Below are 57,671 nucleotides of genomic sequence, written 5' to 3'. Positions count from 1 at the left end.
AGCGCCGACTATAGAGTAATTTACCATGCTCGCACCAGGAGAGAAATTTGAGATATTAGATATTGTCTGCTTTGAAAGATAACTCAAAATGGCTTTTATTGCTAGTCTGGGAGTTTACTCAGGCGTTTTAAAATCTGCAAAACGCGGTACAATTCATTGCCGGGATTGGAAATAACAAATTCCGCCGATCGCGCATACTGGGGAGTTTCGCCTCTAACTAACTTCACAAAAGAGAAGTTAGCACCTGTAGAAATCATCCCAAAAGTAGGAGTTTCAGGATTGGGATCTGCCAGCATATATGTCAGGAGTTGGGAAAGTGCTTCGTCTGTGGAAAAAGCAAGTTGTTTGGATTCTATTACTGTCACCCACAAGTTTGCTTTCATAATTAGGATATCTATTCTGCCTTCGATGATTCTGCCTTCGTCTTCCTCTTGAATGGCGATCGACTTTTCGGCTTTGACTTGAAAAGGAGACTCATACAGACCGGCAATAAACAAAATGGGGCTGATGATTGTTAGCTTGACTGCATTTTCCAATACAGGCGGGTTGTCTACCAAGTTGAAGTATATGTCTTGAACGCGATCGAGCAATTGTTTTTCTGAGTCGGTTACTTCGGGTAAGTTTTCTTGCCATTCTCGGAAAAATTCGCTGTTGCGAACTCGCTGCAAGCCGAAGTTATCGATTAGATAGCGGAGGTTGATATCTCTTGTTTGTAGTTTTTGCATGATGATTAATAAATGGTTTTATGGTTGTTAATAAGTTTAGCATAATTGGGATTTTCAACCGCAGATGAACGCAAATGAACGCAGATGAAATTCCCAGTAAGTTAATTTTGGTGAGATGTTTGTTTATGGGGATTTTTGATCGGCAGTTTGTTGTTTTTGGGCTACTTGCATTTGCAGCAATTGCGGCACGGTTAGAAAACGATATCCCTGCTGTTTGAGTTTGGGAATAATTGCAGATAGGGCCTCGACTGTTTGCTGGCGATTTCCGCCGCCGTCGTGCAACAATACGATCGCCCCCGTTGAAGCTTGGGATAGCACGCTACGGGCGATCGCAGCCGCCGGAGGTTGCAGAAAGTCTTTAGGGTCGATCGACCACATCACCACTACATAATTTTTCTTTTTAGCGTAATCTGCCAAACCGTTATTTAAGCGCCCGCCGGGAGGGCGAAACAACAAACTTTTTGCCCCAGTCGATCGATAAATATGAACACCAGTATTATCTATTTCATCGGAGGCTGTTTTTTCGGTAACATTATGAGAATAGTGATGCCAAGTATGGTTGCCGATCGCATTTCCCGCTTGCACAACTCTTTTCGCAATTTCTGGATACTCCCGCAAATTTGCACCCAAGCAGAAAAATGTGCCCACAACTTGATGTTTCTGCAAAACTTCTAATATTTTCAAAGTTTCAGGCGTTGGGCCATCGTCAAATGTCAGGGCGATAACTTTTGAGTTGTTAATACCGGCTTTATACACAATCTGGCTGCGAAATTGCGCCGGCGGTGCGAAGACTAAAGGTTGTTCGGGAGGTTTGGGAGAGGGAGTTGGGGAGGGAGAAGGAGGTGTTTTGAGTTTTCGGGGTTTCAGGAGGTTTGGCGGGGGATTTTCAACGGGTGCGATCGGTATTAGCGGATTTGAATTGGCGGTTTTTTTGTTTTCCGACAACAGAGAAATTGTGAGGGTCAATCCGATAAATATAACGGTTTTAATAACCCGTTTTTTATTGCCTTTGGGACTCATCAGTTATAGGATTTATTTTGAACAATCTCATTATGCCTGATTGTTCTGCCAGCTTGAAAGTTTGGTAAATTATTTTTTGTTCAAAAGGTCGATCCTACTCCAGCAAGACTTAGGCAAAAACCGGGTTTTCTTAGGCAAATCAATCGTGATTCGCCGCTGATTCCGATAATAAAACCCGGTTTATTGCTCAAAAATCTACCCTTTCATGCTCTTGCGACGACCATAAAACAAGGTGATGACACCCTTTGCGTCCAGAAATATATCTACAATCGGCAAGTTTGCCGCGCCCTTTCATCCTCCGGTTCTTGCCACCCAAAAGCAAAATGACTCACCGCATTAATTTGCGGCGTCGCCGAGCGAATTGCCCGCATTTGAATCTCCAAAGACGGCCGATTTTTTAGAGGTTTTCCCCAATCTCCAGCAATGGCAGGAATAATTTTTGCTCCTGCAGGCGCTAAACTTACTGTCCGCTGCACCTGCGGCACAATGCAGCTTACATCCCCGCAATTTCCGTAAGACATGGCGTGGAATTCTATAGCAGCCGGAAATGTGTCCCAAGGCTGCAATCTAGAATCATATCCTCCTTGATTTATCGCTTGATTTGCAGTGGGAAAAAACACGGCTCCTACAGGAATTCCCATCCTTTGAGCTGGTTGAATTGCTATCCCCAAAAAATCTAAAATCCCTTGGACTGCGTGAGCAACGCTCAGTTTCCACAGGTCTTTTTGCAGAGTGCCAGTATCGGGAAGCGGCGGTGTCGGTTTTGGTGTGGGACTTGCAGGGTTTGGCTTGTTAGCTGCGGGAGTTGTTGAGGCAGATCTGGATGCGGCATTCTGACTTCTAGAAGCTGTAGTTGCTACTGACATCGCCTGCGAAATTCGGCCCTGCCAAAGAGGTTCTCGCTCAGTTGGATACTGTTTGACTACTGCTTGAACGTCATTAGGATTGATAAATCCTTTAGTCAAATACCGCTGAATTAAATCTCGCCCTTGCTGATTGGTAGCCCGCTGCAAAAGAACTTGCTGCGATGCTGGGCCGTAAATCCACAAGTCTTGAACTTTTGTAGCAACTGAAGCAGGCCCGACGCCCCGTAGATAGCGAATGTAGTCGAATAACATTCCTTGCGGTTGGCGCTTGATTATTTGATTTACTAACAAAGTATAGTCTTGCCGTGCTTGTGGGTTGTACGGATCGATAAAGGCTTGATTGCCCGGAACTTCTCCTAAGTCATCGTTAATTCCTGGGTCTTGAACTACTGTTAAAGTTGTCTGATTTTTACCGTTGATAGCGAGGGTTTGCTGTCTGTCGGGACGCTGAGAATAGGTATAGCCAAAGTTCATTGTAAACAACCAAGCATAAACTTTTAAACCTCGTTGTTTGCCTTTGGCGATCGCCTTTTCTAACAAATCGTATTTCTCGTAACCGCGATTTCTCAAAACAGAAGGCCAAGCCGTAGGATTGTCGGCTGCTGGGAGCAGCACTTGACCATCGTAAAACACTTCGATATAGACTTGGTTGTAGCCTTTATTCACAACTTTGTCTAATACTCGATCGATTTCTCCGGGTCTGACATCGCAGGGATACAAACGCAGCCAAATTGCTTGGGTTTCGGGCCAAGTTTTTTGGCGGCATTCTGCTATTTCCCGCGCGTGTTTGTTCAAAACAGCAAAATATGCTTGCTGAGATTCCGGTTTTCCCGACAGCGCGGCGCGGCGCAAGTCTTCTTTTTGATTGACCTGTTCTTGGGATAATTGGCAATAGGCTGATGTTTGGGCCAAAGCTGGTTGATTTCCGATAAACGGCCAAACAAGCTGGCTGATGAAGCTACTGGTTAAAACAGCAGTTACCGCACTGAAAAAGCGTCGCTGGTGTTGAAAATTCGCGATGCGAGTTGGTGCAATTTTCATGGGAGAATTGAATGGGGTTTTCTGGTTTAAATTGGGTGGCGAGCGCAAAAATGCGATCGCGCTCAACAAGCAGCTACAAATTTTCTACTTTTTTCGGTTGACCTAGTTATGGCACAAGTCGATCGCACAATGCAAATTCTATCTGACGGCTATTTAAATTCAATAAGGGCGATAGGATAAGATAAAACTCTGCGATTAAACCGTTTTTCAGTATTTTTTCCCTAAATGCTGCATAAAAAAGCGCCTGGATACAGTTGGCGCTAAAAACAGTGGATATTTCTACTAAAAATTGTTAACACTCAAATATCAAGGATGAAAGATGAATCATTAAAATTTATCCTCGATCCTAAATTTTGAGATTAAGCTCCTCTGCTAAGAGCAGCTTCAATCTGCTGAAATTCTGACTCAAGACGCTTTTTCAATTTTTCAGGAACGGGACGGTTTGGATAGGAACTGTAATGTCCAGCCAAAGAGTTTAATGCCGTCCGCATTGTCGTGAAAGAGGCCAGCTTGGTAAGAGCGGGATCGCGGCGGTAGGCAGCAAAAAAATCGTTGATACTTGTGCGAGCCTTGGCTTGAGCGGCTGCTTTTTCCGGCGTGCCCTCTGGCAAAGTGAGCGCTGTTCTCAAGCTCTTCACTAATGCTAATGTGTCTTGACCGTAATCTCCACTCAGAGTGGCCGGAACATTGGTACAGCCCGCTACGCCGATGACAACAACTAATACCAGGGCTAACAGACGAGAAATGTAATGCTTCATAAGGTTTAGAAAAATGGCAGCGAAAGCGGCAATCAAAATTAACCTTTATCCTATCTCGAATGGAGCTAATAATGCCAATTTTTCAATTTTTTTTCACCATTACCATAAAACAGAATTTTTGTCAATCTCAAATCTCAAATCTCAAATCTAAAATCGATTGATTTGTCCAGCAACGACGGAGAGAATTTGGGTTTGTCGCAGCCACTGAGCATCAAAAGCACCTAGGTGAGTTGTAGTAATCAGAGTTTGAAATCGTTCCTGAATTGTTTCTAAAAGTTGATTTTGGCGGCTCAGATCGAGTTCTGCAAGTACGTCGTCGAGCAATAGTAAAGGCGCTTCGCCGACGACTTCTTCAATAAGCTGCAATTCGGCTAATTTTAATGCTAATACCAGAGTTCGCTGCTGGCCTTGGGATGCGTATTGACGAGCTGGGGTATTGTTAATGGTAAATGTAATGTCGTCGCGGTGGGGGCCGACTAAAGTGGTTCCTTGAAACTGTTCTGCGATCGCCCTTTTTTGAATTTTCTCTAAAAATGCTTGTCGCACTCCTTCGAGATTATCTTTAGCGATCAATTCCGCCCCTACTTCAATATTAGCATCGTATTTCACATCTAAAACTTCTCCTGAACCGCTAATTGAACGGTGCCAATTTCGAGCTAAAGGCATCAACCGCTCCAAAATTCGATCGCGCCTGCGGATGACGCGAGCGCCCGCTGTCGCCAACTGCGCGTCCCACAAAGCTAATTCCGAACTGGGAATGGGGAATTGGGAACTGGGAATGGGGAATGGGGCATTGGGCATTGGGAATTCTGCAATATTTTGGTCTTCGGGAGTTTCAGATCCGATAAATCGCATCTTGTCAAAACTTTCGGAAAATTCCGCTTTCCTGATTTCTTTAGAACGTTTCAACAGAGCGTTTCGCTGGCGCAAAATTTGGTTGTACTGCTGCAAAATGTGAGCGTAAATCGGTTCTAACTGGATGACTAGGCGATCGATCCAATTGCGCCTTCCTTCGGGCCCGCCGCGCACTAAGTCCAAATCCAAACAAGAAAATTGCACTACATTTAAGACGCTCAAAAAGTCTAAATGGCGGCGCAGCGGTTCACCGTTGAGCTTGCAGATCCGGCGCGCCCCAGAGCGAAGAGTTAAAGCTAAGTCGATCGCTCCGGTTTGACGTTCGAGTGTAGCATCAATTTGCCCGATCGGCTTTGAGTCGAGTATTAAATCGCGATCGCGCCCTACCCGGTGGCTTTTTAATGTAGAAAGCAACTCTACCGCTTCTAACAAGTTAGATTTTCCTTGAGCGTTATTTCCTACTAAAATGGTTTTGGGAGCGTCAAACGCTACTTTTTGATCGAAGTAGTTCCGAAACTGCCGTAGGTGAAGCGTTTTCAAATACATAATATTAGTAATTGGTAATTATTGGTAATTGGTAATACAGTCATCGTGGGGTACACGATCGAGCGCACCTGACCTGTTGGCAATTGTGACCCTTTTTTGCAATTGGAATTTTCGCGACCAGTGGCGCTCGCAATGACATTATAACGAAGTAATAAATGTTTAATTGTGGAATAATATCTTTAGTCTTCATAGCGATTACTTTCGCTGTGGGCCAGGGGTTTTACACCCTGGCGACTGTGGAGAATAGCGATCGGGCGAGCGGTCTAGCTAATCAGGAAACATCGAGCAGTAAGCGTCAGCCATGATTAACACTATTTTCTAGATTTGTAAAACCGCAAGAACAGTTTTTCCATTTCAATCCAGACAAACATCAGGGCGCTGAAACCGAGGCAAACTAGCAACTCAAATCCCGTTAAATAATGAGTGCCAAAAAACGATCTCAGCGGCGGAACGTAAATCAGCATCAATTGCAGAATAGTAGTCACAATTACAGCCCCCCACACAAAAACATTAGTGAAGGGATTTAACTCAATAGTTAGCTGAGTGTTAGACCGAACTGCGATCGCGTGACCCATTTGTGCCAAACAGAGAGTTGTAAACACCATTGTTTTCCAAGCCTCGGGATCTCCCACATGGTTAGGGTTGGTGGTATACCCGTAAGCCCAGGACATCATCGCGATCGTCAAAATTGCAAAAATAATCCCGATCCGAATCATGTAAGAACCCAAACCCCGCGCAAAAATACTTTCTCGCGGACTGAAAGGAGGCCTTTTCATCACGTTCGGTTCCCCCGGTTCCACGGCCAAGGCCAAAGCGGGAACGCCGTCTGTTACTAAGTTCATCCACAAAATTTGCAGGGGCGTCAGCGGCACTCCTCCCAAACCGAGTAAAGGTGCGGCCGCAATTGTCAAAACTTCGCCGATGTTGCTGCCCAAAATGTACTTAATAAAGCGGCGAATATTGCTATAAACCACTCGCCCTTCTTCAGCGGCGGCGACAATAGTTGCGAAGTTGTCGTCGAGGAGCACCATATCGCTAGCTTCTTTGCTGACATCGGTGCCGGTAATCCCCATGGCGATGCCGATATCGGCTTGTTTCAAGGCGGGGGCGTCGTTAACGCCGTCGCCGGTCATCGCGACAAATTTGCCCCAACTTTGCAAAGCTTGGACTATTCGCAATTTGTGTTCGGGGGAAACGCGGGCGTAAACGCTAATTTGTTCGACTTGCTGTTTGAGTTCTTCTTGGCTGAGCTTTTCTAATTCTTGACCGGTGAGAACTCGATCGCCCTCTCTAGCAATACCTAAATCGTAGGCGATGGCTTTTGCTGTCAACTGGTGGTCTCCTGTAATCATCACCACCCGAATCCCTGCATTGCGGCACTTCACCACTGCTTCCCGCACTTCCGGCCGCGGGGCGTCCAGCATACTGACGAGTCCCAGCCAAATCATGTCTTGTTCGCTGGTTTCCTCAGAACCTTCGGGCGGCAGGTTTTCCCAGAGTTTGTACGCAAACCCGAGGACTCGCAAACCGCGGCTTGCCATGTTGTTGTTTTCGGCGAGGATGCGATCGCGCATTTCCTGGGTTAAAGCTTGTACTCGATCGCCGACTATAATGCCTTTGCAGCGCTCCAAAGTCAACTCTGGAGAACCTTTGGTCAGCATCAAATAATTCGGCTGCTGTCCTTTTTCTGCGGGAAATCCCGAATGTCCCGATCGGCCGGGCACTTGGCAAATCACGCTCATCCGCTTGCGTTCCGAAGAAAAAGGAAATTCCGCCGTCCGCGGCAGCAATTGAGACTGTTTTTCCTTATAAATGCCTGCTTTTCCCGCTACACACAGCAGAGATCCTTCTGTGGGGTCGCCTAAAATCTGCCATTCTTGCTGTTCTTGTTGCAATACTGCGTCGTTGCAAACTGCACAGGCAATTAATAAAGATTCGAGTTCTGGATATTCCTCTAAATTATTAATTTTGGCCGATGTCAGGCGATCGGTAAAATCTCCGATCGGGGCATAGCCGTCGCCTGCGACGGCGACAGTGCAGTCGCCCGTAGACACTAGCTGAACTACCATTTTATTTTGAGTCAGAGTACCTGTTTTGTCAGAACAAATGGTAGTTACCGAACCCAAAGTTTCTACCGCAGGCAGTTTGCGAATCAGGGCGTTTCGCTTCACCATCCGCCTAGTTCCGAGTGCCAGAGTAACTGTCACGACTGCTGCGAGTCCTTCGGGAACAACAGCCACAGCCATGCTCAGAGAAACTTCTAACAACTCTTCAAACCTGCTGGTATCGAATCCGATGCTGCCGTTTTGGAAGCTAATCATGCCGCCGATGACGACAATTGCGACTAAGGTTAGGGCACCGGAGACTAGAACCTTTCCCAACTGATCCATCCGCTGTTGCAGGGGAGTCGGTTCGTTTTCTACTGACTGAAGCATGGCGGCAATTTTGCCCAGTTCAGTTTGCATTCCGGTGTTGGTGACGATCGCCTTTGCTCGTCCCTGAACAACTTCTGTACCCTGAAAAATCAGGTTGAGTCGATCGCCCAAGGAAGCATCTTCTGGAAGTTCTAGATCGGCTTGCTTGGTTACTGCTAGAGCTTCCCCTGTCAAAGCAGATTCTCTGACTTGCAGATTTGATGTTTCGATCAAGCGTGCGTCTGCTGCTATTTTTACCCCAGCCTCCAACAGCATCACGTCTCCGGGTACGAGTTCCTTGGCTGCTATGTCCGAAGTTTTGCCGTCCCGCAGGACTCTGACTAGGGGAGAAGCGAGGTTTTTGAGTGCTGCGAGGGCTTTTTCAGCACTTTGCTCTTGGAAATAGCCGAGAATGCCGTTGAGTATGACGATCGCAAAAATGGCGATCGCGTCTTTGGGAAAAGTATTGGACCGAATGTCCAAAAAAGCCGAAATCACGGCCACACCCATCAGCATCAACAACATGATGTTGGTGAACTGATCGACAAAAATCGACCACGGACTGCGGCCTCCTGTTTCTTCTAGTTCGTTGGGGCCGTATTGCTGCAAGCGTTCTGACACCTGTTTGCTGCTCAAGCCAGCGTCTTTGTTGCTGCTTAGCTGCTTGAGAGTTTTGTCAATTGCTACGGTGTGCCAAGAAGAGGGAGAATTTGAAGACATAAATTACGATCGATCCTGGGGAAATTAGGCGAATGAGGCCGGACAGCTACAGCCGATGGATGTGGCTGATTACAGTCAGAAACTTTTAAGTTTTGGGTTCTGAATAAAAAACTGTTTAACTTGGGACTCGTTTTGGGCGGTTTGATGCCGGGGAAGCAAAAAGCTTTTAACTTCACTGCGTCTGGCGGCTCGATCGCGCCGTTTGTATGCCTACGGCTGATAGCACCTATCCACCTTACTACTAAAAATTAGCAATTCCTTCGGCTTTTACACAGAAAATAAGCTGAGAGCATGAGTGACTTTAGTCTGGGGATGAAAGCGTGCGTCGTCGGTCAAAACCTACCTAAAAAAAACGCAATCAAAAAAACGCCGGTATCCGAACTCATCTATTCGCATTATTTAATGTTAAAATAAAAATGGCGCTGCGTCCACAGGTCTCGATCGCCTATGTTGGTTTTCTCACCCTCCACAATGCTCAGCTTGCCACACGCTGGCGTGGGGCTAGCCTGTGGGAAGCAGAACATATAGCAATCCTTGCAGGAGTCGTCAATTTTTTACCCCACCCCAACCCTCCCCGAACTCGCTGGGAGTCTGTAAGAAATTCACAAATGATGCGATGATTGCTTATAGAAGATATAGATGAAGAAAGTTTTTTTTGCAACCGCTGCAGGGCATACAGTAGATGCTTGCTGATATTTGCGACAAAAGCTGAGGCTGTGGCGAGGGGGTTCACAATCTTTTGGATTTTGCCCACACCGAATTCTGCTGCCCTCCTGACATTGGGCAGAATTTTTGGTTTTTTCCCAATTCCCCCAGCCTTCTTTTACGAAAACTTTAATTTACTTAATACTTCTTAACAATTCGGATTTTCCAAAGAAAGCCAACAAAGGCGGCCCACGAGATGGTTCGCGGCGGTTCAACCGCGACGGCAGGGGTGAGGGAAGCAAACTCTGCGTTTTGTTTGGCAAACCCGCATCTACCGCAGGAATGAGATTAGCCCGGACTTGCCCACCCAGACATTTACCTTCTTAGAGAGATAACTTTGTGTAATAATTTGTAATAAACAAAGACGGGCGAGCGTTGTATAAAGATTATCAGAGGGTTGAAACGACAGGCCAAAGTTAACAAAAACACTGATTGACAAGGTTTGTCGCATCTCATAAAAGATGTTAAAATTTCTAAGGTTTCTTAAACGTCCGTTGCAATGTAACAATAGTGCAGGTAGCGGAAAGGGAAAACTCGATCGGACCAGCAGATTAGCTGGCATCAAATTTCAACCCTTGCAGGCACTCGTAGCCTGAACAAATTTAACTTAACGGTTTTATACCGCAACCAAACTCAATTAACTCAAGTAGGAGAGTTCTTTCATGTTTGACGCATTTACAAAAGTGGTTTCCCAATCTGACGCTCGGGGCGAATTTCTAGCTCAGGGTCAACTAGATGCTCTCAGCAGCATGGTTTCCGACGCCAACAAGCGGATTGACGCAGTAAACCGCATCACCGGCAGCGCATCCACCATCGTAGCCAATGCAGCTCGCACCCTGTTCGCCGAACAGCCACAACTGATCGCTCCTGGTGGCAATGCGTACACCAACCGTCGCATGGCAGCTTGCTTGCGCGATATGGAAATCATCTTGCGCTACGTCACCTATGCAACATTTGCAGGCGACGCCAGCGTTTTGGACGACCGCTGCTTGAACGGTCTGCGTGAAACATACCAAGCTCTGGGAGTTCCCGGTGGCTCAGTTGCAGCCGGCGTGCAAAAAATGAAAGAAGCAGCAATCGCGATCGCTAACGACCCCAACGGTGTTACCCGTGGTGATTGCAGCTCGCTGATGTCTGAAATCGGCAGCTACTTCGACCGCGCTGCCAATGCAGTCGGCTAAAAATAGCCAAGCGAACCTTTTTTGTAAAGAAGCGAGCATCGCATTTTTGCAAACAATCATTTTTGTACATAAACAACACAACATTAGGGAGACACCAGAACAATGAAAACCCCTTTGACTGAAGCAGTAACCGCAGCGGATTCTCAAGGCCGTTTCCTCAGCAGCACTGAATTGCAAGTCGCATTCGGACGTTTCCGCCAAGCAGCAGCAGGTTTGGAAGCAGCCAAAGCTTTGACCGCCAACTCTCAGCGCTTGATCGACGGTGCAGCTCAAGCTGTGTACAACAAATTCCCGTACACCCAACAAATGCAAGGCCCGAACTACGCTTCTACCCCAACCGGTAAAGCGAAGTGCGCTCGCGACATCGGCTACTACCTGCGGATGGTAACCTACTGCTTAGTTGCAGGCGGCACCGGCCCGATGGACGAGTACCTGATTGCAGGTGTTGACGAAATCAACCGGACATTTGAATTGTCTCCTAGCTGGTACGTTGAAGCCCTCAAGTACATCAAAGGCAACCACGGTCTCAGTGGCGACGCTGCAACTGAAGCAAATTCCTACATCGACTACGCAATCAACGCTCTGAGCTAGATTTGCGTGATGCCCGGGATTGTAAGCTGCTGTTAGCTTAAGTGTTAGCGGTTGTTTACAATTCCGGGCATCTGCGATCCAAGCCTAGTTTTGCAAATACTTTTTTAAGCAGTTTTCAATTTTTAAAGCAAAAAAGGAAGAAGCGAAAATGGCGGGATTAGGTGCAGCAGAACGATTGGGAATAAAAGCATTTGAAGAAGCGGGACGGGTAGAACTGCGCCCCCACTGGACGCAAGAGGAGGCGAAAGCAGTAATTCGCGCTGCTTACAGCCAAGTTTTCGGCAACGAGTATTTAATGTCGAGCGAACGACTTACCAGTGCTGAATCTCTGCTGCTGCAAGGGCAGATTTCAGTGAAAGATTTTGTCCGGTCAATTGCACATTCGGAAACGTATAGGAAAAAGTTTTTTTATCCGAACTCGCAAACGCGGTTAATTGAGCTTAATTACAAGCATTTGTTGGGCCGCGCTCCTTACGACGAGTCGGAAATTGCTTTCCACGTTGATTTGTACAATGCAGAAGGCTACGAAGCTGAAATCAATTCTTACATTGACTCAGTTGAGTATCAAGAAAATTTTGGCGAAAGTGTAGTGCCTTACTATCGCGGTTTTGCGACTCAAAGAGGTCAAAAAACCGTCGGTTTTAACCGGATGTTTCAACTGTACCGGGGTTTTGCTTCTAGCGATCGATCGCACAACAAAACCCAAGCCCGGCTGACTTGGGAAGTAGCGAGAAATATGGCTTCGCCGATATACACGGCCGCCACCGGAAAAGCCCTTGGCGGCACATCCGGCGGTTGTCGCGACCAACTCTACCGAGTCACCGCAATGCAAGGTGCGGCTAATTTTTTGCCGCAAGTGCGGCGGGCTACTACCGAATATCTCGTGCCTTACGAGCAACTTTCGAGCCGCTTGCAGCAAATCAACAAACGTGGCAGCAAAGTGGTAAGTATTACCACAGCTTAAAGTTTGTATATTGACGTTTTTTTGAAACGTCTTTAGCAAATTAGGACTAAGGCTAAAAAATTTTTCAATTTTATATGTATAGGTAAGGTGTGCAGTGCACACCCTACTTTGAGGCATATTATCCTTAGTCCTAAAAATTTCAAGTGCAACCAATCATTAAACTTTTGTCATTAATAATTTAGGAGAAAATCTGGTGGCGATTACAACAGCAGCATCCAGACTAGGAACATCCGCATTGAGCGATGCGCCCAAGGTAGAATTGCGCCCGAACTACACCAAAGATGACGTTGAAACGGTGATTCGTGCCGTTTACCGTCAGGTGCTGGGCAACGACTATTTAATGAAATCCGAGCGACTTACAAGTTCCGAGTCTTTGCTGCGGGACGGCAGTTTGACTGTACGAGAATTTGTACGCGCTGTAGCTAAGTCAGAACTGTACAAAACCAAGTTTTTCTACAACAGCTTCCAAACTCGGACGATCGAACTAAACTACAAACACTTGCTCGGTCGCGCCACCTACGACGAATCTGAAGTAATTGAACACTTAGATTTGTACCAAACACAAGGCTACGATGCTGATATTGATTCTTACATCGATTCAGTAGAGTATCAAGAAAACTTCGGCGAAAGTATCGTGCCTTACTACCGCGGCTTTAACACGCAGCGGGGGCAAAAAACCGTCGGTTTTACCCGGATGTTCCGGCTGTACCGCGGCTATGCAAACAGCGATACATCTCAACTAGAAGGCAATAACTCTCGCTTAGCTGTCGAACTCGGCACTAACAGCGCTACTGCTGTAGTTGGGCCTTCTGGCGGTAACGAAGGTTGGGCATATCGACCTTCTGCCAGAAACGTAACTCCAGGCAGCGGCTTCGGCGGCGCTGCAGCTTACGGCAAAGAAGGGCGACTGTTGCGCGTGGAAGTGTCGGGAATTCGCACGGGTGGCTATCCCAGCGTGCGCCGCAGCAGCAAGGCTTTCATCGTACCAGTTGAGGATTTGTCCTCGCAAATGCAGAAATTTCAACGCATGGGCGGGAAAATCGCCAGCATTACTCCAATTTAGTTAGTTGGCAGTTGGCAGTTGGCAGTTGGCAGTTGGCAGTTGGCAGTTACTAGCTTTTAGTTAACAGTCAACAGTCAACAGTCAACAGTCAACAGTCATAATTACCAATTACCAAGAAGCTTGTGTTGGGTCAAATTGTAGCTGGAAAAAGTGGCAATACAGCTTCGGCAGCTCGCTGTTTCCGGTATGAAGTTGTCGGCTTGCGCCAAAGCGATGAAATAAATAATGTGGATTATTCGATTCGATCGAGCGCGAGTACCTCGATCGACGTGCCTTACAATCGGATGAATCAAGAAATGCAGCGGATTACTCGCATGGGCGGGAAAATTGTCAGCATTCATCCTTTAAGCGCGAGTGCAGAATCATCCCATGAACGATCGGACACCGCCAATAGTTTGGTTGCAGGGGCGATGAAAATCGCTCTTACAAAAGCTAGAAGGGGCGATTGAAATCGCTGCTACACAAACTTGCGTCCACTCGAAGCAGACTAAGAGTTAGTGCAACCCGCGCAGGCGGGTTTTGTCTGTTTAGTAGCGATTTTAATCGCCGAGTTTCCTAACCCGCGCAGTCAGGTTTTGTGGGATAACAGCGATTTCAATCGCCGAATAACTAATAACTAATAACTAATAACTAATGACTGTGGATTATTACGAATCCGACTCACCGCCGGCGGGTGTAGCTGAGGGCGAGTCTTTAACTGTTGAACAGGCGATCGCAAATTTGCACTCCCAAGATTACAGTCTCCGGTATTATGCTGCTTGGTGGGTGGGCAGATTTAGAGTCAAGGAACCTGCAGCTATTGCAGCTTTAATTGCCGCATTGGAAGAAGAATCAGAACAAACAAAAATCGGCGACTATTCCCTATTGCGAAATGCGGCGCGGGCTCTGGGTAAATTGGGCGACAAACAAGCCTTACCGGCTCTGATTCGCTGTTTGGAATGCGCCGATTATTACGTGCGGGAAGCGGCGGCTCAAGCTCTAGAAATGCTGGGCGATCGCGATTCTATTGAGCCGCTAATGAAGCTATTGGATGGCGGCGTAGCTGTGGCTGTGCGAGTGCCAGGAAAATCGCACCTCGTGCAACCTTACGACTCGGTAATTGAAGCTTTGGGAACGCTGCAAGCGACAGAAGCAATACCGCTAATTTCACCTTTTTTAGAACATTCTGTGGAGCGGGTGCAGTACGCTGCGGCGCGGGCGATGTATCAGTTAACTGGTGAGCGGGTTTATGGAGAGCGGTTGGTAAGTGCTTTGAATGGGGATAATTTGCAGTTGAGACGATCGGCTTTGATGGACTTGGGGGCGATCGGCTATTTGCCGGGAGCGCAAGCTATTTCTGAAACTTTAGCAGAAAATAGCCTGAAATTGATTGCGCTCAAAGGAGTTTTGGAGCATCACCTCAATCAACAAGAATCACTATCTTTATCAGATGATGCTATCCGCGTTATGGATTTAATGGATAGTTTACTTTAAAAAATTAGTTAACAACTGAAATAGGATTGATGTAGCGATTCTCAATTGTCTGCCGTAAATTCAGGAGACAGCACATTTCAGGACACAGCGCCGTGCTGTTTCCCTACCTATTTTGATGAGAATGTTGGTGGGTGAGGTGGCAAAAAGTTCGATCGCGCGATCGACCCAACCTACAATTACAATAGTCACGGTAAAGCTTACAAATAAATGGCATTAGAACTAATTCAGGCTGTCGAACAAGCAGATTCTTCCGAAGGCTTGTTAAACGCAGTCAAAGCACTGGCGGCGACTCCCTCAACACAAGCAATTCCTACCTTAATTACAGTGCTCGGTTACAACAACCCAGGCGCCGCTGTTGCCGCCGTTGACGGGCTAATTCAGCTCGGAGAAGCTGCGGTGCTGCCGCTTCTAGAACAGCTTGACGGCTACAATTATGGGGCGAGAGCTTGGGCTGTTCGGGCTTTGGCGGGAATTGGCGACCCCAGGGGTTTGGAGATTTTGCTCGATGCAGCGGCGAATGACTTTGCTTTGAGCGTGCGGCGGGCTGCGGCTAGGGGTTTGGGGACGATTTGCTGGGAATTGATGCCGGCAGAACAAATTGCAGATGCTCAACTTCGCGCTGTGAAAACGCTACTGCAAGCGTCCCGAGATCCAGAATGGGTGGTTCGCTACGCAGCAGCGGGGGGTTTGCAAGCTTTGGCGGGTGCTGCGACTGTTAAACCGGATTGGTTAGCGGAAGTTTCGGCCAGGCTTGAGGAAATCACCCAAAGCGATGAAGCTACTTCAGTTAGGGCTCGGGCTTTGCTTGCTAAGAAAATATTGTCACTTGGCTAGGGTTTGGGCGATCGTCTCTTCCAAGTCCCCTTGACTGAGAGTGGTTAATATAAAGACTTCTTGTACGGTTTTGCCCTGTCTGGCGATGATTTTAAATCCCCCGCGGATGGGTACTGACACTCTTAATGTCATGCGGGGGATGTGTCCTTTAACTTTGTTGATGACGCCCGGAGTGACTGTTTGAATGCCCATTTTTAGGGTGAGGCGCTCTAAAATTGGTATCAAACCGGGAAGGTGGGTAGAGTGATTCCAAACTAGGCGGCCTTTGGGTTGTGCGTTCATAAATATTTAACCAAATTCAACATACCCAGTCTAAGCCACCCCTGGCTGGAACCAATTTGAATTTCCCTCAACTTATCTATCAATAACGTTACTGTGCGTGTCATTGCCAGCAAACCGAGGCAATCTCAAACCGAGATTTTTGATTCCGGGCGCGCAAACTGAGATTTGATGGCGCAGAATTGTCCTGTACTTTTTGATGTTGTGGGTTGGCAACTGTCGGTTTTTCTAGTTGAGCGGCGATCGCCCCGAGCATTTCTGCTACGCTGCAAGGTTTTTTGAGATAGCCGTCTGCTTTGAGTTCCAGGGCTTTTTCCATTTCGGAGGCTGTCATAAAAATAAACGGAATGCTGGCGGTTGCAGGGTGCGATCGCAAAACCGCGAAAACTGTTAAACCGTCTAGTTCGGGCATCATGACATCAGACAAAATTAAATCGGGAATTTGGGCAGCTAACTGGATACCAACTTTTCCATTTTCGGCGCCGACAGCTTCAAAACCGCGCGATTCCAGAAGTTCTAATACCGTTTCTCGGATTAAGCGATCGTCTTCAATTACTAATATTTTTTTCATTTGTTTGAGCTGGATCTTTACTTTGTTTGTATGGATCTGTTATAAGTGTTACAGGTCATTTTTAAAGAATTCAATAGGGTTATTGCAAAAAACCGCTTTTGACTGGCAACTTTTTACGGCTTTGTGTATGCTCGCAGTTACGCACAAGACTTGAGTTATCAGCAGCTTTACCTTGTGTACTAGCGCTAGGAATCGCTGCGGCGTACCTAGGATTGTGAACGTGGAAAATCAACGATTCAACAGTTTATTTAATAAAGATTTCAGCCGCCTGACTCAAAAAGTTTCTATTTGAGTGGCGATCGCAGTTACGTGTAATTAATAAACCCGCCGATGAGCTAAGCGCGAAACTCCAACCTGTGAAGTTCACAAATTTCTGGCGATCGGGTAAAATATAACTTGCTGTATCGCTATTAAGTGAGGAAAAGGATATGTCAGAATTTCTAGACTTTCTCAGACATCAGTTTGCCTACGTTGCCATTGGCGAATTTAAACCAGGAAAATTTGAAGCTGCAGAACAACTTTTTGAAAAAGCCGTGGCAACTTATGCCACAGGTTTTAAGGGAGCATACCTGCTGCAATTGCCCAATACAGATAAAGGTATTGCCATCATTTTTTGGGAAAGCGTAGAAGAGATGACCGCCAATCAAAGCCAAGCTTATCAGGAAATATTGAAGCAGATGGCGCCTTTGTTTGCGAAAATACCAGACACAAATGTTTATGAAATTGTCAGTGAAATTCAGCCCAAAAGTGAATAATTAAAAAACCTGCAACCGGCGCGTCATTCCCATTCCCATCGGCGTCTTTCGCCCGACTCCGCTGTAAAGCGCAAAATCTGCTAAAGTGTTAATTTGCTTGATAGTAGCAGGAGCTATATCTCCCATAATTCGGTAACTAATATCGCCGACGCAGCCAATAAATTTACTGCGAGAATCCGTACTAACTTCTGTTCGGATATCGAAAAAACTGGGGAAAATAGCTTCTGTGAAAGTAGGTTCGATCGCCATCCTGCTGTACTTGTTCCAGCGATTCGCTAAACTGCCGAAAATACTTTCACGAGTGGGCATAGCACTATCGTATACACCTTGCCGAAAATTAGTAGGAGTGCAGAAACTAAAAGCAATTTGCCGCTGAGTTTCTGAAGCTCTCTCGAACAATTCGGCGTAAGTACAAAAGTTTACCCACGGCTGGTTTGATTGCGGTTCGCTCAAAATATTAGTAATGTATATATTTGTCGGCCCGATATGCCAAGGGCGATCGAAATTGAGTTGCTGCCAAAGTAGAGTTAGGCGATCGAACAAACCGTCATCCAGCAGAGAAATTCGCCACCAAATCGGCGTATTTTCCTGAATTGCTTGCTTGTGTTCCCACTGTAGGGCCGGAGATATTGTGCGGGAAGCCGGAGGCAAAACTCTCTTTTGTAGCTGGGGCGCGCTGCTTTTGTAAGCCTCTTTTCGGCTTACTTGAAAAGGGCTTAAAGTGAAAGCTTTTTCATGAGATTGGTCGTGCAGGTAGGCGCTCAAATCGCTGTCTACAGCACTCACAAGGTTCAAAAACAAAGCGTGGAGATGCCGCCCCGTTAAAAACTGGGATGGAATTGGTGCAACTGGCTGCAGGTTTAAAACAAGGCTGTGGGGCATTTTTAAATTATATACTGTGTCTGTATATATGTTCAGCTAGTATTAATACTACAGCTAAGTTGCCACTTAGATTAAGGAATTTTAATCACGTAAGGTGCACAGCGTGCACCCTACGTTTACGACGATTTGAGGGTCGTGCACACCTAGGTTTAGGTTGTGATATTGAGGCCAATCTCTGTGCGGTAAATTTTTAGGCGATCGAGATTTCTGGCGACAAATAAACATCTTGAATGGCGTTGAACAATTTTACGCCTTCTTCAAAAGGACGCTGAAAAGTTTTGCGACCGGAAATTAAGCCGCAGCCGCCAGCGCGCTTGTTGATTACTGCCGTGCGAATTGCTTCTGCAAAATCGCTTTTCCCGGAAGCACCGCCGGAGTTAATTAAACCCATCCTTCCCGCATAACAGTTGAGCACTTGATAGCGAGTTAGATCGATCGGGTGATCCGTTGTCAAATCCGAATAAACGCGCTTGTCGGTTTTGCCGTAACTCTTGCCGCTGGCTTTAGCAACAGCTTTGTAACCGTTGTTGCATTCGGGCAACTTCTGCTTGATAATGTCAGCTTCAATTGTCACTCCCAAGTGATTTGCTTGCCCGGTTAAATCGGCGGCAACGTGATAATCTTTGTCTTGTTTAAAGATATCGTTGCGGAGATAGCACCACAAAATTGTCGCCATTCCGTATTCGTGAGCGTGGGCAAAAGCTTGACTGACTTCTTGGATTTGCCTCGTCGATTCCGGGGAACCAAAATAAATTGTTGCTCCGACTGCAACCGCTCCCAAATTCCACGCTTGTTCGACAGAAGCAAACATTATTTGGTCGTATTGATTGGGATAAGTCAGCAATTCGTTGTGATTTAGCTTGACAATAAAAGGGATTTTGTGCGCGTACTTGCGAGAGACGCTTCCCAAAACTCCCAGGGTTGTTGCGACAGCATTGCAGCCTGCAGAAATTGCTAATTTAATGATATTTTCGCTGTCAAAATAGATGGGATTTGGTGAAAAAGAAGCGGCGGCTGAGTGTTCGATTCCTTGGTCTACTGGCAGGATGGATAAATAGCCAGTATTGGCCAAGCGTCCGCTAGAATAGAGTTGCTGAAGCGATCGCAAAACTTGGGGAGGTCGATCGGTTTGAGCAAAAATGCGATCGACCCAATCCGGGCCCGGCAGATGCAACAAATCTTTAGAAACTTTTGCTTGATGGGTGAGCAAGTCTTCGGCTTCGTCGCCAAGCCAAGATTCGATCGAACTGGGAACTGATAGTGTAGCTGTCATACAGATTTCCCTCTCAATTTCAATTGCACGCTGATGATTGCAGACATTAACCTTGCTGATATTGTAGCGAAAAAATCATTTTTTCCATACCGTCAACGCTAGACCCAGTTTTTAACCAGTTAGCGACAACAGCAACTAGGACGCGCTACTCTATAATAAGCTGGCAGTTCAGCCGGATCTGCGCTGCCAGCGATCGCCGATCGACTCACAACTTTGCCATCACAATGTCACACACTTACTTTGATTCTGAAAACGGTCACAAATCCTTCGAGATGCCCGGTGCTAGGCCCCACTACAACCCCGATCGCCCCGGTCAAGTAGAGCACATTTTCCTCGACTTAGTGCTGAATATTCCCAAACAAAGCTTTCGCGGCACTTGCAGCATCCGCATCAATCCAGTCCGCAGCGGTATTGACAAATTAACCTTAGATGCTGTAAACCTGAATATTAAATCAGTAAAAGTCGGCGAAATTGACCAAAATTTCGACAGCGATGGCGAAGTGCTGCAAATTCAACTACACGAACCAACAGAAGCTTACCAACCAATTACAATTGCGATCGAATACTCGGTCGAAAAACCACAGCGCGGGCTCTATTTCGTCGGCCCGGACAAACACTATCCAGACAAACCAACACAAGTTTGGACTCAAGGCGAAGACGAAGATTCCCGCTTCTGGTTTCCCTGTTTCGACTATCCCGGACAACTCGCTACTTCGGAAATTCGAGTCCAAGTTCCGAGACAACTCTTTGCTATTTCCAACGGCGAATTAATTAGTACAAAAAACGAAGGCGACGATAAAATTTATCACTGGTCCCAAACCCAGGTACACCCGACTTACTTAATGACCTTAGCAGTCGGAGATTTTGCCGAAATTAAAGACGAATGGAACGGCAAACCAGTTAATTATTACGTGGAAAGAAGCCGCGAAGCAGACGCTAAGCGCAGCATGGGCAAAACGCCTCAAATGATTGAATTCTTCTCTAAAGCATTTGGCTATCCTTACCCTTTTCCCAAATACGCTCAAGTCTGCGTCGATGATTTCATCTTCGGCGGTATGGAAAATACTTCGACAACTTTGCTAACAGATAGGTGCTTGCTAGACGAACGCGCCGCCCTCGACAATCGAGGCACTGAAAGCTTAGTCGCCCACGAATTGGCTCACCAGTGGTTCGGGGATTTAGTAGTAATTAAACATTGGTCTCACGCTTGGCTGAAAGAAGGCATGGCTTCTTATTCCGAGGTGCTGTGGACTGATAAAGAATATGGCAAAGAAGAGGCGGCTTACTATATGTTAAATGAAGCCCGCAATTATTTAGCTGAAGACAGTTCCCGCTACCGCCGCCCCATTGTTACTCACGTTTACCGCGAAGCAATCGAATTGTACGATCGCCATTTGTACGAAAAAGGTGCCTGTGTCTATCACATGATTCGCGCCGAGTTGGGCGACGAATTATTTTACAAAGCAATTCACACTTTTGTGCGGGATAACGCTCACCAAACTGTAGAAACCGTCGATTTGCTCAGGGCGATCGAAAAGGCTACCGGTCGCAATCTCATGTTTTTGTTTGACCAGTACGTTTATCGTGGCGGCCATCCAGATTATAAGGTTGCTTATTCCTGGGATGGCGACAGCAAATTAGCCAAAATTACTGTTACCCAAACTCAGGTAAAAGATAGCAAAAATGGCAACGGCAACAGCAAAGATGTATTCGATTTGAAAATCCCGATCGGCTTCGGTTACAAGCCGGAAAAAGAAGAAGACGATGGCAGTTCTGTACCTTCAACCCCGAACCTAAAAACTTTCACAGTCCGAGTGCATGAGCGCGAGCAAAGCTTCTACTTTCCCCTAGAAGAGAAGCCTGCATTTATCAGTTTTGATGTCGGCAATAAATACTTAAAAACAGTTGTTTTAGAGTATGGAATTGCGGAACTCAAAGCTCAGTTGCAATTCGATCCCGACCCGGTTTCCCGGATTTACGCTGCCCAAGCTTTGGCGAAAAAAGGAGGACTGGAAGCGGTGAAAACGCTGTCAGAAGTTCTCAAGAAAGAGCCGTTCTGGGCAGTACGGGCAGAAGTTGCCGGTCAGTTAGTTGAAATTAAACTAGACCAAGTTTTTGAAGGTTTAGTAAGTGGTTTAAAAGATAAAGATGCTCGTGTTCGTCGCGCTGTGGTGAATGCGCTGGGTAAAATCCAAACTCACGAAACTTATAAAGCGCTGAGATCGATCGTCGAAAAAGGCGACGACAGCTATTACGTAGAAGCAGCAGCAGCGACTGCTATGGGCTCCATTGCAGGGGCTAACCCCGACGAAAAACCGACCGACGAACAGGTACTGAAAGAGTTAAAATTGGTGCTCAAAGAGCGTCAGGGGTGGAATGAGGTAGTGCGATCGGGTGCGATCGCAGGTTTGGCGCAGATGAAAACTTCTGAAGATGCGCTGAATTTAATATTGAAATACACAGCCGTCGGTACTCCGCAAGCTTTGCGCTTGGCTGCAATTCGATCTTTGGGGACAATTTCGACCGGTCAAACGAAGGTCAATTTAGAACGGATTTTGCAGCGATTGGCAGAATTGTCTAAAGAGACGTTTTTCTTGACTCAAGTCTCTGTAGTAGCCGGATTAGGACAAATGCAAACTCGCAAAGCAATTCGCATTTTGCGTTCTTTAGCTGACCAAACTCCCGATGGCCGCGTTCGCCGCATGGCTGATGAAGCTGTGCAAAGAGTGCAGAAAAATGCTGGTTCTGATGCAGCGGTAAAGCAGTTGCGGGAGGAATTAGACCAGGTGAAAAAGGAGAATCAAGATTTGAGGAGTCGGATGGAAAATTTGGAGGCTAAGGCGAAGAAAGATTAGGTGTAACACCCCATACCGGCGCAGATCAAGGCAGATATTGGCGATCGGCTTTTATCTGCTTGTCGGTAGAGGATTTCGCGCAGTTATTATAATAATATTATTGTTCAGTGGGAGTGCAGTGGGAGTGCAGGGGAATTTCCTATTTTGCACAGAGGGTAAAAACCAAATATCTTTATTCTCCACTTTGTTGTCTCCACTGGGGAATTATCTAGAATCTGGATGCAATTTTTATTTTTTAGTTGTCAACTGTTGATGAAGTTGCAGTAGCTTTGTCACCCAGAAATATTGCAGAAATCATGAGTATAAGAAGCGCTGTATTGATAGAGCAATCGGGGGTAATTCCCTATCGCATTCAAGACGGACAAATTGAAGTAATGCTGATTACTTCTTCGGCTAGCAAGCGCTGGGTTATTCCCAAAGGATTAATTGAACCTGACATGACTCCCCAAGATTCCGCCGCCAAGGAAGCTTGGGAAGAAGCAGGTTTGTTGGGTAAAGTGTTCCCGGATTTGCTAGGAACTTACGAGTATCAAAAATCCGGCTGTACTTGGCTGGTAGGAGTATTTCTACTGCAAGTGGAAGCAGTTCTGGAAATTTGGCCGGAAGCTAGCAAGAGAAAGCGCCAGTGGGTAAGTATTCCTAAATCAATTAAGCGGGTTAATGAACCGGAACTCAAACTCATTTTGGCGGATTTGCCGAATCGGTTTTGGTGAAGAGTGGCTCGGTAAAGGTTCTGACAGCATGATTCAAGCCAGAGTTAACATAAAATTAGAACAAATCCGCCCTTCAGATGACGTAGCTCCTGGCTATGTAGGGCTTACTGAATAAGTTAGGAAAAATCGCGATCGCAATTAATGGGCAATTCAAGCTCGGCAAAACATAACTTTTTGTTGACTATAACTTGCCCAGTTATAGCTTTTAATAATCATTGAACCATAAATAGGTGTGATTTTTGGTTTTTGACATAAAAACACACAAAAAACCCGTCTTAACCAGGTAGCAAGGTTCATCACTAAAAAAGTAATAGCAATAGCTGTTTCCGAAGTATTATCAAGCTTTGCCATCACTCGATTCAAGCTAAATCTTCTTTTACCTTGTCCAAATTTGCCCTCAATAGAGTTACGAATTCTTTCATCTTCCCAGGCTTGTTTCTTGGTTTCCTTACTAACAATTGCTGGTGGCCTTCCTAAAGGGGGGCCACTAATTCTAATTCCTCTTTCTTTACACCAGGCTCGATTTTCCCTGGTTCGATAAATGCGATCGGCATGGACTGATTCTGGATAGCATCCTGTGTAAATTTTAAATGCTTCAAATGAGTGCTTTTAAGTCTCCTGATTCGTTAAAGTTATCCCAACTTATCCGGTCTAAAAATACATATCCTTCACTGCAACTCGCTGACAGTTTAGCTCCAAACTCTACGGGTTTTCCTGCTTTTCCTCTAACAATGGGACGGATGTGCGGTTGGCTTAAACTTACCCCAACTGTCCGATATACTCTGTTTTTTATTTTCCAATAACCAGAGTTGTTGGCGATAGACTTCTGTGAGAACTAGCAAGGTTTTATATTGCTTTTTGGTCAAACTTTGTAGGGTGGCACCTGATTCGATTAGCTGTTCAATATTAGCGAGGTTTCTTTTGATATATTGCAGTTGTTTTTTAAGGGCTTGGATTTTTTTGTTTCGTTTAGGTCGTCGTTGTTTTGCTACTGCTAAGTAGTCTTTCCTGGCTATTTTCCGGTAGGTTCTGGGTTTTTTATTGATTTTTACTTTGAGGGATTTATAGAGAATATCGATGATTTTTTCGGTATGAACTCTGGCTCGGTTTAATAGCCCTAAGTCGGTGGGATAGCTAATATCTGCTGGAGCACAGGTCGCATCTATGACTAATTTTCCTTGATTGGTTAATTCATTTTTTGCGTCCGAATCCTTTTTTTTTTCGGGCGGTTTTGGGGTGGTTTCGCGCATTTTTTCCACCATCCGTTCGTTCACTTTCTTGATTAAGTTTGCACTGATTCGCTGCCGAAAGTGGACTAATAATGATGGATCAAATGGGGGTTCATTACTGTATGTTGATTGACCTATAAAGTATTGCAGGTATGGGTTTTCTCGGATCTGTTCTACTGTTTCTATGTCGCTGATTCCCAGCTTTTCTTTGATAATTAATGCCCCTAATGCCATCCTAAATGATGCAAGCGGGTGCTCCCATTTCGGTCGGAAAATTTGCAGCATATTCTGATTCAAATTCTAACCAAGGAATTAGTTGGGTCATTTTTACCCAACGGTTATCTTCTGACAATCTTCCTTCAAAGGGGAGTTCAAAGTCGGATGGGGAGCTTGGGGCAAGCTCAGCTTTTCTATACACGATCGCAGGTGGTGATGCACGGGTTTTGACTGATTATACCTGTTTTTCACGGCGACCCTTACTACTTTTTTGTTCGGAAAACCCATACACTGTTTACTTTTCTCACTGATTCAGCAAGCCCTATGTATCTGTAATTGAGTTCGGTACTCCCAAAGCACGGATCTTGAAATACTCCCCGGCGTAAACGCACGGGGATTCTTTACGCTTCACCGACTGATGCAACCGAAGTTGTCTTACTCTGTCTCTGCGTACATTTAGAGTCGTGGCGATTCCCCATCCCGACTTTCTCTATATTCTTAGCGGCATTTTCATCTCTATCCTGCTCGGTGTTGCAACTTAGACAAAGCACTGAGCGGATAGATAAATCAATTTTGCCCCACTTGAATCCACAATCCGAACACACTTGGCTAGTGGGTTCCCAGCGACTAATTACCTTAAACTCTCTACCAAGTTTCTCTGATTTAGCCTCGCAAAGCGTTCGGAATTCGTACCAGCCTTGCTGACTAATCGCTCTTGAAAGTTTCCGGTTCTTGACCATTCCTGACACATTCAAATCTTCCAAAATAATCACTTGGTTTTCGTTGACTATTTTGGTTGACAGTTTGTGGAGAAAATCTTTGCGGGTGTCGGCAATTCCATTATGCAGTTTCGCAATTCTGATGCGAGTTACATTCCTTCTCCTAGAATCTTTGGGCTGATGGGCTAATTTGCGTTGTAGTTTGCGAACTTTTCGGTCTAGTTTTTTATAGCTAGGGCTTTCGACTTTTTCACCGTTACTCATTACTGCAAAAGTTTTAATTCCCAAATCAATCCCGATACTTGGGCTTTTAGCTTCGGATTGAATTGGTTTGACCTCTACAACAAAACTTAGAAAATAGCGGTTCGCACAGTCTTTGATTACCGTGACAGAGCTAGGTTCAGATGGCAATTCTCTAGACCAGACTGGGTTAACAATTCCAATCTTGGCTAAATAAACTCCATCACCTTTGAGGGAAAACCCTCCAACTCTAAAACGCGCCGATTGGCTGTTAGTTCGTTTTTTGAACTTAGGATATCCGACTTTACGTCCTTTTCTTTTCCCTTTGCAGGAGTTGAAGAAGTTCTTAAAAGCAACATCCAGGTCGGCAACCGACTGCTGTAATGGGACGCAGGACACATCTCCTAGCCAAGCTCTTTCCTCAGTATTTTTAGCCTGGGTAATTACGATTTTTTGCAAATCTACTGAACTCGGCTTTTTCTCGGACTGCTTACACAGAGCAAGCGCATGGTAAACTAAGCAAGGCTGTCACCAGCCCTGCTCGTCTTCAAAACCGGACGTGAAGCTTTCACCTCATCCGGCTCCTCAGTAATAAGGCTCTTGTCATGAGTACCTCTATTCCCCGTTTTTGAGGGTGAAGGCTTGGCGCGATTACAGCCAGATTTGTTGCCAAGACTTCCATCCTTGGTTGTCTTTTCATCGTGGCAATGTCGGTGGAGTAGTTGCAAATTGTCATAGCTATCCTTTCCGCCTTTCGACTTAGGGATAACGTGGTCTACTTCTAACACCGATTCTTCTGTGAAGTGTAATCCGCAGTGGGTACATTTGCCTTTCTGTCGTTTCAAGAGTGTTGCCACATCTTTAGGGACTTCGGGGTTTTTGCCCATTCTTGCACTCCAGTACACAAGGTTGCCATCATAGGGACTAGCATCGCCTTTGACTTTCACATGACGCACGATATCTGTAGCGTTGTGATTTTGTAACCGCAAGGGGTTTTTCCTTTCTTGCCTGGTTGCGAATACCCAGTTATCATCGCCTATGGTTTGCCAATATTTGTTGGCTATCCATTCCCCTGATTTATTCGGGTGGCGTCTATGTGCCCAGCTTTTTAGCTTCTTGTACACTTTGTGTCCCAGTTCGGAGTATGTTTCCTTGCTGGTAACAGTGCGGTAATAGTTAGCCCATCCTCTGATGATTGGATTTAAATGAGTTATCAGCGCAGCTTGTGGAGCTGTTTTATGCTGTTCTATTACCTCAGAGATACTGTCATAGTGTAGCTTTAGCTTCTGCTTGCTGGGTTTGATGAGCGTCTTGAATCCAAGTGGTTCCCCATGAGGATTACAACCCGTGTTATATTTACCTACTGGGTACTGTCTGATATTAAACCCCAGGAAGTTAAACCCCGCGTCTTGCTCATCATGTTTATTCAATGTATGGGCAAGGCGCGTTTTACTTGGTTTCAATTCAAGTCCAATGCCGTTTAGCCACTCAGAAATCACTTCTTTACATCTATGGACAACGGTTAAGTCCTCGTGCAGTATTACGAAGTCGTCGGCGTACCGGATTAGGCTTAGAGATTGGCGATTTCCTCGCTTACTATGTCCTCGTGGTGTTGGCAATGTTTCAGCCACCTGCTTTATCCGTTCTTCCATCCCGTGAAGGGCAATGTTTGCCAGTAGCGGAGAGATGACCCCGCCTTGTGGCGTACCCTCAGATGTGGGGAATAATTGATTGCCATCCATCACTCCCGATTTGAGCCAAGCGTTTATCTGGCGTCTTAAGGTCGGGAATGTATTTAATTTTTTGAGAAGTTCCCCGTGGTTTATGCGGTCAAAGCATTTCGCGATGTCGGCATCCAGCACATATTTAGCCTTTGACTTAATAGCGTTAAAGATTGCCTCGACAGCATCATGGCATGAACGTCCTGGTCGGAATCCATAGGAGTTGGGTTCAAACCTTGCTTCCCACTCCGGTTCAAGCATCAATTTCACTAACGCCTGAAGCGCTCTGTCGTACATCGTGGGAATACCAAGGGGGCGTTTTTCATCCGTTCCTGGTTTGTCAATCCATACCCGTCGAGTGGGTTTGGTTTTCCCCTTTAGCTCAAGTTTTTCCACCAGTGCTATCCTTTGGACGGGTGAGAGTGATTTAACTCCGTCTACTCCGGCTGTTTCTTGCCCTGGTTGTCTTGCGTCACGCGACGTACAGCTAGCATCTTTCCTGACCAAGACCTCATCAATGTCTTCTGGAGTCTGCGGACTGCTTTCAAATCACCACGACTAGAGGCTTGGAATATTCTTTTTTGCAGCTTAAAGATTCGCCGTTCCAGCTTACGCCAGTCCGTCTCTCTCCATTCCACCATCTGATTGCTCAGTGTTTTAGACATTTGTACTGCTACTCTACACTATTCCTTCCTTATCACCGTGAGTCTGTCTGCATATCCTTGTCATTACAGCAAGGCGTTTGCTTCTGACTCAATCCCACCCACTCGCAGCATCCGGTTAGCACCTGCTCACGGTATTTGATTTCCGAGAGAACATACGAGGGGTTACTTCGTTCCGAACGACCATGCTATGAACCTTTAGAGCTCCACTATCCACCGGGTTTATTTAGAGATGCTGTTGGTCGGGGAACGAACCGCCAACCTTTTTTTCCTTTGCCTTTTTGGCTCCAGCTAATCAGTCCTTTTTGCTGGTTGTAGTTGACGATGGTTCAGTCGTGGATTCAGACGTAATGTTTTACTCATGGGTTCTTTGCTTGCCCCGCACTATCCTGAACTGGAAGTGTTGAGAGGCTTTCATCCCCGCTCTACGGATTGAGGGCTAGTCGCTACCGCAGGGGATGTGCTTTCACCTGGCATCTACAGGGGAGGGTTTTGCACCCTCATGGTCGCTCAGTTGTCAAGGTTCATTTTCGGGATTACTCCCTATTTTTGTCCTTGCTGCTAATCCCCCAAACCCTTCTTATTGGATTTGGTTTCTAGCAAACGAATCGCACCGTTCCAGACTACACGCACGCAGCCAAACAACTGAGCTAGGCTCTGTCGTTGTTGGTCGGTTGGGTAGAATCTGTAACGATATCGTGATTTCAAAACTGTGCTAAATTTGGTCTGCAACTAAATCATATCTTGGTTTGCCAAAAATGACAACCGACTATCGCCGAGAACGACATTCTGTTACAGAACTTAAGATCCACTTGGTCTGCGTGACAAAGTATCGTCGGCCTGTATTTACAAGTGAAAGTCTTGACTTGATTGAAAAATCATTTCGAGAGGTTGCCGAAAAAATGAATTTTCAGGTTCTAGAGTTTAACGGTGAAGGCAATCACGTTCATGCGCTGATTGAGTATCCGCCTAAACTTTCTGTTTCTCAAATAGTGAATGCGCTAAAAGGGGTGTCTAGCCGTCGATATGGGCAAGCCGGACACAAGAAACCACACAAGGAAGCTTTGTGGAGTCCCAGTTATTTCGCAGTTTCCGTAGGTGGTGCACCTCTAGAAGTCTTAAAGGAGTATATTAGGAATCAAGAAAAGCCGTCCTAAAAGGACGGGGCTTGTGTCCCATTTTCTTGGTCAAAAAATGCAGACCGTAGAAGCCCTTCACCGCGAAGCAATGGAACTGGTCGATCGAGCAGTTCTCGCCCGTCAGTGCGGTGATATCGACCAAGTGACTGCACTCACCAGAGCCGCCTTTGCGAAAGAACGGGCGGCAGCGGATTTAGTAGCAAACGAATGGGATTTTGAGCCGACTCGTTCTATACTGCATCGGAGCGCCGCCGTACTTGCCATTGAGTGTGCCCAACTCCGGGAAGCAGAACGGCTGATTGGACGCGCCCTCGCAGGCAACCCTCCCACGGACATTGCGGATGAACTGCGTGACCTGCTTATCGAAGAAATTTACTCGCAGCGCCAAGCGATTGGAGCTTAATTTATTTAAGCGTTAGCTGACAGAAAAGGAATACTTTCGGCTAAGTTATCCTTAACTTCTATGCCCTGTTTTCTCGCCCAAAACTGGCTCAAAAAGTGAATTTGCCGCAAGCCGACAACTAAATTTAAACCTGGTACAAAAAGCCACCAAACTGTTAGGGGTTCTTTGATTCCTTCTTGGCGGTACAATTCGTTAACTGTCTTGTAAAGTTTGAACTGCACGATGTAAATCCAAGCAATACCGAGGAAGGAAAACCAACCAAACCATCCGGGAACGTCAGGATCGAATATCCGCAAAGCTTGGGGGACGGCTACTCCTAAAACAAAGGGAAGCAAGCAAAGAGTTCCCGACCAACCGCTGCCGTTATAGCGGCGCAATTCTTCTTGAATGATCCATTTGTACCATCCGTAATATAGCAGCAAGCTGACTCCAGACAGCAAAATTACTCGCCACAAAGAGCGCGGTTTACCTAAAGGTTTGTCGGACATATTTAGATGTAAGATATGAATTGCTATCTTGATTATATTAACATTTGTTAATTCATTTGTTAATTATTGCAAAATCATTTCTCGAATCGATCGCGCTGTTGCAGGGGCCAGCAGAACACCGTTGCGATAGTGGCCGCTGGCGATGAGAACGCGATCGTTACCGGGAAGCGTCTCGATAATTGGGGCCGGCCGCCCTTCCGGCCGCGGGCGCAATCCCGACCATTTCCTGATGATTGAGGCGAATGCTAAGCCCGGACAAAGGGAGCTCGCCCTCGCCATCACTTGCGCCAACATATCAGCATTCGCCGGAATTTCCCCGCCATTTTCGGAAAACTCCACCGTCGCCCCCACCCAAAATTCCTGATTTCCCAAAGGCACAATGTGAACGTCATCGCAAGTAATTACCGGGCTAAAATCTGGGTTTCCTAAAGGATTGGGCGTCAGTAAATGCAGCGCTTGTCCCAACACCGGGCGAATGTCAACCAACTGATTTAACGATGCAGTCACAGCAGCAGAACCCAAACCAGCGCACACAATTAGTCGATCGAAATTTTCCATAACAGGCAGGATGCCTGTTCCACAAGAGATATTGACTGCAATGGAAGATGGGAGTTGACTCTGAGACACCTGAGAATTCAACTCAGTAATTCCTTCAACTTCCACGCCAAACTCAAAAATCACTCCATTGCGTTCTGCAGCATCAACCAAAGCCAAAGTTAGCGCCGTCGGATCGACTTGCCGGTCTTGAGGCGAATAAATCGCAGCAATAATGCGATCGTTTAAATAGAGATGAGGGCAGCAATCGCGGACTCGTTCCACATCCCAAAGTTCCAATTGCCAACCTTGAGACTGGCGAGTTGCTATCAATTTTTCCCACTTACTTAAATCCTCTCCCTCCGAACAAAGCATTAAAATTCCCTGTTTGTTAAAAGGAATTTTTCGCCCCGTAACTGCTTCTAATTCAGGAATCAAAGTTTCGTAGCGCTGAAGGCTGGCTTCCCTCAACTGCCAATTTCTGCCCTTAGTTTTGTGGCCGATCACTCCCATCAAAACACCCAGTGCAGCGCCAGTAGAACCTTGTGCCGGCGGCTGTTTGTCGAACACAGTAACTTTCAGTTCGGGAAATTGACTTAGTTCAAAGGCGATCGAAGCCCCAATAATACCGCAACCAATAATTGCAACGCGAACCATTCAATTTTATATTTTAGATTTTATATTTTAGATTAACTGCTTCCTAGGTTCTGCCCGTATAAGCCTTGTTCGGGCGGGCTTTCCGGCCCGCCGCACAAGAAAACTGATTCTTTGTTTGTGGAACAGGCATCTTGCCTGTTCTTGACAATGATACAAGATGTGAGTTAAGGCTAATTAAGCTTTAGGAATTAGCTGCAAGAAGCTATCGAAATCATTGACAGCTTTTTGATAGCTGGCCGTGACTTTTGCATAGTCAAGGTCTTTAGCAGCAAGATCGATGTTAACCAAATCGGCAAACAAACTCTTAGTTAAATCAACAGCTTGTTTTTGAGAACTAGGCAACAAACTCGCAGAGACCATTTTCATGGTGTTCCGCAAGTCGCCTAGAGGCCCGTGAATGTAAGTTCTGGTATCAACCCAATTCCGTTTTTGAATTAGGGTACCCAATTTGTCCATGCGCGATCGGAACTCTGTCAGGGTAGGAACATAGCGCTGAATTTGCTGGATTTGGGCTGTTGTGTAAGTCGTTGGAACTTTTGCTTCGACACTGCTGCAACTGACCAGAAATGCCATCAAAAACGCCATCATCAAGGCAAAAATTGAACGGGGACGAGTCATATCGATTTTAGATTTTAGATTTTAGATTTCTCGTTTTCAGGAAAAGCCTGGGAATGCAGCTCGGCGAGGAGCTGGTTCACTGACTTAGCACCGAGAGTTATGTACAAAATATTATTTTACCTCCTGGCGGCGCAGAAAAGTTATCACAGCATTGCCAACTTTTTCTGACCAATGTTCTTGAGGATAATGCCCCGCTTGTTCCAGTGTGACTAATTCTGCATTTTGCAGGGAACCGACTAGCTTTTGAACTGGTTCAACACTCAGCCAAGGATCTGTCAAACCCCAGACAAATAAAGTTGGTCGAGTCCATGCTTTCAAGCCGGATTCTATTTCGGCCATTGACTGCGGCAACTGAATATTGCGGACAGTATTCATCAGCGATCGACCTGCATCCGAACTCTTCAAAAACGGGCGGCGGTAAACATCTAAATCCTTGTCTGATATTGTCTGGCGGCAGCCGCCTTCGAGAGTTCTGTCAACCAAAAGCGGGTCTTGCGTCATCATGTCGCCAATAAAAGGCAGTCCCAACTGTTGCATTTTCCAAGGCAACTTGATATCTGGTGAAACTGGTGTATTGATGACGGCTAGACGCTCAATTTTATCGGGATTGCGTAAAGCGTATTGAATGCCTGCTGAAGCTAAAAATCCTTGGACAACGAGGTAAAATCGGTCTAATTCTATAGCTTGAATAAAGCCAGCGAGGGCGTCAACAAAAGCATCGGGAGTGTAGGCAAAGTCGCGCTTGTCTGGTTTTGTCGATCGCCCGTAACCCACCCAATCGGGGGCGATCGATCTAAATCCCTGTGCCGCCAAATCCGGCATCATTACAGTCCAGGTAAAACTCTGGGACGGCAAACCGTGCAGCAGCAGTACGGGCGGTTTCTCAGTTTCGTTAACCGGATTTGTTTCCCGATAAAACCATTGCAGCGGGCCTACTTCAACTATCTTCTCATCAATTAACATTATTTTACTTGTTATTTATCAAACAATAAGGCGGGGAATACCCGCCCTACTTACTTAATAGTTGAGTGTGCACAGAGTACCTTACCCAACTAATTACAGCCGCACTTAGAAATTCATTTCAGCAGCTTGAACTTTTTCGACCTGTTTCTTCTTGAGAACCAGCATAATTTGAGCCAGCATGGTCAAAGCCACGAAAGCCATCAATCCTTTAACGCGATCGGCACTTTGCAGCACAATCTCCACGTCTTTTTGACCGAAGCCGCCCACATTAGGATTGTTCGTCAAAAGTTCGCCTGCTGCAACTGTTTGTCCTTCGGAAACAATCAGTTCTGGGCCTGCGGGAATCGTATCAACAACGGCTGCACCTTCTGCAGGTTGAATTGTCACTTCATAACCGCCAGCTTCCGGTTGAGCAATCTTAGAAATGGTGCCAGCTACCGAAGCATTGTAAACAGTATTATTGCTCTTTTCGCCAGTAGGATAAACCTGACCGCGACCGCGGTTGCCGCCAACATAAATTTGGTATTTGCCGTAGTGAACGGACTTGTCAGTTGCCGGATTCGGCGACAAAACTGGGAATACCAATTCTTTGTACTGTTCTCCCGGCACCGGGCCCACTAAAACAATATTTTCTTGGGTTTCGCTGTAAGGTTGGAAGTAAAGATCGCCGACTTTTTCCTTCATTTCTTCGGGAATTCTGTCAGCGGGAGCAATCTTGAAACCTTCGGGCAACATCACAACTGCGCCGACATTCAAGCCGCCTTTGCTGCCGTCGCCGACAACTTGCTGCACGCTAGTATCGTAGGGAACTTTGACAATAGCTTCAAAAACTGTGTCAGGCAAAACAGATTGCGGTACTTCAACTTGAGTCGGTTTTGCACCGAGGTGACAGTTAGCGCAAACAATGCGACCTGTTGCTTCGCGGGGAGTAGCGGGTGCTGTTTGCTGGGCCCAGAAAGGGTAAGCAAATGCTGCTTGGGGAAGTGCGATATCGCTGGTGAGGAAAAATCCTGCAGCTGCGATCGCAATTAAGGCAGTTTTCGCGATCGTCCTGGCACTGCGGCGAAATATCGCAGATAAATTAGTTTGTGGCATTAGAGTATTCAATCTCAAAGGTCAGACAATGCGTGAATTTTAGATTTTGAATTTTGGATTTTGGATTTTGGATTATTAGACTGTTTTAGGGATGCAATTATCTTGGATTTTCACCGCTGACTCCAATCTAAAATCTCAAATCTAAAATCCAAAATTGTTTAAGACCACCAAGGTTCTTCGCCGGTGCGGAAATCAGTTTCTTTCCAAGGGGTAAAAGCGATCTTGTCATCTGCGACAGTGGCGTGGGCCAGGGCCAGAGACAAAGGCGCTGGGCCGCGCACCACTTTGCCCTCATTGTTGTATTGAGAACCGTGGCAAGGACAGATAAACTTGTTTTCGCTAACATTCCAAGGCACGACGCAACCCAAGTGAGTGCAAACTGCATTGATGCCGTAGTCGGCGAGAGATTGGTCTTTTTCCACCACAAGATAAGTGGGGTCGCCTTTGAGACCTTGGGCTAAGGTGCGATCGCCCGCAGGGTGCGAAGCCAAATATTTGCTAACGATGATGTCGTTGCCCAAAGCATCTTTAGCCGTCACCCCGCCGCCAACTGCCCCACTCGACGGAGGAACAAAATATTGGACAACGGGATAGAGTGCGCCCAGTGCAACACCTGTGACTGTACCGAACGTCAGCAAATTCATAAATTGGCGACGCCCCATATCGGGGACATCGGGATTTCCAGCAGAAGATTGAGCCATGACCTGCCTTTACGGTTTTAAGTTACGTTTGTTTGTTAGCTGTTAGCGAACCTGTACGTGCAGACAACTGGGATAATTGCCGTTAATCTGCTAGCACAAATTTTAGGCCGCGAAAATTCCTTTTAAGAATGCGCCTTCCAGCCTTTATTAGAGTATTATTACATTTTTTGAACTTTGTCTTTTATTGTTTAATGGATTAACTCAGGAGCAACCATGACGGGCAAGGATTTACACCAGCTACTGCTAGAAAAATGGGGAAAGTCTTACGATATCAGATTGCGGCGAACGCGGGGCAAGATTTTTGTGCAAGTTATGTGGAAATATCTAGAACAGGCATCTTTTCCGATGACGGAGGCTGATTATTTCGAGCATTTGGATGCGGTGGCCAATTACCTCAACGGCTGGGGGAGCACTGAACAGGTGAGAGAATACATCGTAACTACTCGCGATCGCCCTCGTTTGGGCAAAGCTGTCAGCGTTGCTCTAGATTTGGGTGAAAGAGCCTCGGAGTGGTTGCTAGACGAGTTTTGAATCACTCAGTCGATTTTAGATTTTAGATTTTAGATTTTAGATTGACAATCAAGCATCCAGGATACCCGCCACGTGATTCATCCCTTCGCAGACTCAGGACCCAGAAATAAAAAACCTGTATCCGATGAAACTTGCCCCCCGAATTTATCCGTGGGGTCAATGCTTCAATCTAAAATCTAAAATCTAAAATCTAAAATCGATTGACTCCACAGCCGGGATCTGGGAGAGTTCCCTAAAGTTTTGTGTCGCGCCGCGGCTGGATTAGTTGAGCCCAAAGTCCCGAAAATCGATCGGCGAGCTTGTCATACGACTTGCCGCTGGTGAGAAACTAAGCTGTGCCGCATCTAATTTGCACGGGTGTTTTGATTCAAAGTCTTGTGGGGCGGGCTTTGCTGCGCGCGCCCTGCTGTGGGATTTAAATGTCGCAACAGTTTCTGGGGCTTTTTAGGGGCTTTTTTTATTTTGGGCGATCGTCCTTCATGCTTGCCAAAATCGCCACCAATTTCTGTCCGCAATTTCACACAAAAGTGCGGGATGCCGTTGGCGAGGGTGTATGCGCCACCTTCCTAGGAAAGCGGATCGGGGGACTTCAGTCCCTGTCAATCTTATGTTATAGTCAAGTCGCAAGTAAGAATAACCACTAGCGCATTGAAGTAACTTAACAAGGTGAAACCCCTGATTCAGCTCGTCTCGGTGATGCCGCAGCCTGGTTGGACAAGTAAGGATAAGTTGCTGAGCGTAAATCAAAATTTGGTGGACTCGGAAAGCTTCGATCAAAACTAAAAGTAAGCGCAATTGCAATACCTTTTGTACTGGTAGTCGTTTTGAGCGTGTAGAGGCACTTTGACAATGCCTTTGTAAGTCCAAATGTGGGCTATTCAAGAATCGAGCTCGGCTAAAGCCCGCTTGAGTGTCAAATAGAATGAGTGTCAGATATCTTGTGAAATTTAGGAGAATGTTGTAATGGGTGTTGCACTGGGAATGGTTGAAGTCTTAGGATTTCCCGCTGCCGTAGAAGTTGCAGACTCAATGGTGAAAGCAGCCCGTGTTACTTTAGTTCGCTATGAGAAAATAACCCGCGCCTACTGGACAATTATAGTGCGAGGAGATGTTTCTGAAGTGCAAGCAGCCGTTGATGCTGGAATTGAATCAGTTAAAAAGGTCGATGGCGGAAAGTTGCTATCGTATCACATAATTGCTCGTCCCCACGAGAATCTGGATTACGTTTTGCCGATCGGCTATACTCCCGAAGTCGAACAGTTCCGAATGTAGTCAGTCGATTTTAGATTTTAGATTTTAGATTTTAGATTTACTTTTGTATTGAATCTGAGAGCTTGAAACTTAGTCTAAAATTTTGGGTGTTCCACTCCTTAAGTCGCGGGGTTTTACCTGGTTTTACGCGGGTTCAAAGTTTTGACAAAACTTTGATGTTGAATTTTAACTTTAAGTAATTATAGAGGCGCGGGCGATCGCGTCTCTATATTTTTTATAAACCTTAAAAGTGAGCGATCGCCCAATACTCAGCAACAAATTACCATCAGGCGGAAAATATTTATAGGATTCATTAAAAATTAGCAATTAACCATTAGCAATTTGGCTTGCTACCAGTCTGCGAACTTATCTGTTGCCTCGATTAAACAGGTGCGAATTCCCGGTTCGCTCATCGAATGTCCGGCATCGGCAACTACAATGAACTCAGCTTCAGGCCAAGCACGATGCAGTTCCCACGCCGACATCATCGGACAAACAACATCATATCTTCCCTGAACGATAACCGCCGGAATCTTGCGGATGCGATCGATATTTAAAAGCAATTTATCTTCCGGCTCAATAAATCCCTTATTGATAAAATAATGGCACTCAATTCTAGCAAACGCCTCCGCGAAAGCATCAATTCCAAATCTTTGCTTTAAATCTAAATCTGGAAACAATCTACTCGTACTCCCTTCCCAAATTGACCAAGCACGAGCCGCTTCTAATCTAATCTGAGCATCTGGACTCGTCAAGCGTTGGTAATAAGCTGTTAGCAGATCGTCCCTTTCATTTATGGGGATAGGTTTAACATATTCCTCCCAAGCATCAGGGAAAATATAACTTGCTCCTTCTTGATAAAACCAGCGAATTTCTTTTCGTCTCAACATAAAAATGCCGCGCAAGATTAAACCCTTGCAACGGTCGGGATGGGTTTGACTGTAAGCTAAAGATAGAGTGCTTCCCCAACTACCACCAAAAACAACCCATTGCTGAATATTTAAATATTCTCGAAGTTTCTCAATATCGTTGACTAAATCCCAAGTGGTATTTTCTTGCAATTCTGCATGAGGTTTACTTTGACCGCAGCCGCGTTGGTCAAACATCACCAAACGCCATTTTTCCGGGTCAAAATATTGTCGGTAAAAAGGCGGACATCCACCTCCTGGTCCCCCGTGTAGCAATACAATAGGTTTTCCCTCTGGGTTGCCAGACTCTTCAAAATGAATGGTATGGAGCTCAGAAACTTTGAGTTTTCCTTCGTTATAAGGTTGTCTAGGCGGGTAAAGTTCTCGCATTTTTTCAAGGATTTATAACTCGACAGTGTTTATTTTACATCATGAAGAAATCACCGTCCTAAAAGCTTCACCAAACCAACCCCGCCAAAATAAAGAGCCAACACCGCACCTCCTAAAAGACTTTGCGTTAAAGGGTCAGTAGAAGGCGTTAAAACCGCTCCCAAAACTGCCGCTCCCAAGACTACATACCGCCAGCCGGAGAGCATTTGGTTGGAAGAAAATATGCCCAAAACACCGAGCAATACTTGGACGATCGGGATTTGAAAAGCTAAGCCGGTGCAGAACATTAACAGCAGCACAAATTTAAAGTATTTGTCGATCGACCACAACTGCTCTACAACATCCGCCCCATAGCTAACAAAGAAGTTGAGCGCCGCCGGAATCAGAGCGATGTAAGCAAATACTAAACCGCCCAAAAATAGGAAACTCGAACCGAAAAACACCGGCCCCAGCAACCTGCGTTCTTTGCGAGTCAAACCGGGGAGAACAAACAGCGCTATTTGGTAAAAAATAAACGGACTGGCGAGGAGCAAACCGCTGTATCCGGCTACTTCGATAGAAACAAAGAAATACTCGCCGGGAGCTAGTTGCAGAAACTTGACGGGCCCGGCCGGTACTTCGAGCAGTTGCACTATGGGTTTAACTGTGAAAAAACAACCGATTACAGCGATTACTACTGCAATTAGCGAGTAAAAAATTCGCTGGCGCAATTCTTCTAAATGCTCGAATAAAGACATTTCAACTTCGTCGGGAAGTTCATCGAGATATTCATTTTCTAGGTTGCGGGAACCCAGAAAACTGTCGGCGATTAGGGCAATGTTATTTTCCGGGATAACTGATTTGTCTTCTAAGTTACTGACAGCCTCTAAATCATCTGCTATGGATGCAATGTTATTTTCCGGGATAACTGATTTGTCTTCTAAGTTACTGACAGCCTCTAAATCATCTGCTATGGATGCAATGCTATTTTTGGGGCTAACTTTTTTCTCGTCTAAGTTACTGACAGCCTCTAAATCATCCGCGATTGGTGCAATGCTATTTTCCGGGATAACTGATTTGTCTTCTAAGTTACTGACAGCCTCTAAATCATCCGCGATTGGGGCAATGCTATTTTCCGGGATAACTGATTTGTCTTCTAAGTTACTGACAGCCTCTAAATCATCCGCAATTGGGGCAATGCTATTTTCCGGGATAACTGATTTGTCTTCTAAGTTACTGACAGCCTCTAAATCATCCGCAATTGGGGCAATGCTATTTTCCGGGATAACTGATTTGTCTTCTAAGTTACTGACAGCCTCTAAATCATCCGCAATTGGGGCAATGCTATTTTCCGGGCTAACTTTTTCTAGGTTGTTGTCGGAACCTTGTTCGGATGTCTCCAAGTCTGAGGGCACAGTCATAGGTATTGTTGATTTTATTTAGGTTTTACGTTTATTAGTCTTGGGTGCAGGTGGTAGCAGAAATCAGTTTCTGGATTAAGGGCGATCGCTCTTTTTACTTTAAGCCTATTGGTTAGACATAATTTTTTTTAGCCATCAATGACGAGCGCAATTTTGCCGACCGCGCGGCCCGTTTCGCTGTAAGCGTGGGCTGCTGCTACTTCTTGCAAGCTGTAAGTGCGATCGACAATCGGCTCAACTTTATCGGATTCTATTAACTCCCGCAAAGCCCCTAAATCGCTGGTGTTGGCATTGGCGACAATTAATTTAGCTTTTTTCCCCGATATAAACCAGCTTGTTACCATCGGTGCGAGGTTGTCTAAACTCGGCAAAGTCGAGATATAAACTCCCTCTGGTTGCAGCACTTTTTCGCATTCAGCAAATGTTTTTCTCCCCACAGCATCTAAAATTATATCATATTTATCGGTTTGTTGAGTAAAGTCAACTTCCGCGTAATCCAGGACAAAATCCGCTCCCAAACTCTTGACAAATTCTCTATTTTTGGCGCTGCAAACTCCCGTTACTTCCGCGTTCATTGCTTTCGCAACTTGCACGGCAAAAGTGCCGACTCCGCCGGAAGCGCCGTTAATCAATACTTTGTTTCCTGCTTGAATTCCACCCAAATCTCGGAGTGCTTGCAAAGCAGTTAAACCGGCGATCGGTACTGCTGCTGCTTCTGCATGAGTGATGTTTTTCGGTTTAATTGCTGCATCCGATTCTGGCACGGCCGCGTATTCGGCGCAACCACCCCCACTGATGGGATTTAAGAAAGTATAAACTTCATCTCCGGGCTGAAATTTGGTGACTTCCCGCCCGACTTCCACGACAACTCCTGAGATGTCAGAACCGACTATTCGAGGAAAGTTATATCCTGTTAATAGTTGCAGGTGTCCTTGCCGGATTTTCCAGTCTACGGGATTGACGCTGCTAGCGCGAACTCGCACTAACAATTCGTTGGATTTGGCGATCGGCTTGGACAATTCTCGGTACTGCAATTCCTCGGCTGAACCGTAGCGATCGAACGCAACTGCTTTCATGGCAAATTTTCCGGTTTATTTCCAATAGAACACTCAATCCTTTACAATTACAGCACATTCGATCTAAATTTGACACAGCAAATTGAGCCAGCCTTGTAGCAGCGGGCGATCGACTCTTGGAGGCTTCCAGACAACGGGCAGGCGTAAGGCAATGGGTTCGCTGGCAAGCGTGCGATGGCTAGCGATTAAAATTAATAGGGACGGGGCGGGCGATCCCATAACCCTGAGCATAATCTACTCCAATCTCCCGCAATTTTTCTAAGATAGTCTCGTCTTCGACAAACTCAGCTATAGTTTCAAGATTCATCGCATGGGCAATACGATTAAAGCCTTCAACCAGCGCTTGAGAAATCAAATTATGACTAATATTCTTGACAAAAGCACCATCAATTTTTAGATAATCCACTGGTAAATTCATCAGATAAGCAAAGGAACTCAACCCACTGCCAAAATCATCTAAAGCAAAGCAACAGCCAATCTTTTTGAGTTCGCTCATGAAATATCTGGCTTGCTCAAAGTTGGCGATCGCTGCGGTTTCCGTGATTTCAAAACCAATGGTTTGTGGGGGGACTTGGTAGCGAGAAAATTGTTCGATTAAAAACCTCATAAACTGATTGTTACTAATGCTAGCCCCAGAGAGATTGATCGTATACAAGCCTTGACTGAGAACATCTTTCTCCGGCAATTTGTGATAATTAGAGAAAAAAGTTTCGATTACCCAACAATCGATCTCAGTTATCAAGCCGTAATGCTCGGCGGCGGGAATAAACTGATTTGGAGGTACTATGTTTCCATTGTCGTCCAGCATTCTGAGCAAAATCTCACAATGCTCTACTAATGGTTTAGAAGTAATAGAGACAATCTTTTGGTAGTAGAGACAAAAACGATTAGTTTCCAGCGATCGGCTGATTTGGGAAATCAACTGCCTCTGACCACGTTGTTTAATTAGTTCGCTATCATCTACACTATAAATATGAACACAGTTGCGGCCTCTGGCTTTGGCGGCATAACAAGCTGCATCAGCCGCTCCCAGAAGCTCCCTCAAATCTTGGCTGGTTTGGTCAATAGCAACAACTCCAATGCTGACTCCCATGATAAAGGTTTTGCCATTCCAAATAAACCGAAACTGATGCACTAAGTCTTTGAGGTTTTCCGCAATCAGGGTTGCTTGAGAGAGGGAACATTGAGTGAGCAAAATACCAAATTCATCACCTCCCAAGCGAGCCAGCATATCATTAGCACGGACTCCCTGTTGAATAAGTGCGGTGATTTGGCGCAGTAGCTCATCGCCAGCAATATGACCTACGGTATCGTTAACGACTTTGAACTGATCTAAATCTAAATAACAGAGAGCGTGCTGCTGATTGCTATCTTTAACAGAGGCGATCGCCTCAACTAGCTCCTGCTCAAATCTTCGACGGTTGATTAACCCCGTCAGGGCATCGTGATTCTCTTCCCAAGAAAGTTGACGGGTGAGATAGCGCGATTCAGTAACATCATGAAAGACCATGACTGCCCCGATAACTTGACCTTGGCGGTCTCGAATCGGTGCTGCCGAGTCAGCAATGGTATACTCCGTTCCATCATGGGAAATCAGAATAGTATTGTTAGCTAAGCCCACAATTCGCTCCTCTAATAGAGCCTTGCTTATAGGATTCTCTACTGGCTCTCGCGTTACTTGATCGACAATTAGGAAGACTGTAGAAAAAGGAACTCCTTGAACCTCATGAATTTTCCAGCCTGTCAGCCGCTCAGCTATAGGATTGAAATATGTCACATTACCTTGGGCATCAGTAGTAATGACCGCATCGCCAATGGATTGCAGTGTCACTTGAGCTAGTTCTTTTTCGGCAAAGAGAGACTCTTCGAGACGTTGCCGTTCTTCGATTTCTTTCAAGAGGATTGAATTCTGCTTTTGGAGTTTTTGTTGCAGCCTTCCGATGGTTAGGTGGGTTTCGACACGAGCTAATACTTCTTCGATTTGAAATGGCTTAGAAATATAATCTACCCCTCCCGCAGCCAAACCTTGCACCTTATTAAAAGTTTCATTTAGCGCACTCAAAAAAATTATTGGAATGCCTGCGGTGTGCTCGTCAGATTTTAAGTCTCGGCAAACTTCATAGCCATCCCGATCGGGCAACTTAATATCTAGTAAGATTAACTCGGTGGATGGAGATTGAGCTGCTCTGATCGCCATTGCCCCTGTTACAGCACTGCGAACTTTATAACCCTCTGCCCTCAAAGTATCCCTGAGAAGACGCAGGTTATCAGGCAGATCGTCAACAATTAAAATATTGCCTCGGTAGCTTGTAGCTCCATCGCTAACCCGATCGCTAGTTCTATCGACAATCATACTCATTTCCCTAGTTTCCTGCTAGAGGAATATATACATATGCACAAATACACAAATAGTATAGTTTAATTATTCGGTTAAAAAGATCGGTTTACCCACAAACAAGTCCTGCGCTCCCGGAGATATTGGGCTGGCAACGGGGTACAGCCTTACAAAATCTGAATTGTTCGGGTAGGAGCAGTCTCCCCGTGGTTGCCCTTCTTCGCTTCGCCTAACATCAGAAGAAGAGTATTTCAACCCAAGCAGCGGATTTTATGAACAAGCGCATTTCTCAAATGGCAAGCCTACTGGTCATTGCGATCGGATGTCTCGTGCTGCTGGGTTGGCAATTTGACATCTTCCTACTCAAAAGCGGTTTTCCCGGTATGACTTCGACCATGAAAGCAAACACGGCACTTTGCTTTGTGCTGGCTGGAGTGTCTTTGAGATTGTTGCAGTACCAAAGAACCCGACTGCACTATCGAGTCGCTCAAGGGACGGCCGGATTGGTAATTGTGATTGGGCTGCTGACGCTGAGCGAGTATCTCTTTGGCTGGCATCTGGGCATTGATGAGTGGCTTTTCCGGGATGTCGCGTCTTCAGAGACTCCCGATCCGGGGCGAATGGCAGTGAATACCGCCTTAAATTTTGTGCTGATGGGAGTAGCACTATTACTGCTAGGGAAAAATTCCCAACGGGACACTTGGTTGGCTCAGATTTGCAGTAGTTTTGCAGCTTTAATCTCTCTGCTAGCTTTATTTGGATACATCTTTGAAATCAAAATTTTCGCCCAAGTAATCGTAGTTGCAACAGCTCAAGTACCATCCACGATCCTCAGCTTTTTGATCCTCTATGGGGGAATTTTATGCCTCCGACCCAAGGAAGGGTTAATGCAAGAAGTCACCAGCCCGCTAGTCGGGGGAGTGATGTTGCGGTGGTTGCTGCCTTGGGCAGTAATCTTTCCAGTGGCAATGAACTGGTTCTCTCTTCATGGGGAAAAAGTAGGCTGGTATAACGCTGAATTTGGCGAGGCATTGCTGTCAACCATCATGGTTCTCACGTTCTCAATTCTCATTTGGGCGACGGCTCGAGTTCTCAACCAGATAGATTTCAATCGCCAACAAACCCAAGTAGAGCTTCAAAAACTTAATGGAACTTTAGAAAATCTTGTGACTGAACGGACTGAAGCTATAGAACAATCACAGGCTCGTTTTGCTGGAATTCTCGAAATAGCCAACGATGCAATTATTTCTGTCGATCGCGCTCAACAGATTACCCTGTTTAATCAAGGGGCGGAAAAGATTTTCGGCTATAAAACTGAGGAAGTTTTAGGGCAGCCCCTGAGCTTACTGCTGCCAGAGGAGTTGAGGAATGCTCGCCAGCAGCATATCCAACAATTTGCTCAATCTTCTGGTAAAGCGCGAAGGATGGGAGAAGGAGGTGAGATTTGGGGTCGCCGTCAAGATGGCACTCAGTTTCCTGCTGAAGCCTCAATTTCTAGGCTGGACATGGGAGACGAAACGATATTTACGGTTATTCTGCGGGATATCAGCGATCGCAAACAGGCTGAGGAAGAATTACTTCAAACAACAACGCTGCAAAAAGCTATGTTAGATAGTGCCAACTACACCATCATTTCCACCGCCGTAGATGGTACGATTCTTACCTTTAACAAAGCCGCCGAGAGATTGCTGGGATATAGTGCCGAAGAAGTTGTGGGGAAAGCAACACTTGCGATCGTTCACGACAAGGAGGAAGTCGTGCGCCGCGCCCAAGATTTATCTGTCGAAATGGGAATCTCTATCGAACCAGGATTTGAGACTTTTGTTGCCAAGGCACGTCTTGGAGAGCCAGACGAATACGAATGGTCCTACATCCGCAAAGATGGTAGTCGCTTTCCGTTACTCCTCTCGATGACAGCTTTACATGACCCAGAAGGCAATATCACAGGGTTTCTCGGCATTGGAAACGATATTACCCTCCGCAAACAAGCAGAAGCATCACTGGCACGCTTAGCAGCGATTGTGGAATACTCTGGTGAAGCAATTATTAGCAAGTCCTTAGACAGCATCATTTTAAGCTGGAACCATGCAGCAGAAAAAATCTTTGGCTACGAGGCTGAAGAAATCATAGGACAATCGATCGGCATTCTAATTCCACCCAATCTGATCGACGAAGAACAGCAAATCATAGAAACGATTCGACAAGGAGAAACGATTGAAAACTATGAAACCGTGCGTGTACGCAAAGATGGACAACTTATCCACATCTGTTCCACCGTATCACCGCTGAAGGACACAACAGGCAGAATTGTTGGGGTTTCTGTGATTAAACGCGACATCACCGATCGCAAGCGTGCTGAAAACGATCGCAAACAAATTGAGACAGCTTTACGAAACAGTGAAGAGCAATTTCGCCATGCGTTTGAAGATGCCTCGATCGGGATGGCGATTGTTTCTCTTGATGGGCATTGGATTAATGTCAATTCTGCGTTATGTCAGATTATTGGCTACTCCCCAGAAGAGTTGTCAGCGTTAACTTTTCAAGACATTACCTATCCTGAAGATTTAGAGGTAGATCTCGGTTATGCCCGGCAGCTATTAGCAGGAGCGATTTCAACTTACCAACTGGAAAAACGGTATTTTCACAAGCAAGGACATATTGTCTGGATTTTGCTGAATGGCTCCCTCATCCAAGATGAGCAGGGAAATCCACTGCATTTTATTGCTCAAATCCAAGACATTACGGCTCGAAAAGCAGCTCAAAAGACACTCGAACTGCAAAGCATTATTATGAATAATATGGCAGGTGGCGTATGTTTAGTCAAAGCCTCAGACTTGACGATGGTCTACACTAATCCTAAATTTGATGCGATGTTTGGCTATACAGAGGGCGAACTCGCAGGTCAACACGTTAGTGTAATAAATTATGTCGATACACAGGTTACACCCGACGAAACCGTTGAAGATGTTGTGACTCAACTCGATCGGGACGGGGAAGCGAAATATGAAGTCTACAACAAAAAAAAAGATGGCACACTCTTTTGGTGCAGAGTTCATACATCTAGGTTTGAGCATCCTGAATACGGAACTGTATATGTTGCCGTTCAGGAGGATATATCGAAGCTCAAAGTTGCTGAACAAGCCTTGCAAGCCACCACAAACCGCCTCAACTTTCTCCTGAACTACTGTCCCGTCGTCATTTTTAGCAGTAAAGCTGATGGCGACTACGGCGCAACCTTCGTCAGCGAAAACATCAAAGACGTAATGGGCTACGAAACCAAAGCATTTTTAGAAGAGTCTGGATTTTGGATGAATCATCTGCATCCCGATGAAGTAGAGCGAGTGCTTAATGGACTAACTAACCTGTTCACCAATGATTTTTATTTTCAGGAATTCCGTCTTCTGCACGCAGATGGGAATTATCGCTGGGTACTCGAACAACTAAAGCTAATTCGCGATCGTGCAGGTAGACCAGTGGAAATTTTGGGATATTTAATTGATATTAGCGATCGCAAACAAGCTGAGGTGGAACTTCGGCAGGCAAAAGAAGCAGCAGAAGCAGCAAACCAAGCCAAGAGTGTCTTCCTCACCAATATGAGCCACGAACTCCGCACCCCCCTCAACTCAATTTTGGGATTCACGCAATTGATGAGCTATGAGAGCAATCTGACTCCTTCTCTCCAAGAAAATTTACAGATTGTCAATCGTAGCGGTAGACATTTATTGGACTTGATTAACGATATTTTAGATTTATCCAAAATAGAGAGCGGACGGATGACGCTCAATCCTTCTGACTTTGCTTTGACAAGTTTGCTGACTTCTATTGAAGAAATGCTGCAAATTAAAGTCCAATCAAAAGAATTGCAACTAATTTTCGAGCTAGATCCCGACATTCCTCAATTTGTGCATAGCGACGAGAAAAAACTCTATCAAGTCTTGGTAAATCTGCTCGGTAATGCGATTAAGTTTACCAATCAAGGACGCATCACCCTACGGGTAAGAGCAGCACAAAGAGACAAAACATCCTGTTACCTATGTTTTGAAGTAGAGGATACAGGCGTGGGAATTGCGCCCACAGAAATTGACAGCTTATTTAAGGTATTCGTGCAAGCCCAAGCTGGGAATAATTTGAGTCAAGGCACTGGGCTTGGTTTAGCGATCAGTCAAAAAATCGTCCAACTAATGGGCGGTAAAATTCGCGTTAAAAGCACTTTAAACCGAGGTAGCACTTTTTCCTTTGAGCTTCGCGTACAGTTACCTCAAGCAGAATCCTTACCCCCAGAATCAATTAATCAAAGAGTAATTAGTTTAGCTACCGGACAACCAACCTACCGCATTCTTGTCGTTGAAGATTTAGAAGAAAATCGCCGCTTGTTAGTCGAGATCCTAACCTCAATTGGGTTTGAGGTGAGAGAAGCAACACAGGGAGTTGAGGCAATCTCACTGTGGGAGAGTTGGTTGCCGCACCTGATTTTCATGGATCTGCGAATGCCAATCATGGACGGCTACACTGCTACTAAATATATTAAAGAACACCCTCAGAATCAAGAAACTATCATTATTGCTTTAACTGCCAGTGTTTTTGAACAAGAGCGACAGAAAGTTCTGAGGGCTGGCTTTAACGACTTTATAAGCAAGCCATTTCAGCAGAGAGAAATTTTTGACAAAATCGCTAAATATTTGGGAGTGCAATATATCTACGAAGCCCTCGGCTCAACTCCAAAGAAACTATTAGCTGAAAGTCTGTCTGTAGAAGATCTATGCGTGATGTCCCCTGAGTGGTTAGAACAAATGTATCAAGCGGCTTACTATCTCGATACCGAAGTTATGAACGAATTAATCGTACAAATTCCCGAATCCAAAGCAAGTTTGTCCAAAGCACTAACCGATTATATCAATAATTTTAATGCCGATCGAATTATGGAGTTGATTCGACCTCTGCTGCCGGATACACTTTAGCTATCGAGTTTAAGGATAAAGAAGCTGTAGTGTTGTAACCAGTGGCTAGATTTCCAATAGACACCAACATGGGAAAGGATTTGAAATTTTTTGGATAAGTCTATAGCAATCCTAAATGATTCAGATAAATTTGTAGGGGTAGTGCTAAGAGTGCCTACCCCCTATCTATATTTTCAAACTCGCAGGGTCGGTACAATTATTAATATAGCAAGTCGCGCTGCTTTTCGCGGCGATGACCCGACTTATCTGCACTACGCCGCTTCTAAAGATGCTATTGTTGCTTTAACTCGCAGCATTGCTAGAGGGTTTGCTGCTGATAATATTTTGGCTTTTACAGTTGCCCCGGGATTTGTCAGTACAGAAATGTCTAATCAGTTTATTCAGGAGTTCGGTGAAGCTGATATTATTCGCGATATCCCGGGCAAAATCGCTCTTCCTCAAGATGTTGCCAATGTTATCGCGTTTTTAGCAGCCGGTTTGGCTACGCACGCTACCGGGACTGCGATCGATATTAACGGAGCCTCTTATGTGCATGGAGACAATTACTGTAAAATACCTCTCAAGGCTCACGCTGACATCTTTTCAAACCAACTAATTTATCACTTTAGCAAGACGCTAAAAACATCATAAATCATTTAGGGTTAGATCGAAGATAGTCTGAGGAAATTTGATTATGACAACAAATAACGGCACCAACACCAAACGAGTTGCCATACTCATTGAAAATGGAGTTGAAGATTCGGAATTTCTAGTTCCTTACAACGCCTTAAAACAAGCAAATTTTGATGTAGTTGTCCTCGGTTCGCGGACAAACGAAAAGTATGCAGGTAAACAAGGAAAAGTTGCCCAGCAGGCTGACGGAACTACGACTGAAGCAGTTCCCGCAGAATTCGATGCAGTAGTCATTCCCGGCGGTATGGCTCCAGATAAGATGCGGACTAACCCCAATACAGTGCAATTTGTACGAGAAGCATTTGAGCAAGGAAAACTCGTAGCTGCTGTTTGCCACGGCCCGCAAGTTTTGATTGAAGCCGACTTGTTAAAAGGCAAAAATGCCACAGGTTTCTTGGCAATCAAAAAAGACATGATCAATGCCGGAGCTAATTATATCAACGAACCTTTAGTCGTTGACGGCAACTTAATTACTTCCAGACAACCGGGAGATTTAGCAATATTTACCACCGCAATTATGGCTCGCCTCGGTTACGGCGGAAAAGAAGTCGCTTTGCCAGAAGAAACTGACACAAATGCAGAATGGTGGAAATTAGCTAATGCTTGGGGAGGTTCTACACAAGGCGACATTGTTAAAGGTTTGAATACCGCCCTCGCCGGGGAACGCTATGCTTGCGAAGCGTTTCAAAATTATGCGGAAAAAACCCAAGACAGCGATTTGCGATCGCTCTTGAGAGAGATGATTCAAAACAAACAGCACCACATCCTCGCTCTCGAAAAACGCCTCAACGATTTGGGTGAAAAACCCTCAATTCCCGCCCAAATTGCTGACAAATACGCTAAATTAAAAGCTTCGATGCAAGGAACAGATGAAACGTTCTTGCTGCGGAGCACTTTGGGTGATTTGCAAACCGGTGTTGTCGATATCAACAACCTGCGAGTGAAATTCACAGATCCTGTATCAACTGCGATTTTGACCGAGATAGAATCGGATTTGTCTAAGTGCGAACAAGTCGTTGCTAAACTCTTCCGCGCCCGTGCAGTTTCCCAGGAAATTAAGTCACCTAAACCTTCAACTAGCCCCGCTGTAAAAATGTAATCAGCAAGGGGATAAATAAGTTTGTAGTTTTTTTTAGAGGTGAAAACCCCACCAATACCGCAACTACAAACTTGCTCTGCAATCCTACAATATACGCCTTTGCGGTAAAATAAAACCCAACACTAAAAAGCAGATATTCAAGTAACTGCAAGGTGTTGGGTTTTATTTTTGTTTCATCGGGACACGGCGGGTTTGCAGCAAGCTTGGGGTATCCAGGGGCGGTAGAAGCCCCCGGATTCATCGGTGCAGAAATAAAAAATCTCAAATCGATTAACCAGCCCTCGGCTACATCCGTCAAGTCGCTTTCTTCAAATCTCAAATCTTCAAATCTTCAATTCTAAAATCCAAAATCTAAAATCTCAAATCGATTGGCTTATTCCCTCTTCCTTTAGACAGGAGACACCTGGGCTATAAATGCGCTACTGTGTTGCCAATATTTTGATGAGGAAAAAAAGGCTGTGGTTCCCTTACGCGATGAAAATCCCATTAGTATCACTCCCTACGTCACCTACGGGCTGATTGCCGCCAACATATTAGTATTTTTGTACGAACTCAGTTTGGGCGATCGACAATTAACCGAATTTTTCTACTCTTGGGCAGTAGTTCCTTGCCAGTTAAGCAATATGTGTCGGGTGGCGCTGCCAGTTTCGCCATTTCCCGAATGGACGACACTGATTAGCTCCCAATTCCTGCACGCAGGCTTTCTCCACATTGCCGGAAATATGTTATTTTTGTGGATTTTTGGCAACAACGTAGAAGACCGTTTAGGACACGTCAAATTTATAATATTTTACCTTACTTGCGGCGTTTTAGCATCACTAACTCAGTGGTTTTTTTCCTCAGCATCTGCCATTCCGTCCCTAGGTGCTAGCGGCGCGATCGCAGGCGTGATGGGAGCTTACATTCTCAGATATCCCCAAGCCAAAGTTGTGACACTGCTGCCCTTGGGAATCTTTTTTACCACCGTCAGAGTCCCCGCTTTCTTCTTTCTAGGATTTTGGTTTGCACAGCAAGCATTGAACGGGCTGGCTTCCTTGAATGCCCCGGCAAGTGTCGGCATGGAATCGGGGGGAGTTGCCTACTGGGCCCACGCCGGCGGCTTTGTTTTCGGCGCTATTCTCGGCCCTTTGTTGGGATTGTTTTCAGAAGATAATCGGCTTTAATTTTTTACCGCAGATCAACGCAAATTAACGCAGATAAACTGCCAACAAAATCGGCGTTTATCTGCGGTTTCAAACCTCGGATTTTTCTAAAGGCTTGATGCTATGCTAGGCTCATTCTTGGGATTTTTCCTGAAGATAATTAGGATCGCGAATTAAATAACTTACAATTTTAATTGTTATGGTGGGATGGGCGTCCCGCCCGTCCAAAAAGGGCGGGCGGGACGCCCACCCCACAAACTTGTGTAAGTTATTTAATTCTCATTACTTAGATTGACGTTTTCACCGCAGATGAACACAAATTAACGCAGATAAACAGCCAACAAAATCGGCGTTTATCTGCGTTTATCTGCGGTTTCAAACCTCTTATCTTTTTAGATAAAAGTAAAGTCAAATTCCGAAAGAGAAGAAACCCCTGTTACACCATTTAACTTCGCCAAAATGCGAGAATCGCTGCCGGTGAGGTTATTGCCATTGCCGTCATAAATGATGTAAGTATTGCCACCGGAATCGTAGGCAAACAAGAAAGCACTTCCTCCCAGAATATTTGCAGAAACAGTTGTCTGCACATTCAGCAGAACTTGACTGCCATTGCTGAGATTGGCAAATCCGGGGGCAAAATTAAACTGATCGGCGATCGGCACACCGAGACCGCTAAAATCAGTAATCACATCGTATCCGCCCGCCGCGATCGCAGCATCGATCGCCGCCGAAGAAGCCGCATCAAAAGCCGGCCCACCTTGTGCAGGGCTGGTATAGCGGAATTGATTGCTGCCGCCGCCCCCCGTAAGGGTATCTGCACCGAGGCCCCCTACTAGCACGTCGTTATCCACACCGCCGTTAATCGTATCGTTGCCGCCTTGACCGTCAATAGTATCGCTGCCCGCCAAACCGTTCAAATTGTCCGGCAAAGAACCCCCAACCAAATTGTTAGGCCCGCTATCAGCCGGCAAGATTTGAACGGTGACAGTACCTACGCCCGGAATTGTCCCAAATCCGTCGCTGACGCTGTAGGTGAAAGCAGTTGTACCCGCTACGTTGCCGGGGATGAATTGCACTTGAGAGACAAGATTTACAGCTATTCCGAGTTGCGGTGTGCTGACATTGATAATGCTGAGTGTCCCTTTTTGCGGGCTGGAATCGTTCGCCAGCACGTCGATGAAAGTGGGCAGCAAATTATTCGTACTCGTAAATACGATGCCGTCATCGACAGCAATTGGCGACAGAATAGTTGGAACCGTTACCGAGGTATCGAAAGAATTGATGTTAATCGCCACTGACGCTGCTGCCGTGCCGCCTTGGTCGTCAGCTACGCTGTAGCTGAAAGAACCGGCTTGCCCGATCGCGTTTGTTCCAGGTTGGAATTTCAGCCCCAGTAAATCCTGAACGGTTAACTTTTGGTTCACGGTGACCGGGTTGGTACCCGTAATTACCTGACCAAAAGTAGGATTGGGAAGTCCGACTACCGCGATCGACAGCGGATCGCCCTCCGGGTCGCTGGGCGCCGAAATGCTCAGAGACAGAGGCAAATTCTGCAAACCAGTCACCGTCTTGCCAGCTTCCACGATCGGTGGCTGGTTAGGAGTCGGAGAGGTAAAACTCGGCGGAGTCGGCCCCCCGCCCAAAGGCGGAGGAGTTGGGGTTGTCGCAGTTGGAGTCGGGACGATCGAAGGGATCGGACTCGGAGTTGTCGCGCCCCCAGTCGGATTCGGACTCGTACCCGGAACCTGTGTCGGCAATGTCCCTGTTGTTGGTGTTGGACTCGCAGTTGTCCCCGTTGTCGGACTCGTTGTTGTCCCCGTTGTCGGACTCGTTGTTGTCCCCGCTGGTGTGGGAGTTGTGGTCGCTGGTGTGGGAGTTGTGGTCGCTGGTGTGGGAGTTGTGGTCGCTGGTGTGGGAGTGGTTGTCCCCGTTGTGGGACTCGTGGTTGTCCCCGTTGTGGGACTCGTGGTTGTTCCCGTTGTCGGACTTGTGGTTGTTCCCGTTGTCGGACTCGTGGTTGTTCCTGTTGTGGGACTTGTGGTTGTCCCGGTTGTGGGACTCGTTGTTGTCCCGGTTGTGGGACTCGTTGTTGTCCCGGTTGTAGGACTCGTTGTTGTCCCCTCAATAGTGAAGGGATTGTCGTCTACGCGCGGTATTTGAGCTGTAGTGAATCTAGATTCATCTAGCGAGTTCGATCGAACATCAATCAACACCGCCAAAAATTCCCCAGTTCGCCTGTCCCTAATAATCGTGTTGCTAGAATTCGAGCCTTGGCCCTGGAAAATTTCTAACTCTGTAAAGTTCAAACCTCCAGCCAGACCGATCGAATCTCCCGCCTTAAAATCTGTAATTACATCAGCATCGCCGATGTCGCGGCCGCCAGTAGTGAGAAACCCGTTGCCAGCAGGCGACGTGCCCACCCTACCCAGAACAAAGATATCCGATCCGTCGCCTCCTGTCAGAGTATCAGACCCGCGATCGCCCGAAAGAATATCATCCCCAGCATCTCCCGACAAAGAATCATTGCCGTCGCCCCCGAAGATCAGGTCATCACCCTCGCCGCCATCACCAGTATCGTTACCAACACCGCCGGTGATGACATCCCCGCCCTCCTGGCCCAACAAAATATCATTGCCCGCAGCGCCGATCAGGCAGTCATTACCCGTGTCGCCAAAAACAGTGTCATTGCCCTTGTCGCCAAAAATCAGGTCGTCCTCGCCACCACCGCGCAGACAGTCATTGCCTTTACCGCCGTACAGCGAGTCGTTGCCTTCAGAACCCAAGACAAGATCGTTGCCCTGGTCGCCAAAAGCTAGGTCATCGCCCCGATCGCCAGAAACCAAATCATCGCCTTTGCCGCCCCGCGCCGTGTCACTGCCGCGCCCGCCCTCAACGATATCTTTACCAGCGCCACCGTTGAGAGAGTCATTACCGTCATCGCCCCTGAGTACATCGTCTCCGTCCCTACCCAGAAGCGTGTCGTCGCCGCCACGCCCGGAAATTGTGTCATTGAATAAGCTGCCGATTAAATAGTTACTGGCGTCATTTGCGACAACTAAGCCATCGACAAAAAGTGGCTGTGGGGGAGGCGTGGGAACTGTCAGAGTTGGCCGAGGCACCGGGGTGATCGAAATGTCCGGGCCCGTCCCCGTCATCGTTGTCGAAGTCCCCGTCATCGTTGTCGAAGTCCCCGTCATCGTCGTCGAAGTCCCCGTCATCGTCGTCGAAGTCCCCGTCATCGTTGTCGAAGTCCCCGTCATCGTTGTCGAAGTCCCCGTCATCGTTGTCGAAGTCCCCGTCATCGTTGTCGAAGTCCCCGTCATCGTTGTCGAAGTCCCCGTCATCGTTGTCGAAGTCCCCGCCGACGGCGTAGGCGACGGCGCCGTGCCGCCATCCAAACTATCCCCGTTCTCATCGGGTACCCGCCCTTCGAGAAAAATTAGTGGTACTGCACTTGGCATTGTTCCGACTCCTTGCGACGCTACTCAAAAACTACTAAATAAACTTAAAGTCAGATGCAGTAATGACGGTGCTCAGAGCTCCCGGCACTGTAGGAATAGAATTCAACACTGCCAAATCGAAAGCTGGGAGACTGTCATCTGCCACATTCGGGTCGAAGCCGAGAACGTACTTGTTAAAAGTATTGTTCAGGTACACGAAGAAAGCTCCCGCTTTGCTCGAACCCTTTTGATTCTTCAACACTGCATTTACTGCTTGAGCGTTGTCAAATTTAGATTCAAACAAAATGACTGATTGCTTGCTGATGTCGTCGCCGCTAGACCCGATATTCCTAACGATAAAACTGGTGAAATCGAGAGTAGTTCCTGAGTTGGTTAAACCTGCGAAATTTGACGACCTGAACAAAAATCTGTCGGTCTCGCTGCCGTTAGTGTTAAAGTCAGCAATCACGTCCACGCCTTCGCTGGGAGTTTCGTAGTAGAAGAAATCATTGCCAGCATCGCCCGTGAGCAAGTCAGAACCGTTGCCACCGCCCAAAATGTCATTGCCCGCACCGCCGGAAAGCGAGTCGTTGTCATCGCCGCCCAATACCAAGTCGTTGCCGAAGCCACCGCTGAGACAGTCGCTGCCGGCACCGCCGTCGAGAGTGTCGTCGCCCGCTTGGCCTAACAGGGAGTCGCTGCCGGCCTCGCCCAACATGTAGTCACTGCCCGAACCTCCGAGTCCCGTGTCGTTGCCTTCTCCACCCAAAATCGTGTCATCGTTGTCGCCGCCGGATATGGAATCGTTATTGATACCGCCGTCGAGCAAGTTTCTGCCCAGTCCACCGTCGAGGATGTCGTCGCCTGCACCGCCGTCGAGGGAGTCGTCGCCAATGCCACCAAGTAAGGTGTCAATCCCGGCGCCACCAAGTATCGAGTCGTCGCCGGATTCTCCCAATATCGAGTCATTGCCTGTCCCGCCGTCAATGGTGTCGTTGTTGTCACCGCCCAAGAGGATGTCATTGTCATTGCCGCCGAACATCAGGTCGTTGCCCAGTCCGCCGATCAGCGAGTCTATGCCGTCTTGGCCGTCAACGGTGTCGTTGCCCAGTCCGCCGTCGAGGGTGTCGTTGCCGATCGCACCCACCACCGAGTCGTTGCCTGCGTCACCAAATTCGAGGTCGTTGCCGCCACTGCCATCGATAATGTCGTTGCCGTCGCCCCCAGAGAGGGTATCGTCGCCGGCCCCGCCGAGGATGAAGTCGCTGAGGTTGCTGCCTGTAAAGCTGCTGGCCGGGAGTGCGCTGCGATCGACAATATTATCTACAACCGTGATGCTGAAGGATATCGGTTCGAGAGTTGCAGATCCGTCGGAGGCTGTAAACGTGAAACTGTCGCTGCCACCTGTCGCCAGCAAGTTGTATTTGACGATGTTGTTGTTGATATCGTCTTGCGTGAATTTGCCGCCGACGTTGAGAAAGGTGGTGCCCCTTTGGACAAAACCTCTGGTAGCATCGGGGGCTTTAGTAATCGTGTAAACGATTTCCGACGGCGTGTTGTCGGGATCTGTCACTAACAAATCCGCAGCGGTGATTGTCTGGGTAGGATTACTTTTGGCAACCACCACACCGTCGTTAATTACTAGCTGCGGCGGGCTGCTGACGCGGATGGTTGCTACCGCCTGACTTGTGCCACCGTTACCGTCTGAGATCGAGTAGCTGAAGCTGTCAGTACCCGAGAAGCCCTGATTCGGGGTGTATTTGAATACGCCGCCGCCCACGGGAACCAGGGTCCCTTTGCTTGCTGGACTAAAAGTCGTGACAGTCAAAGCGCTTTGCTCCGCGTCAGTGTCGTTCAACAGAACGTTGAGAGTGAGTTGTTGACCCGCAACCGTGGTGAAGTTGTCGTTAACTGCTTTTGGAGGTTGGTTGAGGATGGGCGTCGGACTTGCTGTCGGCGTCGGACTTGCTGTCGGCGTTGGGAACGTCGGCGTCGGATTTGCTGTCGGCGTCGGGAACGTCGGCACCGGCTCTGTCGGCGTTGGTGTCGGACTGGCTGTCGGCGTCGGTGTCGGACTGGCTGTCGGCGTCGGCGTCGGTGTCGGACTGGCTGTCGGCGTCGGTGTCGGAGTGGCTGTCGGCGTCGGCGTCGGTGTCGGACTGTCTGTCGGCGTCGGTAGGGGAAGCGGAGTGGCGCTGCCGGGAACTGTGGGGGCAATTACAAAAGAGCTTCGCCCTAGGGTTCGGCTGTCCACTCCGGGCAATACTGCTAAAAAGTCCCCGCTGACGCCGTTGCGAATAATCGTGCTGCCGGCTTTGGTGTCGGTGCTTTGGAAGATTACCAAATCTTCAAACTTGAGGTCGCCGCTCAACCCGATTAAATCTTCGCCTTGGCGAAAGTCTGTGAAAATGTCGGCATCGGCGATGTCGGGGCCGCCGGTGGTGACAAATGCCGGGTTAGTGCCGTTGCTGCTGCCGCTGGGGGAACTGAAGGCACCGATGACGAAGACATCTCTGCCTTCGCCTCCTGCCATTATGTCTTTGCCTGCTTCGCCCCAAAGAACGTCGTTGCCAGCACCGCCGTCCACGATGTCATCGCCGTCGCCGCCGAATACGATGTCGTCGCCGTCGCCGGAAAAAAATGTATCCCCGCCGGCGTTTCCGTAGAGCCAGTCGCCTCCTTCGTTGCCAAATACCAAGTCTTCGCCATCGCCGCCGAAGAGCGAGTCGTTACCTTCGTCGCCCCAGAGGATGTCGTCGCCTCGATCGCCCAAAAAGCTATCGTCGCCAGAACCGCCACGCAAGCTGTCGCTGCCTTTGCCGCCGTAAGCCGTGTCTCTGCCTTCGCCTCCGATTACCGTGTCGTTGCCGTCATTGCCATACAGCAGGTCAGGGTTATTTGCCCCCTCGATGGAGTCGTTATCTTTGCCTCCGTACAGGGTATCGAGTCCTGAACCGCCGTCAAGAACGTCGTTGCCCTCATTGCCGAACAGCACGTCGTCATCGTCGTTGCCAAATAGTAAGTCGTCGCCTCCGACTCCTTGCAACGTGTCGTTGCCTTGCAGCCCGGAAATCACGTCGGGGCCGGGACTGCCAGCTAAGGAGTCGTTGCTTTCTGTGCCGCGGACTACGCCGCCGATGACTGCGGGCGAGGTACCTTGGCCTCCGCCCCCTGTGTCGTCTATGTCGCCAATTGTGTCGTCCCCGGAGGGAGGTGTTGGAGGTGTTGGAGTCGGAGTCGGAGTTGGTGTTGGCGTCTCTGGTTCTGGCGTCTCTGGTTCTGGCGTCTCTGGTTCTGGCGTCTCTGGTTCTGGTTCTGGTGTTGGTGTTGGAGGTGGTATAATTACTAATGGCACTGCACTTGGCATTATTTTGGCTCCTTTAAACGACGATCCCGATTTACTTTAAGAACTGATTAGTATCAGTTTGTTGCCACCAATGTGGCTTAAAATTGATTAATAACCCCATCATTTCTAACATACTAAATCAAAACTGCCACGGCTATAGATATTTTTTAAGCCGGGCATCTTTTGATCTCAAAATATTAATGATTGCACGTTTTGAGGCCTATGTTGGGTATACTTTAATATCGCGCCATTTCGAGAGAACCTAGAAGTCGCGCTTGGAGTGAGCCCGGTGTATTTATCCAGAATCAGAAAAAATAAAAATCTTCGCCGTCATAATTTTTTCTTTCCGAATCTCGAATGCTGAATACAGATGTGCCTCTTGCCTGCAGAAGTGAATGCCTTATGCTGACTGCTGACAAGAGACAGAGCTGTTAATTAGGGGCAGAAGCGGCCCGGTTTGTTCTTGTCCACTGACGGATAGTTCGCTGTGGCAAAGGTAAAGCAGGGAACAGCGACTTAACAAATCTAGCAGAATTCGCCGCAGTCGCTGTTGGTCGGCGGCCGTTTCCTCTTCGGTTTCCCAGGGACGCCCCTGTTGCGATCGCAAAAATAAGGGAGCGCCAAACAATGTCGCCGCACCGCCGCTCAGCCACA

Annotated in this window: 49 protein-coding genes and 2 pseudogenes (2 of these 51 cut by a window edge); 19 read left to right on the top strand and 32 right to left on the bottom strand. The window is 46.7% G+C overall.

Annotated features, from left to right (window positions below; all coding sequences use genetic code 11):
* From OSC7112_RS10055 to OSC7112_RS10025, 7 genes are all read right to left on the bottom strand, one after another.
* Nucleotides 1-27, bottom strand: partial view of a bifunctional sterol desaturase/short chain dehydrogenase gene (locus OSC7112_RS10055; protein ID WP_015175802.1) — the beginning only. The gene continues 1,251 nt to the left of window position 1, outside the view; the window shows 27 of its 1,278 coding nt (coding positions 1-27); the start codon lies at nucleotides 25-27; the stop codon falls past the left edge of the window.
* 74 nt (nucleotides 28-101) lie between these two features.
* The gene (locus OSC7112_RS10050) at nucleotides 102-725 is read right to left on the bottom strand and encodes a hypothetical protein (protein ID WP_015175801.1); all 624 of its coding nucleotides are present in this window, start codon (nucleotides 723-725) and stop codon (nucleotides 102-104) included.
* Nucleotides 726-848: 123 nt separating this feature from the next.
* Nucleotides 849-1,745: a polysaccharide deacetylase family protein gene (locus OSC7112_RS10045; protein ID WP_015175800.1), complete on the bottom strand. Its 897-nt coding sequence runs from the start codon at nucleotides 1,743-1,745 to the stop codon at nucleotides 849-851.
* 263 nt (nucleotides 1,746-2,008) lie between these two features.
* On the bottom strand, nucleotides 2,009-3,652 hold the full coding sequence (locus OSC7112_RS10040) for a family 10 glycosylhydrolase (protein WP_015175799.1): 1,644 nt from the start codon (nucleotides 3,650-3,652) through the stop codon (nucleotides 2,009-2,011).
* 359 nt (nucleotides 3,653-4,011) lie between these two features.
* Entirely contained in the window at nucleotides 4,012-4,410 is a 399-nt protein-coding gene (gene psb27, locus OSC7112_RS10035; protein WP_041622463.1) for a photosystem II protein Psb27, read from the bottom strand.
* A gap of 147 nt (nucleotides 4,411-4,557) precedes the next feature.
* Nucleotides 4,558-5,811 (bottom strand): DNA replication/repair protein RecF, encoded by a 1,254-nt coding sequence (locus OSC7112_RS10030; RefSeq protein ID WP_015175797.1) that lies wholly within the window; start codon nucleotides 5,809-5,811, stop codon nucleotides 4,558-4,560.
* A 311-nt stretch (nucleotides 5,812-6,122) separates the two neighbouring features.
* The gene (locus OSC7112_RS10025; RefSeq protein WP_015175796.1) at nucleotides 6,123-8,945 is read right to left on the bottom strand and encodes a cation-translocating P-type ATPase; all 2,823 of its coding nucleotides are present in this window, start codon (nucleotides 8,943-8,945) and stop codon (nucleotides 6,123-6,125) included.
* 416 nt (nucleotides 8,946-9,361) lie between these two features.
* Here OSC7112_RS10025 and OSC7112_RS39565 point away from each other — a divergent pair, with 416 nt between their 5' ends.
* From OSC7112_RS39565 to cpcE, 7 genes are all read left to right on the top strand, one after another.
* Nucleotides 9,362-9,565 carry a hypothetical protein gene (locus OSC7112_RS39565; RefSeq protein ID WP_015175795.1) on the top strand — a complete coding sequence of 68 codons (204 nt, stop codon included), beginning with the start codon at nucleotides 9,362-9,364 and terminating at the stop codon, nucleotides 9,563-9,565.
* Nucleotides 9,566-10,312: 747 nt separating this feature from the next.
* Entirely contained in the window at nucleotides 10,313-10,831 is a 519-nt protein-coding gene (gene cpcB / locus OSC7112_RS10010; protein WP_015175794.1) for a C-phycocyanin subunit beta, read from the top strand.
* Between the two features lie 102 nt (nucleotides 10,832-10,933).
* Entirely contained in the window at nucleotides 10,934-11,422 is a 489-nt protein-coding gene (cpcA, locus tag OSC7112_RS10005) for a C-phycocyanin subunit alpha (protein ID WP_015175793.1), read from the top strand.
* 148 nt (nucleotides 11,423-11,570) lie between these two features.
* Nucleotides 11,571-12,386 carry a phycobilisome linker polypeptide gene (locus tag OSC7112_RS10000; protein WP_015175792.1) on the top strand — a complete coding sequence of 272 codons (816 nt, stop codon included), beginning with the start codon at nucleotides 11,571-11,573 and terminating at the stop codon, nucleotides 12,384-12,386.
* A gap of 193 nt (nucleotides 12,387-12,579) precedes the next feature.
* Nucleotides 12,580-13,449 (top strand): phycobilisome linker polypeptide, encoded by an 870-nt coding sequence (locus OSC7112_RS09995; RefSeq protein WP_015175791.1) that lies wholly within the window; start codon nucleotides 12,580-12,582, stop codon nucleotides 13,447-13,449.
* A 122-nt stretch (nucleotides 13,450-13,571) separates the two neighbouring features.
* Nucleotides 13,572-13,898, top strand: coding sequence for a rod-capping linker protein CpcD (gene cpcD / locus OSC7112_RS09990; RefSeq protein ID WP_015175790.1), 327 nt, complete (start codon nucleotides 13,572-13,574; stop codon nucleotides 13,896-13,898).
* A gap of 184 nt (nucleotides 13,899-14,082) precedes the next feature.
* Nucleotides 14,083-14,922, top strand: coding sequence for a C-phycocyanin alpha-cysteine-84 phycocyanobilin lyase subunit CpcE (cpcE, locus tag OSC7112_RS09985; protein ID WP_015175789.1), 840 nt, complete (start codon nucleotides 14,083-14,085; stop codon nucleotides 14,920-14,922).
* Between the two features lie 60 nt (nucleotides 14,923-14,982).
* On the opposite strand, the gene OSC7112_RS41720 is transcribed toward cpcE, so the two are convergent.
* On the bottom strand, nucleotides 14,983-15,111 hold the full coding sequence (locus OSC7112_RS41720; RefSeq protein ID WP_263053600.1) for a hypothetical protein: 129 nt from the start codon (nucleotides 15,109-15,111) through the stop codon (nucleotides 14,983-14,985).
* Nucleotides 15,112-15,129: 18 nt separating this feature from the next.
* On the opposite strand from OSC7112_RS41720, the gene cpcF reads away from it, so the two are divergent.
* The gene (gene cpcF / locus OSC7112_RS09980) at nucleotides 15,130-15,756 is read left to right on the top strand and encodes a C-phycocyanin alpha-cysteine-84 phycocyanobilin lyase subunit CpcF (RefSeq protein WP_015175788.1); all 627 of its coding nucleotides are present in this window, start codon (nucleotides 15,130-15,132) and stop codon (nucleotides 15,754-15,756) included.
* Here cpcF and OSC7112_RS09975 read toward each other — a convergent pair.
* Together OSC7112_RS09975 and OSC7112_RS09970 are read right to left on the bottom strand one after the other, a co-directional pair.
* On the bottom strand, nucleotides 15,745-16,038 hold the full coding sequence (locus tag OSC7112_RS09975) for a DUF2103 domain-containing protein (RefSeq protein ID WP_015175787.1): 294 nt from the start codon (nucleotides 16,036-16,038) through the stop codon (nucleotides 15,745-15,747). The genes cpcF and OSC7112_RS09975 overlap by 12 nt on opposite strands.
* Before the next feature lie 100 nt (nucleotides 16,039-16,138).
* On the bottom strand, nucleotides 16,139-16,606 hold the full coding sequence (locus OSC7112_RS09970; protein ID WP_015175786.1) for a response regulator transcription factor: 468 nt from the start codon (nucleotides 16,604-16,606) through the stop codon (nucleotides 16,139-16,141).
* Nucleotides 16,607-17,034: 428 nt separating this feature from the next.
* On the opposite strand from OSC7112_RS09970, the gene OSC7112_RS09965 reads away from it, so the two are divergent.
* Nucleotides 17,035-17,361: an antibiotic biosynthesis monooxygenase gene (locus tag OSC7112_RS09965; RefSeq protein WP_015175785.1), complete on the top strand. Its 327-nt coding sequence runs from the start codon at nucleotides 17,035-17,037 to the stop codon at nucleotides 17,359-17,361.
* Here OSC7112_RS09965 and cas6 read toward each other — a convergent pair whose 3' ends face one another.
* Together cas6 and OSC7112_RS09955 are read right to left on the bottom strand one after the other, a co-directional pair.
* The gene (gene cas6, locus OSC7112_RS09960; RefSeq protein WP_015175784.1) at nucleotides 17,362-18,243 is read right to left on the bottom strand and encodes a CRISPR-associated endoribonuclease Cas6; all 882 of its coding nucleotides are present in this window, start codon (nucleotides 18,241-18,243) and stop codon (nucleotides 17,362-17,364) included.
* 190 nt (nucleotides 18,244-18,433) lie between these two features.
* Nucleotides 18,434-19,516 (bottom strand): class I fructose-bisphosphate aldolase, encoded by a 1,083-nt coding sequence (locus OSC7112_RS09955; RefSeq protein ID WP_015175783.1) that lies wholly within the window; start codon nucleotides 19,514-19,516, stop codon nucleotides 18,434-18,436.
* 224 nt (nucleotides 19,517-19,740) lie between these two features.
* On the opposite strand from OSC7112_RS09955, the gene OSC7112_RS09950 reads away from it, so the two are divergent.
* Nucleotides 19,741-22,371 carry a M1 family metallopeptidase gene (locus OSC7112_RS09950; protein WP_015175782.1) on the top strand — a complete coding sequence of 877 codons (2,631 nt, stop codon included), beginning with the start codon at nucleotides 19,741-19,743 and terminating at the stop codon, nucleotides 22,369-22,371.
* Nucleotides 22,372-22,667: 296 nt separating this feature from the next.
* Entirely contained in the window at nucleotides 22,668-23,084 is a 417-nt protein-coding gene (locus OSC7112_RS09945) for an NUDIX hydrolase (RefSeq protein WP_015175781.1), read from the top strand.
* Nucleotides 23,085-23,234: 150 nt separating this feature from the next.
* On the opposite strand, the pseudogene OSC7112_RS09940 reads toward OSC7112_RS09945, so the two are convergent.
* The 4 genes and pseudogenes from OSC7112_RS09940 to OSC7112_RS35530 all read right to left on the bottom strand — a co-directional run bounded on the left by OSC7112_RS09940 (nucleotide 23,235) and on the right by OSC7112_RS35530 (nucleotide 28,579).
* A pseudogene (locus OSC7112_RS09940) lies at nucleotides 23,235-24,731 on the bottom strand (IS5 family transposase).
* A 199-nt stretch (nucleotides 24,732-24,930) separates the two neighbouring features.
* Nucleotides 24,931-25,986, bottom strand: coding sequence for an RNA-guided endonuclease InsQ/TnpB family protein (locus OSC7112_RS09935; RefSeq protein ID WP_223300870.1), 1,056 nt, complete (start codon nucleotides 25,984-25,986; stop codon nucleotides 24,931-24,933).
* A 17-nt stretch (nucleotides 25,987-26,003) separates the two neighbouring features.
* Nucleotides 26,004-27,874 (bottom strand): annotated as a pseudogene (ltrA, locus tag OSC7112_RS09930) (group II intron reverse transcriptase/maturase).
* Between the two features lie 558 nt (nucleotides 27,875-28,432).
* Entirely contained in the window at nucleotides 28,433-28,579 is a 147-nt protein-coding gene (locus tag OSC7112_RS35530) for a helix-turn-helix domain-containing protein (protein ID WP_317623913.1), read from the bottom strand.
* Nucleotides 28,580-28,629: 50 nt separating this feature from the next.
* Between OSC7112_RS35530 and tnpA the strand changes: the two genes are divergently transcribed.
* Nucleotides 28,630-29,028, top strand: coding sequence for an IS200/IS605 family transposase (tnpA, locus tag OSC7112_RS09925; protein WP_015175779.1), 399 nt, complete (start codon nucleotides 28,630-28,632; stop codon nucleotides 29,026-29,028).
* Between the two features lie 37 nt (nucleotides 29,029-29,065).
* The gene (locus OSC7112_RS09920) at nucleotides 29,066-29,413 is read left to right on the top strand and encodes a hypothetical protein (RefSeq protein WP_041622461.1); all 348 of its coding nucleotides are present in this window, start codon (nucleotides 29,066-29,068) and stop codon (nucleotides 29,411-29,413) included.
* Between the two features lie 5 nt (nucleotides 29,414-29,418).
* On the opposite strand, the gene OSC7112_RS09915 is transcribed toward OSC7112_RS09920, so the two are convergent.
* The 6 genes from OSC7112_RS09915 to petC all read right to left on the bottom strand — a co-directional run bounded on the left by OSC7112_RS09915 (nucleotide 29,419) and on the right by petC (nucleotide 34,469).
* Entirely contained in the window at nucleotides 29,419-29,901 is a 483-nt protein-coding gene (locus OSC7112_RS09915; protein ID WP_015175777.1) for a hypothetical protein, read from the bottom strand.
* Nucleotides 29,902-29,964: 63 nt separating this feature from the next.
* Complete coding sequence (locus tag OSC7112_RS09910; RefSeq protein ID WP_015175776.1) at nucleotides 29,965-31,092, bottom strand: NAD(P)/FAD-dependent oxidoreductase; 1,128 nt, start codon at nucleotides 31,090-31,092, stop codon at nucleotides 29,965-29,967.
* Nucleotides 31,093-31,266: 174 nt separating this feature from the next.
* On the bottom strand, nucleotides 31,267-31,710 hold the full coding sequence (gene psbQ, locus OSC7112_RS09905; protein ID WP_015175775.1) for a photosystem II protein PsbQ: 444 nt from the start codon (nucleotides 31,708-31,710) through the stop codon (nucleotides 31,267-31,269).
* Between the two features lie 111 nt (nucleotides 31,711-31,821).
* Nucleotides 31,822-32,673: an alpha/beta fold hydrolase gene (locus tag OSC7112_RS09900; RefSeq protein ID WP_015175774.1), complete on the bottom strand. Its 852-nt coding sequence runs from the start codon at nucleotides 32,671-32,673 to the stop codon at nucleotides 31,822-31,824.
* Between the two features lie 105 nt (nucleotides 32,674-32,778).
* On the bottom strand, nucleotides 32,779-33,768 hold the full coding sequence (gene petA, locus OSC7112_RS09895) for a cytochrome f (protein WP_015175773.1): 990 nt from the start codon (nucleotides 33,766-33,768) through the stop codon (nucleotides 32,779-32,781).
* Between the two features lie 158 nt (nucleotides 33,769-33,926).
* Nucleotides 33,927-34,469 (bottom strand): cytochrome b6-f complex iron-sulfur subunit, encoded by a 543-nt coding sequence (petC, locus tag OSC7112_RS09890; RefSeq protein ID WP_015175772.1) that lies wholly within the window; start codon nucleotides 34,467-34,469, stop codon nucleotides 33,927-33,929.
* Between the two features lie 213 nt (nucleotides 34,470-34,682).
* On the opposite strand from petC, the gene OSC7112_RS09885 reads away from it, so the two are divergent.
* Complete coding sequence (locus OSC7112_RS09885; RefSeq protein ID WP_015175771.1) at nucleotides 34,683-35,000, top strand: DUF3067 family protein; 318 nt, start codon at nucleotides 34,683-34,685, stop codon at nucleotides 34,998-35,000.
* A 344-nt stretch (nucleotides 35,001-35,344) separates the two neighbouring features.
* Here OSC7112_RS09885 and OSC7112_RS39560 read toward each other — a convergent pair whose 3' ends face one another.
* Complete coding sequence (locus OSC7112_RS39560; RefSeq protein WP_190274360.1) at nucleotides 35,345-35,521, bottom strand: hypothetical protein; 177 nt, start codon at nucleotides 35,519-35,521, stop codon at nucleotides 35,345-35,347.
* A 442-nt stretch (nucleotides 35,522-35,963) separates the two neighbouring features.
* Between OSC7112_RS39560 and OSC7112_RS09880 the strand changes: the two genes are divergently transcribed.
* On the top strand, nucleotides 35,964-36,272 hold the full coding sequence (locus OSC7112_RS09880; protein ID WP_015175770.1) for a carbon dioxide-concentrating mechanism protein CcmK: 309 nt from the start codon (nucleotides 35,964-35,966) through the stop codon (nucleotides 36,270-36,272).
* A 171-nt stretch (nucleotides 36,273-36,443) separates the two neighbouring features.
* Here the strand turns inward: OSC7112_RS09880 and OSC7112_RS41715 are convergent, their stop codons facing one another.
* The 5 genes from OSC7112_RS41715 to OSC7112_RS09860 all read right to left on the bottom strand — a co-directional run bounded on the left by OSC7112_RS41715 (nucleotide 36,444) and on the right by OSC7112_RS09860 (nucleotide 42,384).
* Nucleotides 36,444-36,578: a hypothetical protein gene (locus tag OSC7112_RS41715; RefSeq protein WP_263053599.1), complete on the bottom strand. Its 135-nt coding sequence runs from the start codon at nucleotides 36,576-36,578 to the stop codon at nucleotides 36,444-36,446.
* A gap of 23 nt (nucleotides 36,579-36,601) precedes the next feature.
* Nucleotides 36,602-37,549: a prolyl aminopeptidase gene (gene pip / locus OSC7112_RS09875; RefSeq protein ID WP_015175769.1), complete on the bottom strand. Its 948-nt coding sequence runs from the start codon at nucleotides 37,547-37,549 to the stop codon at nucleotides 36,602-36,604.
* A gap of 50 nt (nucleotides 37,550-37,599) precedes the next feature.
* On the bottom strand, nucleotides 37,600-38,367 hold the full coding sequence (gene tatC, locus OSC7112_RS09870) for a twin-arginine translocase subunit TatC (RefSeq protein ID WP_223300869.1): 768 nt from the start codon (nucleotides 38,365-38,367) through the stop codon (nucleotides 37,600-37,602).
* A 710-nt stretch (nucleotides 38,368-39,077) separates the two neighbouring features.
* Nucleotides 39,078-40,025 (bottom strand): NAD(P)-dependent alcohol dehydrogenase, encoded by a 948-nt coding sequence (locus tag OSC7112_RS09865; RefSeq protein WP_015175767.1) that lies wholly within the window; start codon nucleotides 40,023-40,025, stop codon nucleotides 39,078-39,080.
* A gap of 178 nt (nucleotides 40,026-40,203) precedes the next feature.
* Nucleotides 40,204-42,384, bottom strand: coding sequence for an EAL domain-containing protein (locus tag OSC7112_RS09860; protein ID WP_015175765.1), 2,181 nt, complete (start codon nucleotides 42,382-42,384; stop codon nucleotides 40,204-40,206).
* 248 nt (nucleotides 42,385-42,632) lie between these two features.
* Here OSC7112_RS09860 and OSC7112_RS09855 point away from each other — a divergent pair, with 248 nt between their 5' ends.
* From OSC7112_RS09855 to OSC7112_RS09845, 3 genes are all read left to right on the top strand, one after another.
* On the top strand, nucleotides 42,633-47,318 hold the full coding sequence (locus OSC7112_RS09855; protein ID WP_015175764.1) for a PAS domain S-box protein: 4,686 nt from the start codon (nucleotides 42,633-42,635) through the stop codon (nucleotides 47,316-47,318).
* A 150-nt stretch (nucleotides 47,319-47,468) separates the two neighbouring features.
* On the top strand, nucleotides 47,469-47,948 hold the full coding sequence (locus OSC7112_RS09850; protein ID WP_263053598.1) for an SDR family NAD(P)-dependent oxidoreductase: 480 nt from the start codon (nucleotides 47,469-47,471) through the stop codon (nucleotides 47,946-47,948).
* A gap of 43 nt (nucleotides 47,949-47,991) precedes the next feature.
* Entirely contained in the window at nucleotides 47,992-49,089 is a 1,098-nt protein-coding gene (locus tag OSC7112_RS09845) for a DJ-1/PfpI/YhbO family deglycase/protease (protein WP_015175763.1), read from the top strand.
* On the opposite strand, the gene OSC7112_RS09840 is transcribed toward OSC7112_RS09845, so the two are convergent.
* Nucleotides 49,067-49,408: a hypothetical protein gene (locus OSC7112_RS09840; protein ID WP_041622459.1), complete on the bottom strand. Its 342-nt coding sequence runs from the start codon at nucleotides 49,406-49,408 to the stop codon at nucleotides 49,067-49,069. The two genes, OSC7112_RS09845 and OSC7112_RS09840, sit on opposite strands and share 23 nt — an antisense overlap.
* Nucleotides 49,409-49,547: 139 nt before the next feature.
* Between OSC7112_RS09840 and OSC7112_RS09835 the strand changes: the two genes are divergently transcribed.
* The gene (locus OSC7112_RS09835; RefSeq protein WP_015175762.1) at nucleotides 49,548-50,252 is read left to right on the top strand and encodes a rhomboid family intramembrane serine protease; all 705 of its coding nucleotides are present in this window, start codon (nucleotides 49,548-49,550) and stop codon (nucleotides 50,250-50,252) included.
* Between the two features lie 371 nt (nucleotides 50,253-50,623).
* Here OSC7112_RS09835 and OSC7112_RS41710 read toward each other — a convergent pair whose 3' ends face one another.
* From OSC7112_RS41710 to OSC7112_RS09820, 3 genes are all read right to left on the bottom strand, one after another.
* Complete coding sequence (locus tag OSC7112_RS41710; protein ID WP_015175761.1) at nucleotides 50,624-53,692, bottom strand: calcium-binding protein; 3,069 nt, start codon at nucleotides 53,690-53,692, stop codon at nucleotides 50,624-50,626.
* Nucleotides 53,693-53,726: 34 nt separating this feature from the next.
* Nucleotides 53,727-57,038, bottom strand: coding sequence for an Ig-like domain-containing protein (locus OSC7112_RS09825; protein WP_015175760.1), 3,312 nt, complete (start codon nucleotides 57,036-57,038; stop codon nucleotides 53,727-53,729).
* A gap of 379 nt (nucleotides 57,039-57,417) precedes the next feature.
* Nucleotides 57,418-57,671 carry the final stretch of a hypothetical protein gene (locus tag OSC7112_RS09820; RefSeq protein ID WP_015175759.1) on the bottom strand. Its footprint extends 1,957 nt past the window's final position, so only the last 254 of its 2,211 coding nucleotides appear in the window; the start codon falls outside the window, past its right edge; its stop codon occupies nucleotides 57,418-57,420.

It is taken from the genome of Oscillatoria nigro-viridis PCC 7112 (genome assembly GCF_000317475.1).
GTDB classification, from domain to species: Bacteria; Cyanobacteriota; Cyanobacteriia; order Cyanobacteriales; family Microcoleaceae; genus Microcoleus; species Microcoleus nigroviridis.
Note: the sequence above shows the minus strand (reverse complement) of the source record. Positions and strands in the feature narration are given on the sequence as shown.

Bases quoted from the DNA above. Each gene is read 5' to 3' on its own strand.
- OSC7112_RS10050 (WP_015175801.1), bottom strand. From the start codon at position 725: ATGCAAAAACTACAAACAAGAGATATCAACCTCCGCTATCTAATCGAT.
- OSC7112_RS10045 (WP_015175800.1), bottom strand. From the start codon at position 1,745: ATGAGTCCCAAAGGCAATAAAAAACGGGTTATTAAAACCGTTATATTT.
- OSC7112_RS10040 (WP_015175799.1), bottom strand. From the start codon at position 3,652: ATGAAAATTGCACCAACTCGCATCGCGAATTTTCAACACCAGCGACGC.
- psb27 (WP_041622463.1), bottom strand. From the start codon at position 4,410: ATGAAGCATTACATTTCTCGTCTGTTAGCCCTGGTATTAGTTGTTGTC.
- OSC7112_RS10030 (WP_015175797.1), bottom strand. From the start codon at position 5,811: ATGTATTTGAAAACGCTTCACCTACGGCAGTTTCGGAACTACTTCGAT.
- OSC7112_RS10025 (WP_015175796.1), bottom strand. From the start codon at position 8,945: ATGTCTTCAAATTCTCCCTCTTCTTGGCACACCGTAGCAATTGACAAA.
- OSC7112_RS39565 (WP_015175795.1), top strand. From the start codon at position 9,362: ATGGCGCTGCGTCCACAGGTCTCGATCGCCTATGTTGGTTTTCTCACC.
- cpcB (WP_015175794.1), top strand. From the start codon at position 10,313: ATGTTTGACGCATTTACAAAAGTGGTTTCCCAATCTGACGCTCGGGGC.
- cpcA (WP_015175793.1), top strand. From the start codon at position 10,934: ATGAAAACCCCTTTGACTGAAGCAGTAACCGCAGCGGATTCTCAAGGC.
- OSC7112_RS10000 (WP_015175792.1), top strand. From the start codon at position 11,571: ATGGCGGGATTAGGTGCAGCAGAACGATTGGGAATAAAAGCATTTGAA.
- cpcE (WP_015175789.1), top strand. From the start codon at position 14,083: ATGACTGTGGATTATTACGAATCCGACTCACCGCCGGCGGGTGTAGCT.
- cpcF (WP_015175788.1), top strand. From the start codon at position 15,130: ATGGCATTAGAACTAATTCAGGCTGTCGAACAAGCAGATTCTTCCGAA.
- OSC7112_RS09975 (WP_015175787.1), bottom strand. From the start codon at position 16,038: ATGAACGCACAACCCAAAGGCCGCCTAGTTTGGAATCACTCTACCCAC.
- OSC7112_RS09970 (WP_015175786.1), bottom strand. From the start codon at position 16,606: ATGAAAAAAATATTAGTAATTGAAGACGATCGCTTAATCCGAGAAACG.
- OSC7112_RS09965 (WP_015175785.1), top strand. From the start codon at position 17,035: ATGTCAGAATTTCTAGACTTTCTCAGACATCAGTTTGCCTACGTTGCC.
- cas6 (WP_015175784.1), bottom strand. From the start codon at position 18,243: ATGCCCCACAGCCTTGTTTTAAACCTGCAGCCAGTTGCACCAATTCCA.
- OSC7112_RS09955 (WP_015175783.1), bottom strand. From the start codon at position 19,516: ATGACAGCTACACTATCAGTTCCCAGTTCGATCGAATCTTGGCTTGGC.
- OSC7112_RS09950 (WP_015175782.1), top strand. From the start codon at position 19,741: ATGTCACACACTTACTTTGATTCTGAAAACGGTCACAAATCCTTCGAG.
- OSC7112_RS09945 (WP_015175781.1), top strand. From the start codon at position 22,668: ATGAGTATAAGAAGCGCTGTATTGATAGAGCAATCGGGGGTAATTCCC.
- tnpA (WP_015175779.1), top strand. From the start codon at position 28,630: ATGACAACCGACTATCGCCGAGAACGACATTCTGTTACAGAACTTAAG.
- OSC7112_RS09920 (WP_041622461.1), top strand. From the start codon at position 29,066: ATGCAGACCGTAGAAGCCCTTCACCGCGAAGCAATGGAACTGGTCGAT.
- OSC7112_RS09915 (WP_015175777.1), bottom strand. From the start codon at position 29,901: ATGTCCGACAAACCTTTAGGTAAACCGCGCTCTTTGTGGCGAGTAATT.
- OSC7112_RS09910 (WP_015175776.1), bottom strand. From the start codon at position 31,092: ATGGTTCGCGTTGCAATTATTGGTTGCGGTATTATTGGGGCTTCGATC.
- psbQ (WP_015175775.1), bottom strand. From the start codon at position 31,710: ATGACTCGTCCCCGTTCAATTTTTGCCTTGATGATGGCGTTTTTGATG.
- OSC7112_RS09900 (WP_015175774.1), bottom strand. From the start codon at position 32,673: ATGTTAATTGATGAGAAGATAGTTGAAGTAGGCCCGCTGCAATGGTTT.
- petA (WP_015175773.1), bottom strand. From the start codon at position 33,768: ATGCCACAAACTAATTTATCTGCGATATTTCGCCGCAGTGCCAGGACG.
- petC (WP_015175772.1), bottom strand. From the start codon at position 34,469: ATGGCTCAATCTTCTGCTGGAAATCCCGATGTCCCCGATATGGGGCGT.
- OSC7112_RS09885 (WP_015175771.1), top strand. From the start codon at position 34,683: ATGACGGGCAAGGATTTACACCAGCTACTGCTAGAAAAATGGGGAAAG.
- OSC7112_RS09880 (WP_015175770.1), top strand. From the start codon at position 35,964: ATGGGTGTTGCACTGGGAATGGTTGAAGTCTTAGGATTTCCCGCTGCC.
- pip (WP_015175769.1), bottom strand. From the start codon at position 37,549: ATGCGAGAACTTTACCCGCCTAGACAACCTTATAACGAAGGAAAACTC.
- OSC7112_RS09865 (WP_015175767.1), bottom strand. From the start codon at position 40,025: ATGAAAGCAGTTGCGTTCGATCGCTACGGTTCAGCCGAGGAATTGCAG.
- OSC7112_RS09860 (WP_015175765.1), bottom strand. From the start codon at position 42,384: ATGAGTATGATTGTCGATAGAACTAGCGATCGGGTTAGCGATGGAGCT.
- OSC7112_RS09855 (WP_015175764.1), top strand. From the start codon at position 42,633: ATGAACAAGCGCATTTCTCAAATGGCAAGCCTACTGGTCATTGCGATC.
- OSC7112_RS09845 (WP_015175763.1), top strand. From the start codon at position 47,992: ATGACAACAAATAACGGCACCAACACCAAACGAGTTGCCATACTCATT.
- OSC7112_RS41710 (WP_015175761.1), bottom strand. From the start codon at position 53,692: ATGCCAAGTGCAGTACCACTAATTTTTCTCGAAGGGCGGGTACCCGAT.
- OSC7112_RS09825 (WP_015175760.1), bottom strand. From the start codon at position 57,038: ATGCCAAGTGCAGTGCCATTAGTAATTATACCACCTCCAACACCAACA.